Source organism: Brevibacterium epidermidis NBRC 14811 (assembly GCF_001570805.1).
Lineage (GTDB): Bacteria > Actinomycetota > Actinomycetes > Actinomycetales > Brevibacteriaceae > Brevibacterium > Brevibacterium epidermidis.
Map to the genome: position 1 here is coordinate 1 of NZ_BCSJ01000019.1, position 45,482 is coordinate 45,482.

Sequence of the window (45,482 nt, forward strand, 5' to 3'; positions counted from 1 at the left end):
AAATCAGCGGGGGAAGTCTAAGTCGGTGAGGACCTTCTCGAAGACTCCGAGTCCGCGCTCGAGGTCCTCTTCGCTGATGTTGATCGGCGGGACCACGTGCAGCCGGTGGTAGTTGTTGAACGGGATGACCCCGTGTTCCTTGAGCGCCGCCACAACCGAGGCGACCTCGGGTGAGCCTCCGCCGTACGGGGCCAGCGGCTCCTTGGATTCCTTGTCCCAGACGAGCTCGATCGCCCAGAACGCTCCGGTGCCGCGGACCTCGCCGACGTGCTTCGAGTTCTCCGCGATCTGCCGCAGGCGGGGCCCGATGATCGTCTCTCCGATATGGGCGGCGTGTTCGATCATGCCCTCGTCGGCCATCGCGTTGATCGTCGCGACAGCGGCCGCGCACGCCAGCGGATGACCGGAGTAGGTCAGTCCGCCGGGGTAGACGCGTTCGGCGAAGGTCTCGAAGATCGCCTCGTTGATGACGACTCCGCCCAGCGGCACGTACCCGGAATTCACGCCCTTGGCGAAGGTGATGAGGTCGGGGACGATGTCGAAGTGTTCGAAGGCGAACCACTTGCCCGACCGGCCGAATCCGGCCATCACCTCGTCGGCGATGAGCACGATCCCGAACTCGTCGCACAGTGCCCTCACGCCCTGCATGTACTCGGGGCTGGGCATCATGATGCCGGCGGTGCCGGGAATGGATTCGAGGATGATCGCAGCGACCGTCTTCGGTCCCTCGAGCTCGATGGTGCGGCGCAGGTGCTGCAGTGCGCGCTCGGTCTCTTCGGCCTCGGTGGTCGCGTGGAATTCGGAGCGGTAGAGGAAGGGCCCGAAGAAGTGGACGATGCCCGACTCCCCGGTCTCGTTCTCCCACCGGCGCGGGTCGCCGGTGACGTTGACGGCCGTCTGGGTTCCGCCGTGGTAGGACCGGTAGCGCGAGAGCACCTTCGTCCTGCCGGTGTGCAGACGGGCCATGCGGATGGCGTGCTCGTTCGCGTCCGCTCCGCCGTTGGTGAAGAACACGTGGTCGAGTCCGGCGGGGGTCCGTTCGGTGATGAGGCGAGCCGCCTCGGAGCGGGCCGCGTTGACGGTGGCCGGGCTGATCGTGCACAGCACATCGGCTTGGTCCTTGATCGCCTGCACGACGGCCGGATGCTGGTGGCCGATGTTCGTGTTCACCAGCTGTGAGGAGAAATCGAGGAACTGCTGCCCCTCACCGTCGATGACCATCGACCCCTGCGCGCGGGCGATGGTCGGCGGGTCGATGAGTCGCTGTGCCGACCACGAATGGAAGACGTGCGCGCGGTCGAGTTCTCGGGCCCTAGCGGATTCGTCCTTGAGCGCTGCGAGGTCGGCGTCGTCGAGTTGGTGCACCATTGTCACCCTTTCACTGAAGTACCGGGGATGAGCGCGGAATCCGCGCCCGTGGGGTCATCGTAGAACACATTCGACTACAGTGACGACCATGTCTTACCGGACCATCGTCAGCCCCGTCGAGGCCGAGATCGAGATCAAGAGATCCCGCTTCCTCACCCGCCTCTCCCCCGCCGCAGATGAGGCCGAGGCGAGGGCCGTCATCGCCGAGGCGCGCGCCGAGCATCCGAAGGCCCGCCACCATTGTTCGGCGTTCGTCCTCGACGTGGATTCGCGCACTCAGCGCTTCAGCGATGACGGGGAGCCGGCCGGCACAGCGGGCGCTCCGATCCTCGATGTCGTCACCGGCCATGATCTGACCTTCGTCGTCGCCGTCGTCACCCGGTATTTCGGTGGGACTCTGCTGGGCGCGGGAGGACTCGTGCGCGCTTACGGTCAGGCCACCTCGGCGGCGGTGGATGAGGCGCGGATCATCACCCGTCGTGAGCGCGTCGCGGTGTCCGCGCATGTCGACTATGCCCAGGCCAACGCCCTGGAGCGGGCGGCCGGGAACCGGGGATGGACGACGCGGGCCGACTACGGCGGTGAGGTCGGACTCGACGTTCTGGTCCCCCTCGCCGAGGTGGCCGATGCGGTGGCGATGTACGCCGACCTCACCGCCGGTCGGGCAGAGCCCGAGGTCGGTGAGGTCGAGTGGGTGTGATCAGTCGAGCGCGGCGATCTTCGCGACCTGCGCGTTTGTGAGCATGACGAGATCCTCGGGGCGGATCTCGATCTCGAGGCCGCGACGGCCGGCCGAGACGAACACGGCGGAGTGGTCGAGTGCGGTGCGGTCGACGACGACCGGCACGGCGTGGCGTTGCCCGAACGGAGAGACTCCTCCGACGGGGTAGCCGGTGCGGCGTTCGGTCTCGGCGACGCCGGACAGCTGGGCCTTCTTCGCTCCGCGTGCGGAGGCCAGGGCCTTGAGGTCGAGCTGACCGGAGACGGGGACAAGCGCGGTCACGGGTGTCTCGTCGACCTGGATCATCAGGGTCTTGAACACCTGGTCGGAGCTGACGCCGAGCTTGTCGGCGGCCTCCGAACCGTAGCGGCGGGTGGCTGGATCGTGATCGAAGCTGCGCAGGCTGTAGTCGATGCCTGCCAGGTTGAGCACTCGCACGGCCGGGGTTGCCGCACTGGAAGTCTTGGATGCAACTGTCATAAGGGGGTAGTGCCTCCTGCCCGCAGTTCGGCGGGGCTCGAAGGCGCAGCTTTCACGGCTCCGTGTCCCCGCGTCGATACGGACGGAATGTTGTATCGGTGCTGATAGGTACCCGCCCACAATAGGCGAAGTAGGCGAGCGGATGCCAATTCCCATGACTCCAAGTGACTCGCTGGTAGGCCCGCAGGCCCCATCGGTCGGGGAAGTTCAGCCCCACCCGAGTTCATGGAGTCGGTCGTCATCGAGACCATAGAAATGAGCGATCTCGTGGACGATGGTGATGACGAGCTCCTCGCGCAGATGATCCCGATCCTCGGCGAAGTCGATGAGGTTGTCGCGATAGATGAAGATGTTGTCGGGCATCTCGAATCCGGCGATCCCCCGCTCCCCGATCGGTGTGCCCTCATAGAGACCGAGCAGGTTCCGGTCACCGTTCTCCGGCCGGTCCTCGACGAACAGGGCGACATTGTCCAGCTGTTCGGTCACCCCAGCGGGCAGCTGATCCAGGGCTTCGCCGAGGATCGCATCGAATTCCTCATCACTCAGGGCCTCCATGACCCCCACTCTAGCGACTCCGATCCCCTCGCCGAGGCGGCCCTGCGAAACGTCGAAAACCACCGTTTTCGGCGTGTGACCGAGGACACCTCTTTTCGTTTTGCATTCCGCGAATCGGGTGGGATAAGCTTAACGTCGTTGCCCACGGGGAATCCGAGGACAACCTGGGCCCCCATCGTCTAGAGGCCTAGGACACCGCCCTTTCACGGCGGCGACACGGGTTCGAATCCCGTTGGGGGTACGGTGTAAGATCGTAAGGTCTTCCATCACAACAGCAAGGCCCTGTGGCGCAGTTGGTTAGCGCGCCGCCCTGTCACGGCGGAGGTCGCGGGTTCGAGTCCCGTCAGGGTCGCGGAGCATAAGGCTCTTCTTCGGAAGAGCCTTTGTTTCTCTCGGCATACTTATGTATGTCGGCGGCTCGGCTCTGTAGCTCAGTTGGTAGAGCGTTCGACTGAAAATCGAAAGGTCACCGGATCGACGCCGGTCGGAGCCACAAGGAAGCCCCGCTTCCCAGTCCAGGACTGGGAAGCGGGGCTTTTTCGCATCTGCGGGCACCTCTTGAAATCCGAATCAACTGGAGTAGGTTGAAAGTGAGTTCGATGACCCGCCCACGTCGTGGTGGTGCAGGGTGAAAGGAGAGCACGATGACGAACAATCCGACGATTCAGGAACTCAGCCACGAGGACAGGTCTTTCCCACCCCCAGCGGACTTCGCCGCCGCAGCCAATGCCCAAGCTGTCGAATACGAGAAGGCGGCCGCCGACCGCATCGGCTATTGGGAGGAACAGGCACAGCGCATCAGCTGGGAGACTCCCTTCGACACGGTCCTCGACTGGTCGGACAGGCCCTTTGCGAAGTGGTTCGTGGGCGGACGGCTCAATGCCGCATACAACTGCGTCGATCGCCATGTCGAGAACGGCCTCGGCGATCGCGTGGCCTACTACTTCGAAGGCGAATCCGGAGACACCCGCACCATCACGTACTCCGATCTTCTGCGCGAAGTCTCGAAGGCCGCGAATGCGCTCACCGAACTCGGAGTCAAGACCGGCGACCGCGTTGCGATCTACATGCCGATGATCCCGGAGACGGTGTTCGCCATGCTCGCCTGCGCCCGCCTCGGCGCCCCGCACACCGTCATCTTCGGCGGCTTCTCCGCCTCGGCGATCGCCGACCGCGTCAAGGACTGCGGAGTCGAGTTCGTCATCACCGCCGACGGCGGCTATCGCAAGGGCAAGCTCTCGGCCCTCAAATCCGTCGTCGACGAGGCGATGGAGGACTGCCCCGAGGTGCGCAACGTCCTCGTCGTCCGCCGCACCGGCCAGGACGTGGACTGGAATGACGACCGTGATCTGTGGTGGCACGAGGTCGTCGATCGACAGCCGGAGATCCACACTCCGGAGGCCTTCGATTCCGAGCATCCGCTCTACATCATGTACTCCTCGGGCACGACCGGAAAGCCCAAGGGCATCATGCACACCACGGGCGGCTACCTCGTCGGGACCTCCTTCACCCACTGGGCGGTCTTCGACATCAAACCTGACAAGGACGTCTTTTGGACGGCCGCGGACATCGGCTGGGTGACCGGCCATTCGTACATCGTCTACGGTCCCCTGGCCAATGGGGCCACCTCGGTGCTCTATGAGGGAACACCGGACACCCCGCACCGAGGCCGGTGGTGGGAGATCGTGCAGAAGTACAAGGTCTCCATCCTCTACTGCGCACCCACGGCCATCCGGTCGTTCATGAAATGGGGCCGCGACATCCCCGCTCAGTACGACCTGTCCAGCCTGCGCCTGCTCGGCAGCGTCGGCGAACCGATCAACCCCGAAGCATGGATGTGGTACCGCGAGCACATCGGCGGCAACCGCTGCCCCGTCGTCGACACCTGGTGGCAGACGGAGAACGGCAGCATCCTCATCAGCCCCCTGCCGGGCGTGACCGAGACGAAGCCGGGCTCGGCGATGCGCCCGCTGCCCGGGATCGTCGCCGACGTCTTCGACGACGAGGGCAATTCGGTCGAACCCGGAAACGGCGGATACCTCGTCGTCAAGGAACCATGGCCGTCGATGTTGCGCACCCTGTGGGGCGATGAGGAGCGGTTCAAGAAGACCTACTGGTCGCAGTACCCGGAGGTGTACTTCGCCGGGGACGGTGCGAAGATCGACCGCGACGGCGATTTCTGGGTCCTCGGCCGTGTCGACGACGTCCTCAACGTCTCCGGGCACCGGATGTCGACCGCGGAGATCGAATCCGCCCTCGTCGCTCATCCGAAGGTCGCCGAGGCGGCCGTGGTCGGTGCGAAAGACGAGATGACCGGCCAGGCGATCGAGGCATTCGTCATCCTGAGGGAGAGTGCAGACGACGGCGGGGACGATGTCGTGAACGATCTGCGGTCTCATGTGCGCTCCTCGATCGGTCCGATCGCGACTCCGCGCTCGATCATGATCGTGCCCGATCTGCCGAAGACCCGGTCGGGCAAGATCATGCGGCGGCTGCTCAAGGACGTGGCCGAGAACCGCGAGGTCGGCGATGTCACGACTCTCGCGGACTCCTCGGTGATGGACCTCATCCAGAAGGGCATGAAGGAGAGCTGATCCCCCGGCCTACGGGCGATTTTCGAACCCGCCCTTGCGTGACCCACGACACACTGATGTACTGTTGAGTAACATCTCGTGGGACCCGCAAGGGCGGGTTCTGTACGAGACGGACCGCACTGAAGCCTAACTGCAAGGACGCATAGACATGACGCGTGGAACGAAGATCGCCGGAAGCCGCATCCTCATCACGGGAGCCGGCAGCGGAATCGGACGGCTCATGGCCCTCGAAGCCGCTGACCGCGGAGCCGCCGAAGTCATCATCTGGGACCTCTCGGCCGAGACCGGCGAGGCTGTCCGTCAGGAGATCGAAGCCAAGGGAGTTCGCGCCCGCACCTTCTCCGTCAATGTCGGAGATTCCGCCCAGGTCGCCTCCACCGCGCAGGACGTCGGCGACATCGACATCCTCGTCAACTGCGCCGGCGTCGTCACCGGAAAAAAGCTCCTCGACGCCGACGAGGCCGCGATCCGACGCACCTTCGACGTCAACACCATGGCCCTGTACTGGACGACGAAGGCGTTCCTGCCCGGCATCCGGGAACGCAACCACGGTTCGATCGTCAATATCGCCAGCGCAGCGGGTCTGACCGGTGTGGCCAAGCAGACCGACTACTCGGCGAGCAAGTGGGCCGCCGTCGGCTTCACCGAATCCCTGCGGGGCGAGCTGCGCGCAGAAGGCAGCCGAGTCAACACCCTCGTCGTCTGCCCGTTCTACATCAACACGGGGATGTTCGCCGGCGTCCAGACGAAGTTCCCCCGCCTGCTGCCGATCCTCGAAGAGAACAACGTGTCCACTCAGGTCATCGACTCGATCGAATCCGGTCGTGAGCAGCTGGTCATGCCCTCACTCGTGCGCCTGGTTCCGGGTGTCCGCCTCCTGCCGACCCGCGCGTTCGACGCAGTGATGGACTTCCTCGGCGTCAACCAGACCATGGACCACTTCACCGGCCGAACCGGCGGCGACAGCCCCCGCAGCCGTCGTGCGGCACGCAGGCGCCAGCCGGCAGGAGTCTGACTCAGGCTCTGGTGTCCCTGCCTCTCCCACGTTCCGGGTCCACAATGGAATCAGGGAACCACGGGAAGGAGTTGGCATGGCGATGACCGATCTCGTCCTCGAAGGCGGAGGGGCGAAGCTGCCGGGCCTGGTCGGCGCGGTCGAGTCCCTCGCCGACGCGGGCTTTGACTTCCACCGGATCGCCGGCACCTCGGCCGGAGCCATCGTCGGTGCGCTGACCGCGGCGGGGATCGCCCCGCAGACGCTTGAGCAGAACGTCCTCGAACAGGATTTCACCGAGTTCGAGGACCTTCCTCCTGTCTTCCACCTCGTCCCCTGGCTGGGGCGAGTACAGGGACTGCTGCTGCACAAGGGAATGTATGTGGGAGAGGCGCTCCATGACTTCCTCGCCTCGGCATTGGCCGATCAGGGGGTGCGCACGTGGGGTGACCTCAAACTCGACGATCCGGGCAGCGCGATCCCACCTGAGCGGTCATATCGGCTCGTCGTCATCGTCTCCGATGTCTCCCGCGGCCGCATGCTCCGCCTGCCCTGGGACTACGAAGAGGCCCTCGGTGTCGATGTGGACAGCCAGTCCGTCGCCGAGGCGGTGTGCGCCTCAGCGGCCAGTCCGTTCTTCTTCCGTCCGCGAGCCCTGCCTGCCCGGCCGGACATCGCCGGTGGAGACTCCGTGCTCGGCGCGGACGGCGGACTGCTCTCGAACTTCCCCGTCGACGTCTTCGACCGCAAAGACGCAAAGCCTGCACGGTGGCCGACCTTCGGTGTCATGCTCTCCGCCCGGCAGACAGCGGCCGCCGAATGGCGGCCCAACGCGACAACCTTCCAGTACGCGAAGTCCCTGGTGTCGACGATGCTCAATGCGCACGACCGGCGACACATCGATGACCCCTCGGTGACCGAGCGGACGGTGTTCGTCGACACGACCGGCCATAGCAGCACGGACTTCGCCCTCACCTCCGCCGATAAGCGCGACCTCATCGCCGCCGGCCGCGGCGCCGGAGAGAAGTTTCTGGCCCAGTGGGACTGGCAGCGGTGGAAGGAGCGCTTCGATCGGAAGTGACCGACACCCATGGCCCGCAGCTCGACGACGTGTAAGAATGAGGGCCCGAGATTGACAACGAGCGAAGGAGAGATCATGAGCGAGTTCGATGCGGACGCAGCCGACCGACTGGACGAGGACCCCATCCTCGACGATCCCGATCTCGATGAGCCGACGGGAGACGAACTCGACGATCCCGAGCTCGCGGCCGCTGAAGCCGAAGCCGAACAGGTCGATCTCGATTCCACCATCGACGATGAGCCCGACGACATTCCAATCGAGCCCGGCGCCGAAGGTCCGGAGGGCACGGGCATCGAAGGCGCCGACGATGCCCTCGTCGACGAAGCCGGCTGGGAGGACGAGAACGAAGCGCCCGGCCTCTCCGACGAATTCAATACCGATCAGTCGCCCGCCGCCGAACAGGGGAACCGCCTCGGCGACGAGATGGTCTCCGACGACGATGACGAATTCGAAGTCGCTGAACTCGATGGGGACGACCTCAACGTCGACGCCCTTGCCGATGACGGAACCGAAGAAGTCTCGGTCATCGACGGAATGCCCGAGGTCATCGACGACTCCTATCAGGAGGACTGAACTCCACCCGCTCCGTTCGGGGCAGGCTCCCATGTGTTAGGACTGAAGGGGAAAGGAGTCGCCCATGCCACCCGGATCCCCGCGTCGTCAATCAACGTCCACCGCGAGCACGAACTTCGAACTCCCCCACGTCGGAACGGGACGCCCCGTCCACCGCCTCGGTGTCATCGCCACGGTCGCCACTTTCGGCGGTCTGCTCTTCGGCTATGACACCGGAGTCGTCAACGGAGCTCTCGAACCTCTGAGCGAGGACTTCGGGCTGAGCGCGCTGAGCGAAGGCCTCGTCGTCGCCTCCCTCATGGTCGGAGCCGCCTTCGGTGCGGTCTTCGGCGGTCGCGTCGCCGATGCTTGGGGCCGTCGCAAGACGATCCTGCTCCTGGCCGGAGTCTTCATCATCGGCACTCTCGGCTGCGTGCTCGCACCCGGTGCTGCGTTCCTCATCGGCGCCCGCTTCGTCCTCGGACTCGCCGTCGGCGGTGCCTCGGCGACAGTGCCCGTCTACCTCGGTGAGATCGCTCCGTCGGAGAAGCGCGGCAGCTACGTCACCCGCAACGAGGTGATGATCGTCGGCGGTCAGCTCGCCGCCTTCATCATCAACGCCGCGATCTTCAACTTCTTCGGCCACGTCGACTCGATCTGGCGGTGGATGCTGCTCGTTGCCCTGGCGCCCGCGATCGCACTGCTCGTGGGCATGATCTTCCAGCCCGAGAGCCCGCGCTGGCTGATCTCGCAGGGACGGACCGAGGAAGCGCTGGCCGTGCTCAAGCAGGTCCGCTCCCCCGAACGCGCCGAGGCCGAGATCGACGAAGTCACTCATCTCGCCGCCGAAGATGCGAAGGAAGCCACGGGCGGACTCTCCGACCTCGGCACCCGCTGGGTGCTGCGTCTCGTCCTCATCGGCGCCGGACTCGGCTTCTTCCAGCAGCTGACCGGCATCAACTCGGTCATGTACTACGGCACTCAGCTGCTCACGTCTGCCGGCCTCGACTCCGGTGTCGCGATCATCGGCAACATCGCCAACGGAGTGTTCTCACTGGCCGGCATCACTTTGGGCATGTACCTGCTCAACAAGCTGCCGCGTCGGGTCATGTTCCTCACCGGCTACGGCCTCATCGCCGTCTTCCACACCCTCATCGCCCTGACCGCGGTCATCATCCCGCCGGGTCCCGCACAGGCCTGGACGGTGCTCGCCTTCCTCGTCCTCTTCGTCTTCTCCATGCAGGGAACGGTCGGTCCGCTGACCTGGCTGATGCTCTCCGAGATCTTCCCGATGAAGATCCGCAGCTTCGCGATGGGCATCTGCGTGTTCGTGCTGTGGATCATGAACGCCATCGTCGCCCAGTTCTTCCCACCGCTCATCGCGTCCATGGGCATGACGGCGACCTTCGGCATGTTCGCCGGCATCGCGGTCATCGCCTTCATCTTTTTGGCACTGATGCTGCCGGAAACGAAGGGCAAGGACCTCGCGGAGTTCGAACGCGAGTTCAAAGCCAAGTACGGACGCAGGTAAGGAGCCTCTATGTCAGTCGCCGTCGCCGTCACCGACAGTCCCGAAGGCCACCATGCTCTCGAATCAGCAGTCGCCGAGGCACAGAATCTGGGTACCGGTCTGCTGCTCATCAACCTCACCCTCCACGATTTCGTCGCCGACGAGATCCCCTCCGGGCTTGAGGTCACCGTCATCAACCGATCCGGGCGCGGGGATCGCGACCCGGTCACCGCCGTCATCGACGAACTGGGCGACCATCAGGAGGTCGACCGCCTCGTCCTCGGTGTCCGTGCCCGGTCGCGCGTTGGCAAGGTGATCCTCGGGTCGGTCGCGCAGCGCCTCATCCTGCGCTCCCCCGTCCCCGTGCTCACCGTCCGGCAGGACGGACGCTGACTCAGCCCAGTTCGGTGAAGGCCCGGTACGACAGCACGTTCGCCGTCTGCGCAGGGCGGTCGCCGGCGAGGATCTGCAGTGAACTCAGCGCCTCCGACATCGCCGCGCGATAGAGCAGCGATCCGGTGCTGATCCGGGCCACTCCCGCCTCGGCGAGGCTGGACCGGGAATACCGCGCGCTGGCCAGCACATTCAGCGGCACTCGGCTGCGTGCGGTGATCGTCTCGATCGTCTCGAGGTCGAGGTTGCCGGGGACGAAGATCCCGTCGGCACCCGCATCGGCATAGGCGTCGATGCGGCTGGTGACCTCGCCGAGGTTGTCCTGGCCGATCCAGAACGTGTCGATCCGTGCATTGACGAACAATGCGGGGAACGCCTCCTTGATCGCCGTCACCTTCGCTGCCAGCGCCGAGGGGTCGCTCATCCGGCCCTGTCGCGAGTCCTGGATGTTGATGCCGTCGACGATGAGCCCGGCCGCGGGGTCGGCGGCGAATGTCTCACGCACGGCATCGACGACGGATTCGGGTCCGTCTCCATAGCCGTCTTCGAAATCGCAGGTCAGCGGCAGGTCCGGCAGCGCTTGACGCAGGGCCGCGGCGAGACTCGCGGTTGCGGTGAGGGTTTCCCGATCCTCATCGGCGGCGCCGATGGCCGCGGCGACGCCCAGACTCGTGGTTCCCACGGCCGGGTGCCCCGCCTCGGCGAATAATTGGGCGCTGGCCACATCCCAGGCGCACGGCAGGATGAACGGGTCGCCGGGGACGTGCAGTTCGCTGAAGGATTTCATGGCTCCATCGTAGGGCTGCGCACTTCAAGGCGTGGCCCGCTCCCGCCTCGTGCATGGCCTAGGCTTGACTGCGGGAGTTTCCGTCCGAGGTGAGGGGGCATGCGTGACCGATACTACAGAGGGCACCGAGGCGGCCGACCGACTCGAATCCGCACTCACCGGCAGGATCGATCCCGGTACTCTCGACGAGATCGCCGGTCTCGCCCGGCAGGTCCCGCGCGCCGAGATCGCCCGCCTCGTCCATACCTCGACCCCGCTGCAGTCGGCGATGCTCTTCCGAGTGCTGACGAAGGAGGAAGCACTCGACGTCTTCGAGGACCTGCCTCCGGCCTACCAGGCCGAACTCATCGGCAATCTCCGCGAACCCGAGGTCGCCGATATCGTCGAGGGCCTCGACCCCGATGATCGCGCCGAACTGTTCGGCGAACTGCCCGCGAGCGTGGCCAGCCGCCTGATGAAGGGGTTGACCCCGGACGAGCGAGAGATGACCTCGGCGGTGCTGGGCTACCCGAAGTCCGCGATCGGTCGGTACATGTCTCCGGAGGTGCTCGGCATCCACGAGGATTGGACGGCGGCCCAGGCGATGGAGGTCGTCCGCGCCCGCATCGACGGACCCGAGACCGTCTACCTACTGCCTGTCGTCGGTCCCGGCAGGGTGCTGCGGGGAGTGGTGTCGCTGCGCAACCTGCTGGCCGCCGATGAGGACACGATCATCGAAGACATGGTGCGTGATTCGCTGAGCACCCATGCGCTGACCGACCGTGAGGTGGCCTCGCGTGAGTTCCTCTCCCACCGGCTCATTGCGATGCCGGTGACCGATCAGGAGGAACGGCTCGTCGGCATCCTCACCATGGATGACGTCCTCGACATCGTCGACGAGGAGGACGCGGAGGACCTCGCCCGCGGTTCCGGCACGGAGCCGCTGGACCGCTCCTATCTGTCCTCGACCATCATCCGTCTGGTCAAGAGCCGCATCGTGTGGCTGCTCGTCCTCGCCGTGTCCGCGATCCTCACCGTCCAGGTCCTCGAAGTCTATGAGGACCGGCTCGATCAGGTCGTCGTCCTCGCCCTCTTCATTCCGCTGCTCACCGGCACGGGCGGCAACACCGGCAACCAGGCGGCCACGACCGTCACCCGCGCCCTGGCCGTCGGTGAGGTGCGCGTCCGCGATCTCGGACGCGTCATCTGGAGAGAGCTGCGTGTGGGGGCGGTGCTCGGCTCCGTGCTCGGCACCTTGGGCTTCATCATCGCCGGGCTCGTCTACGGTTGGGCGATCGGCCTGGTCATCGGCCTGACTCTGCTGTCAGTATGCATGATGGCCGCGACAGTGGGCGGTCTGATGCCGATCATCGCGAAGAAGGTCGGGGCGGATCCGGCAGTGTTCTCCAACCCGTTCATCTCCACGTTCTGCGATGCCACGGGCCTCATCATCTACTTCACGATCGCCACGACGGTGCTCGGTCTGAGCTGATCGGGTTCGGGGAGGGGCGGGTTCAGCCCGACCACGCCTCCCACAGTTCGGCGTAACGTCCGCCGGCGGCGACGAGGTCGGCATGGGTGCCTTCCTCGACGACGCGTCCGTGCTCCATGACGAGGATCCGGTCGGCTTTCTCCGCTTGGCTCAGCCGGTGCGCCACGATGAGCGCGCCACGGCCGTTCAGGGCCGCCTCGGCGGAGGACTCGAGGACATGAGCTCCGGCCGATCCCGCCTCGGCGGTGGCTTCGTCGAGGATCGCGAAGTCCGGGTCGGCCAGCACCAGGCGGGCCAGCGCGATCGTCTGCTCCTGAACCGCGGACAGGCGGATTCCACCCTCCCCGACCTGCGTATCGAGGCCGTTGGGCAGGGTTGTCGCCCACCCGGCGCCGACGACGTCCAGAGCATTGCGCACCTCGTCGTCGGTCGCGTCCGGTCGCGGCAGGGTGACGTTGTCGCGCAGGCTGCCGGAGAAGGTGTGGACCTCCTGCGCGACCATGGCGATATGCCGGCGCAGCGCGGATTCGTCCATCGATCCCACGTCCACCCCGTTCGCCGAGGCGGCCCCACCATCCGTGAGACGTGCCCGTCCGTGTCCGGGTGCGGACAGTCCCGCGGCGATCTTCGCCAGCGTCGTCTTTCCCGCACCGGTGGTGCCGACGACGGCGATGTGCTCACCGGGTGCGATGCTGAGGTTCACGCCGCGCAGCACCTGGTTGTCCGTATCCGGGTCGGTGTCATAGGAGAACCACAGGTCTTCGAGCACGAGCCACGGGGCGGCGGGTGCGTCCTGCGTCGGTCGGCTCGGCGCGGTTCTGGCTTCGTCGATGACTCCGACCATGCGGGTCAGGGATGCGCCGGCGGACTGGACCTGGTCGAAGAGTGCGACGAGCGAGCCGATGGGGTTGAACAGGCGGTGGAAGACCAGGGCCGCCGTGGTCACGGCTCCGGCGGTGGACTCGCCGAACCAGACGAGGGCGAAACCGGCGATGAGGAGCAGTGAGAGCACGACTGCCTCGGCGCGATTGTTGCGGCCGAACGCGCGGGTGACGAACCGGAAGACGTCGATGGACAGGTCGCGGGCGTGGGCGGAGGCGGAGTCGATGCGTCGCATCTCTCCGGCCTCGGCACGATAGGCGCGAAGCGTCGCACCGCCGGTGAGGCCGCCGAGGAGCCTGCCGGCACGCCGCCCGAACGCCGCGCGTTCTTCTTTGTAGATCGGTTCTGATCTGGGCAGATACCAGCGCAGGGTGAGCCAGTACATCGGAATGGCGACGAGCCCGGTGAGGCCGAGTCGCCAATCGATGGCGGCCAGGCCGAAGGCGGAGACCACGACGACGAGGAGGGACTCTACGACGAGCGGCAGCACTTGGCCGGCGGCCTCGCCGATCTTGCGGGAGTCATCGGCGACGCGGGAGACGAGGTCGCCGGTGCCGGTCCGCTCGATCCGCTGTGAGTCGAGAGTCAGCGCGGAGTCGACGACCTCGGTGCGCAGTTCGGCGACGACGGGCATGGCGATGCGGGCGAGCGCCCAAGCACCGATCCACGTGCCGACGGCCATGACGATTCCGGCGATGGCGACGGCGATGGCACACGTCCACACGAGTTCGGGACCGGCACCGGCGGGAAGTTCGTCGACGAGTCGGCCGATCGCCCACGGCCCGACGAGGCCGGCACCGGCATTGGCCAGTCCTGCAATGACGAGGAGGACGATCCAGCCGGCTCTGCGACGCAGCAGCGGGGCCAGATGAGCGAAGGAGCGACGCCGTGAGGCGATCGTCAGGGTGGTCTGCGTCGGTGCCGTCATCGGGTCACCGCATCTCTGTAGGCTGCGGCACTGTCGGTGTCTGCTTCGAGGAGGTCGGCATGACGGCCGATGAGCGGCGGGCCGGAGGTCGGGCGATAGACGACGGTGTCCGCGGCGGCGAGGAAGGCCGGTGACGAGGTGAGGATGATCGTGGCCTGTTCCCGTGTCCTGCGGCGCAGTCGGCAGAGTCCGTCGGCGATCCTCGCTTCGGTGACGGCGTCGACCGCGGTGGTGGGTTCGGCGAGGACGAGGATCTGCGGGGCGGCATTGAGTGCACGAGCCAATGCGACGCGCTGCCGCTGGCCTCCGGAGAGGTTCCCGCCGAGTTCCTGGATCCGGTAGTCGAGGCCGCCGTCGACGAGGTCGAGCAGCTCGTCGGCTCCCGAGGCTGTGAGCACCTCGGCCGGGATCGGCGGGCGGTCGGCCTCGTCGGCTGCATCTGATCGCTCGTCGGCGACGACCATTGTGATGTTCGAGCCGATGGTGCCTTCGAACAGGTCGACGTCGTGGGGTGCGACGAGCATCCGGGCGGGGCCCAGGCTGCGGGCGTGGGAGGTCAGCGCGGACAGCAGCTCGGCTGCATCCTCGGCGTCCTCGGAGACGATGCAAGTCAGGGTGCCGCCGGCGGTGGTGAGCTCGTCGGCCGCGCTGTTCGCGGGCCATCCGGTGATGGTGATTCCGGATTCGGCGGTCGTGACGTTCGGGCCGGAGTCGGCGGCATCACGGGTGGTGGGGGCCGCCTCGGCGAGGGCGTCTGTCGTATCGGTGCTGGCCGCAGCATCGAGGCTGGTGAGCAAGCGAGCGATCCGTTCGGCGGCGCCATGGGATTGGGCGAAGAGGCCGACGATCTCGGCGAGTGCGCGCATGGGCTCGGTGAGGAACGCGGTCATGCCGAGGATGCCGATGAGGGCGCCGACGCTCATCTGGCCGTCGATGAGGCGCAGGCCCGCGACGACGAGGACGATCGCCAGCACCGCGGACATGACGAGCGCACCGAGACCGGCCAGGCGTCCAGTCCTCTCACCTGTGGCGATGCCGGCGTCGGCGGCCGCATCGGAGGTGGCGCGATAACGACGCACCGCCCACGGCTCCCCGCCCATCGCCTTGATCACGCGCAGTCCGTGCATGAGGTCGGAGGCCGAGCGTCCCGCCGAGGCGACGGCGTCGAGCTGCGCGGCTGCCCGCGCCGAGACGGACCGTCCGGGCAGGGCGACGACGAGGAGACCGATGGGCACGGCGATGAGGACGACAAGGCCGGTCACGGGGTCAGCGATGAGGAGGAATACCGCTGCGGTGATCATGCCCAGCACCGAAGCGATTCCGCGTCCGGCCTGCTGGAAGGACGCGGCCGCGGTGTCGGCATCGGCCGAGGCGATGGACAGGACCTCGCCCGAGGTGCGGTCGGCCGGCAGGCTCGGGGCGGTCAGTGCCGCGTGCGTGATCTCGACGCGCAGGGCGTGGGCTTCGTGTTCGCGGGCGGCATTGCACAGGCGGGCGCCGAAGCGGTATCCGACGACGCTGAGCACGGTGAAGAGGATGCCGAGGCCGATGATCGAGATGATGAGAGCCGGGATCGACAGCGGGATGATCGCGCGGTCGACGATGATTCCGATCGCCACCGGCACGAGTGCTTCGCAGACCTGCCATACAGACAGTGCGGCCGATCCGCCGAGCAGGGGACGGATGCGCCGACGGGCGGCTCGGCGCAGCAGCTGCGCACCGGTTTCAGGGATCTTCGGCACGAAGGCTACCCTAACATCGGCGTGTCGGTGGCGCGGTGGCGGCTCGGTTGGACAGCTGACTGCCAGGGCAGAAACCTAGGATGACTCCATGACTTCTCCGATCGACTTCGGCATTCCCGACCTCACCGGGCGTACGGCCCTCATCACCGGCGCGAACAGCGGACTCGGCCGGGTCACTGCCCGGGTTCTGGCCGGTCGAGGAGCTCATGTCGTCCTGGCCGTGCGCAACCGTGCGAAGGGTGAGGCCGCTGCAGCGACGATGCCGGGCAGCACCGAGGTGCGCGACCTCGACCTCGCCGACCTGTCCTCGGTACGCGATTTCGCGGAGGACTTCACCGAACCGGTCGATCTCCTCATCAACAATGCGGGGATCATGATCCCGCCCCTGTACAGGACCGTCGACGGGTTCGAATCGCAGTTCGGGACGAACCACCTCGGCCATTTCGCCTTGACGAATCTGCTGCTTCCGCAGGTGCGTGAGCGCATCGTCACCGTCTCCTCCATCGCCCACCGCTTCGGCATGATCGATTTCGACGACCTTCAGTGGGAGAGGCGACCGTATCGGCCGATGGCCGCCTATGGTCAGTCGAAGCTTTCGAACCTGCTTTTCGTCTCCGAACTTCAGCGCCGGCTGTCCGAGCGCTCATCCTCGGTGATCGCGACGGCTGCCCATCCGGGTTTGGCGGCGACGAATCTCTTCGGCTCCAGCGACGACAACTCTTTGGACGCGAGAGTCAGCCGTGCGTTCACCCGAGTGGTCGCGCAGAGCGAACAGGGCGGGACACGGCCGACGCTCTGTGCTGCCGTCGCCGACATTCCGCCGGGCAGCTACATCGGTCCGACCGGTCCGTTCGAGATCCGCGGAAGACCAGGATTCGCCTCCCGGTCGGCGAAGTCCACCGACACCGAGCTGGCTCGCCGACTGTGGGCGGTGTCCGAAGAACTGACCGGGGTCGCTTTCCCGCAGGTGTGAGGTCTGCACTCCCCCGCTTCAGATCAGCGGAAGGCCTGCTGACCGGTGATGTGGCGGCCGAGGATGAGGGTGTGGACCTCGTCGGTGCCTTCGTAGGTGCGCACGGACTCGAGGTTGTTCGCGTGCCGCAGAGGTGAGTATTCGAGGGTGATGCCGTTGCCGCCGAGCATCGTCCGGGCCTCACGGCAGATGGCTATGGCTTCGCGGCAGTTGTTGAGTTTGCCGACGGAGATCTGCACGGGTTCGAGCGTGCCGGCGTCCTTGAGGCGTCCCGTCTGGATGGCCAGGAGGGTGCCCTTCTGGATTTCGAGGGCCATGTTCACCAGCTTCTCCTGAGTGATCTGGTAAGCGGTGAGCGGCTTGTCGAACTGAAGGCGGTTCTGCGCGTAGTCGAGCGCCACTTCGAAGGAGTCGCGGGCCGCGCCCATGGCGCCCCACATGATTCCGTAACGGGCCTCGTTGAGGCAGGAGAACGGACCCTTCAGTCCCGTGACCTCGGGCAGGACCGCCTCGGCGGGCAGTTCCACGTCTTTGAGGTCGATATCGCACTGGATCGACGCGCGCATCGAGAGCTTCTGCTCGATCGGAGTGGCGGTGAAGCCGGGAGCATCGGTGGGCACGAGGAAGCCGCGGATGCCGTCGTCGGTGGCTGCCCAGATGACCGCGATATCGGCGATCGAGGCCAGGCCGATCCACCGTTTGGCACCGTTGAGCGTCCAGCTTCCGTCGGCATTGCGGGTAGCGGTGGTGGCCATCGAGGCGGGGTCGGATCCGGCGGTCGGCTCGGTCAGCCCGAAGCAGCCGATGATCGCACCCTTGGCCATTCCGGGCAGGTAGCGGTTCTTCTGCTCTTCGGAGCCGAATTTGTGGATGGCCGACATCGCCAGCGATCCCTGCACGGAGACGAAGGTGCGCAGCCCCGAGTCGCCGGCTTCGAGTTCGAGGGCGGCGAGACCGTATTCGACGGCTGAACGTCCCGGGCAGCCATAGCCCTGCAGGTGCATGCCGAGGAGGCCGAGCTCGCCCATCTCACGCACGATCTCGGTCGGGAAGATCGCGCCTTCGTACCATTCGGCGATGTTCGGCCGGATCCGCTCGTCGACGAAGGTCCGGACCTTCGCGCGCAGCGCCAGCTCTTCGTCGGTGAGGAGCCCGGCGAGGTCGAGCAGGTCTGAGGGGTCCAAGGCGGTGTCTGGGGTGGCTGGGTTGTGTGCAGTGTCTGCAGTCATGGGTGTCTCCTTGGGCATCGGGTTCGTCTTCAACAGTGCCATCGGTATTACTCAGAGTCCAAGAGGTAATATCGAAGTGATTAAGCACCGATTCTTATCAATCCACGCGGCGGGGGTACGGCATGGAATTCCGGCAGGTCACAGCTTTCCTCGCTGTCGCCGAGGAGCTGCATTTCGGACGGGCCGCGGAGCGTCTGCACATCGCGCAGCCCGCGCTCAGCCAGATGATCCGCGCACTCGAGAAGGACCTCGACGTCGATCTGTTCGAGCGGACGACGCGACGGGTCCGACTGACGCCGGCGGGCGAGGCGCTGGTCGAACCGGCCGCGGCCATCGGGACCCAGGTGGACGGTGCCCGACGCATCGCCCGCGCCGCGCAGCAGGGTTTGGCGGGCCGGGTGCGCATCGGATTCGGCGGCACCAGCGGCTACTCCATCCTGTCGCGACTGGCTCGCGAAGTCGGCGAGCTGCACCCGGGAATCAGCCTCGACCTGCAGCCGCAGATGTACTGCGGAGAGGCCGCGATCGCGCTGCGCGACGGGGAGACGGATCTCGCGATCATCAGCCCGCCGGTGCCGGCCGGCGTCGAGGTCCACGTCATCCGGCAGGAGAGCGTCATGATCGCCATGCCCTCGGCGCATGAGCTGGCCGAACGGGAATCGGTGAGCATGAGCGAACTCGCCGGTCAGCCGTTCATCTCCTATGCACCGTCGCACGGATCCCAGGTCAGAGAGGTGATGATGCGACTGGCCGACGACGCCGGATTTCTTCCGCAGGTCGTCCAGGAGGCACCCGATCCCTACAGTCTTCTGGCTCTTGTGGGCGCGCAGGTCGGTATGGCCGTCGTCGTCGAGTCCTCGGATCACATCCGCATCGACGGGGTGCGCTATGTTCGCCTCGCCGAGGGCGGAGATTCCTTCACCCTCGCCCTCGGCTGGCGCCGGAACAACCCGTCGGAGGCGCTGGCAAGGGTGCTCAGTATCGTCCGCGCCCTCTTCCCCTCCCCAATTACTACCTGACGGGGGCCCAGCAACCTGGCGCCAGGTTGCTGGGCCCCCGTCGGGTGCCTGGGAGCGCGCAGTCGCGGCGGAATCGGTGAGAGACTGGGGGTATGGCTGGCCCAACCCGTATCGCAGTGATCGGAGACGTCGGTGGTCATTTCGGACCGCTCGTCCATCTCCTGGGAGAGCTCGGCGTGCGGTTCGGAGCCGAGATCGATTGGCCGGAGGACCTCCATGTCATCCAAGTCGGCGACCTGGTCCACCGAGGCCCGGCCTCCGCTGAAGTCGTCGGCCTCGTCGCCGGTCTTCTGGAACGGGGTGTGTGGACTCAGATCGTGGGCAATCATGAACAGCTCTACGTCGACCGCCCGGTTTTCGGATGGAACGAAGTCATCGAGGAGAACGCCCAGGAGCAGCTACGGGGCTGGTGGGCAGATGGTCGCCTCCAAGCGGCAGCAGCTGTCACCGACGGCTCAGGCGAGGAGTGGCTGATCACTCATGCCGGCCTGACGGCTGGATTCTGGCGACAGGGGCTCGGAGCCCCCGACAGTGCCGAGGCGACGTTGGAGGCACTGAAGGACGCAGCCGCCGATAGCGCGCTCTGGCATCCCGGGACGATGCTGCTCGGCGTCGATGATGACAATGCCGGCCCAGTGTGGGCAGCCGCAGGGACAGAGGTCTACCCATCCTGGCCGCGGCTGGAGGCCGAGCTGCCGTTCAATCAGATTCACGGCCATTCGAGTGCCTTCGATTGGAACCGCAGCCAGTGGTCGGCCGAGTCCTGGGTCCAATCACAGATCAGACTCGACCTCAATCACCGCCACGCAACTTTCGAACACGCTGGCCGGCAAATCGTCGGAATCGACCCCTGCCATCTCGCCGAGGCGGCCCCGGTCTTCGCACCGTTCGTCCTCCACGGAGCAACGATCAACTGAGAACCCGGCACTGGAGAATACCCTCCGTGCTACCCGACGGCGGCCCAGCAACCTCGCGCGAGGTTGCTGGGCCGCCGTCGGGTAGCAATTACCAGGAGATAACTTGGGGGACGCTCACGTGCTTGAGGCCCTCGAGTCCGAACTCGAGGCCGAAGCCGGACTTCTTCACCCCGCCGAACGGCACTCGGGGGTCGACGGCACCATGCTTGTTGATCCACGTGGTTCCCGCCTCGAGTCGAGCCGCGACCTGTCGGCAGGCGTCGAGGTCGGTGCCCCACACCGAGGATCCGAGGCCGACTTCGAGCTCGTTGGCCCATTCGATGGCCTGGTCGAGGTCGGAGTACTTGATGATCGGCAGCACCGGCCCGAACTGCTCCTCGGCCACAAGCGGATTGTCATTGTCGATGTCGGCGACGAGGGTCGTCGGATAGAAGTAGCCGGGCTGGTCGGCGACCGGGTCGCCGCCCATGAGCACGCGCGCTCCCCCGTCCTTTGCCGCCTCGACGAGGCGCGCGACGATGTCGTACTGCTGCTTGTTCTGCAACGGTCCCAGCACGTTCTCCTCTTCCAACCCCACGCCCATCGGGGACTGTCCAGCCACCTCGACGAGGGCTTGGCAGACCTGATCGTAGAGCGATTCGGGAACGTAGAGCCGCTTCATCGCAGCGCAGGTCTGCCCGGTGTTGATGAACGCGCCCCAGAACAGGTCGCCGGCGATCTGGGCCGGATCGGCATCGTCGAGGACGATGCCGGCGTCGTTTCCACCAAGTTCGAGAGTGATACGGGCGAGGTTGTCCGCAGCGGTGCGCATGATCGCCTGCCCGGTCTTCGTCGACCCGGTGAACATGATCTTGTCGACGTCTGCGTGGCTGGTCAGGGCGGCGCCGACCGTTCCGTCGCCGGGCACGACGGCAAGCACATCGGCCGGCAGCACCTGGTTGACCACGGCCACGAGCGCCTGGACTGACAGCGGTGTGTACTCCGAGGGTTTGAGAACGACGGTGTTGCCCATCTTCAGCGAAGGCGCGAACTGCCACACGGAGATCATCATCGGCCAATTCCAGGGTCCGACGGCTCCGACGACGCCGACGGGACGGTAGTGGAGTTCGGCGTGGGTCTCACCGTCATCGACGAGAACTTCGGGTTCGAGCTCGAAGGCTGCGTTCGCGCGCAGCCAGGCCGCGCAGGCACCGACCTCGAATCGGGCGTTGGGTCCGTTGAGAGGTTTGCCCTGTTCACGCGAGAGCAGCTCGGCCAATGCCTCGGCGGAGGCTTCGATCGCATCGGCGGCCTTGCCCAGAATCTCGCTGCGCTCCTGTGAAGTGCGCGCGGCCCAGGCCGGCTGAGCCTTGCGTGCGGCGGCCACGGCGGCATCGATGTCGGCAGGGCTGCCTTCGCCGGTGCGCCCGACGATCTCGCCAGTGGCGGGGTCGTGGATCTCGCGGCCGGAAGGGTCGACGATGGCAGCGAGAATTCCGGCGGTGGTGGTCATTTCGGTGGCGGTTGCCTCGGCGGTCATGGTGCTCCTTTGATCGGCGACCGGATGGTCGGCGGCGGTTGGTGTGGTCATTTTCTGGCGGTGTGTACGGATATTTCAGGCGGCCGGAACGCTTACGTCATCCCAGGGAACCACCGGAGCCGATTCCTGCATAGAGGTTCGGTGAAGACGAGCGGAGGATGACGGCCCAGATGGTGCCGATGAGTCCGGGGACGAGAACGATGGCCGGCAGCAGCCAGGACAGGACCGTGGTGCCCTCTGCGCCGATGAGGACATTGAAGTTGATGACGATGGCGACGAAGAGGGCGAGGAGTCCGACCACCGAGAGGCCGGGGGCGATGACTCGGGTCCACAGCGAGTACTCTCCTGCCTTCGTGCGCAGGAAACCGACGACGGCGAGCGCGGTCAGCGCCATGAGCAGGACGAGCCCGAAAGCGCCCATGTTCGTCAGCCACGTGAAGAGCGTGACGACGGGGAACAGCGGGTCATCGCTGCCGGAGCCGACCACGGCGAAGACGAGGATGATGACGAGCGCCAGTCCTGACTGGACGAGGGAACCTGCCACGGGCGCACCTGTACGCCGCGAGGTCCTGGCCAGCGACGGCGGAAGGACCCGGTCTCGGCCGAGGGCGAAGACGTAGCGGGCGACGATGTTGTGGAAGGCGACGAGCGCGGCCAGCAGAGAGGTGAGGAACAGCAGGTTGCCGAGGTCGACGAACCACACAGGGGCATGCTCGCCGAGGAAGACGAACATGAGGTCGGGCCCGAATTCCTGCGACCGACCGATGACCTTCGATGCACCCTCGCCGACGACCATCGCCCAGGCGGAGAACGCGTAGAACACCGCGATGATGCTCACCGCGATGACGGTGGCCCGACCGGCCGTACGGCGAGGGTCCTTGACCTCCTCGTTGTAGATGGCGCCGGATTCGAAGCCCATGAAGGCCGCGATCGAGAATGCCAGGGCTGCGCCGACCCCGGGCGCGAAGAGCTGGTCGAGTGCGAATCCGTCGGTGGTGATTCCTTCGGGGCTGTGGGCGAGTCCGATGATGTCGAAGACGATGACGACGAGGAATTCCGCACCAACGATGATGCCGAGCACTTTTGCGGAGAAGTCGACCCGCAGCACACCCATGATGCCGACGATGACCCAGGCGATGAGGGCGCAGACCCACCAGGACCAGGAGATGCCGAAGAGGGTGTCGAGGAAGGAGGAGAATACGAAGCCGAACATTCCGGCGATGCCGATCTGCATGGAGTTGTAGGCGACGAGTGCGGTCATCGCCGCTCCCATTCCGGCGGGCTTGCCCAGCCCTTTCGAGATGTAGGCGAAGAAGGCCCCGGCGTTGTGGACGTGGCGGCTCATCGCCGCATAGCCGATGGCGAAGAGGATGAGAATGATCCCGAGGACGACGAATGACAGCGGAATCCCCACCAGGCCGGTGACGGCGAAGTTGCTGGGGACTCCGCCGGCGACGACGGTCAACGGCGCCGAGGCGGCGATGATCATGAAGACGAGCGCGGGGATTCCGATGCGGCGGGCATCGAGTGAAGCCGTGGCCGCGGGTGCGTTCCCGACGTCCGTGGAGTGCCGATCGGCGCCGTTGCTGATCGGGGAACCCAGGCCGCCTTTGGCCGGGTCCGAGCTGAGAGTGCTCATGTGATCCACCTAACAGTCAATGTGATTACTGCCAGTGTGTCCTGTGCCGGCCCATCGAGTCTTGGCTTTGCAGGCAGAGTCCTTGACGATGTGCGCATTCGCGATCGGGGCTCTGAATCTGCCCGCGGGGGAGCTCAGTCTCAGCCGCCGTTGGCGCTGCGACGATATCCGGCGGGCGGCTGGCCGACGGCGCTGCGGAAGAGTCGGGAGAAGTGCGCGGGATCACTCAGGCCCCAGCGGGCGCCGATGGCGGCTACCGGGGTCTGACGTTGCCCGGGATCGGCGAGGTCGAGGCGGCACTTCTCGATGCGGCGCCGCCGGATCTCCCCGGCGACAGTCTCCCCGCTGCCCTCGAAGATCTGGTGCAGGGTGCGCACCGAGATGAAGTGGGCGGCGGCGATGGTCGACGGCGTCAGCTGCGGATCGGAGAGGTGGGCATCGATGTACTCGGTGATCTCGGCCCACAGTCGCTGCCGTTCGTCGACCTCACCGCCCGCGGCAGAGAGCTCGTCGGCCATCACCGTGGTGAGGAGGTCGACGACGTTGCCGGCCAGCCGCACACCGGTCGTCCGATTGAGGGTCGGCAGCATGGCTCCGGCCTGGGAGATGACCTGGGCGACAACCGCACCGAGCTGATGGTCGGCTCCGATCGGGGTGGCGGTGAGCTGGCCGACGGTTCCGGCGGGCAGGTTGACCCGCGACTGCGGGAACATCATGACGTAGGACGAGAAATCCGAATCGAAGCTGAGCGTATACGGCCGGGACGTGTCGTAGATGGCCAGCGATCCGGGCGCCAGTGCCATCTCTCGTCCGTCCTGGATGAGCAGTCCGTGCCCGTCGAGCTGCAGTGAGACCTTGAAGTAGTTCGTTCCGACCGCGCAGCCGTGCGCCTGCGATCGGGCGCGGGCGATGAGCTCGGGGGTGCGCAGGACGGCGTGAGGGTTGGCATTGATCTGCGACATCACCACGGAGTCGTAGTCGCGCGCGCTGATTCGACCCTGGAATCCGCCTCGGCGCTGGGGTTCGGTATCGAGCGGAACGAACGAGTCCGAGACCAGCCCCTGCCAGCCGTCGAAGTCGTTCGCGGTGTCTTCAAGCAACATCGTCGTCCCTAGATTGCTCGGCCCCGACCGCTTCGTCGAAGGCCCGTTGTCCGGTCACTCTATCCCCAACCGTCGCGCCAGTCACGACCCCGAACCCGATTACCGACCATTTGGTCACCCTGCATCGGCAAGGCCCCTTCCACTCGCCCCACCCCGGCCCTGCCCGGATCAGCTCCTCCGGTCGAGGCGGGAGATGACGTAGTCGAGTTGAGCCCGGAAGCCGGCGAAGTCGAATCCGCGCCCGCCGATGATCGCGGTCGTCTGCGCCCCTAGGAGATACGTCAGGAGCACCTCGGTCTCGGATTCGACGTCAACCTCGGAACGCAGCCGACCGTCGGCATCGGCCTCACCGAGCCAGGATCCGATCCACTCTCGCCAGAGTTCCATGGTTTCAGCGGTCGTGCGGGCATGCTCGGGGTTCTGGGCCACCTCGGCGAGGTAGGACAGGACGACACGCGCTTCATCGTGCAGCTCCGGAGTCACCGGGAGCACCTCATGGGCGAAGGCGCGCAGTGCATCAACTCCGCGCAGGCCCGCTGTCGAGGTCGCCACCCTGGCGTTCGTGGCTTCGAAGACGTAGAGGTAGGTAGCGGCGAGGAGGTCCGCCTTCGAACCGAAGTACGTTTTGACGACCCCGTTGGCAAAGCCCGCCTCGGTCGCGATATCGCGCATCGTCGCCCCGTCGAGTCCCTGCCGGACGATCAGGCGCAGCGTCGCCTGCACGAGGTCCCGTCGACGCTGGTCGTAGTCGACGATCTTGGGCATGGGTCCTCCATCGGGATGCAGATCGGGTCTTGACTTTATTTCCTACAAGTGTAGATTTTAGCGTGACTCAGCCCACAGGCCCAGATTGCAAAGGTGCACAATGTCCTGCCATTCCTCCGCTCCCGTCGCCGAGGCGACCACCGCCACCCCCTTCACCCTGCCGACCGAGGCCGAGATCCGGGCCGTCACCGCGGTGCTGCGCTCGGCCGGGCAGTTCCCCGACTCCGCGCGCATGGCCTACGTCGGCCTGCTCGATCCCGTGCGCGGCACGGATCGGACCACCGCCGAGGTGGATCGCCGTTTCCGCGCCTTCATCCTCGACAAGTCCGCCGGCACCGCCCGCGACATCGTCGTCTCGGCCACCCGGGAGACCATCGTCTCCGTCACCGAGGTGGACTCCGCCGAAGAGGGCGAGTTTCCCGTCATGGAAGAGGAGTTCGAAGTCGTCGAAGAGGTCCTCGCCACGGATCCGACGTGGCTGGCCAGCCTGGAGAAGCGCGGACTGTCCGTCGAGGAGGTGCGGGTGGCACCGCTGTCGGCCGGTGTCTTCGAGTACCCGGAGGAGAAGGGACGGCGGATCCTGCGCGGGCTGGCGTTCCACCAGCAGCATGAGTCGGACTCGGCGTGGGCACACCCGATCGACGGACTCGTCGCCTACGTTGACGTCACGAACGAGGCCGTCGATCAGATTCTCGACCTCGAAAACGTTCCGGTGCCGTCCGAGCACGGGAACTACACGGATCCGGAGCTGACCGGACCCGTGCGAACCACACAGAAGCCGATCTCGATCACGCAGCCGGATGGCCCGAGCTTCACCGTCACCGAGGGCAACCACATCGAATGGGAGAAGTGGTCGTTCGATGTCGGCTTCGATATGCGTGAGGGTCTCGTCCTCCACAACATCGCCTTCGACGATGGCGAGCGCCGTCGCACGATCCTCGACCGGGCGGCCATCGCCGAGATGGTCGTTCCCTATGGTGACCCGTCACCGGTGCGGTCGTGGCAGAACTATTTCGACACCGGCGAATACCTCGTCGGGCAATGGGCGAACTCGCTTGAGCTCGGGTGTGACTGCCTCGGCGATATCACCTATCTGTCGCCGTGGGTGGCGAACAACCTCGGCGAACCTCGGCAGATCAAGAACGGCATCTGCATGCACGAGGAGGACGCGTCGATCCTGGCCAAACATTCGGACCTGTGGTCGGGCGTCGCCTACACCCGGCGCAACCGCCGCTTCGTCGTCTCGTTCTTCACCACGGTTGGCAACTACGACTACGGCTTCTACTGGTACCTCTACCTCGACGGCACTATCGAATTCGAGGCCAAGGCCACCGGCGTCGTCTTCACCTCGGCGCTGCCGAACGGGTCGACGGATTTCGCCTCGGAGATCGCGCCCGGTCTCGGTGCGCCGTTCCACCAGCATCTCTTCGGTGCTCGACTCGACTTCGCCCTCGACGACGGCAAGTGCCGGGTCGAGGAGGAGGACGTGGTGCGTCTGCCGGTCTCGCAGGACAATCCGCGCGGCAACGCCTTCAGCCGGTCCCGAACCATTCTGGCAACCGAGTCAGCTGCACAACGAGATGCGGATCAGTCGAAGGCGCGGACCTGGGTGGTGACAAATCCGGAGTCGACCAACCGCCTCGGCGAACCGGTCGGCTACAAGCTGCACCCGATGGGCCTGCCCACACTGCTCGCCGCCGAGGATACGTCGATCCATCGCCGCGCCACGTTCGCGTCGAAGTCGCTGTGGGTCTCGCAGTATCACGAGGACGAACGCTATCCGACCGGGGACTTCCCGAATCAGCATCCCGGCCACGCGGGACTTCCGGCGTGGACGGCGGCCGATCGCAGCGTCGACGGTGAGGAGATCGTGGTCTGGCACAGCTTCGGTCTCACGCACTTCCCGCGCGTCGAGGACTGGCCGATCATGCCCGTCGACACCGTCGGCTTCAAGCTGCGCCCCGAAGGATTCTTCGACCGCTCCCCTGTCCTCGACGTCCCCTCTCCGGAGTCCGGCCCCACCTGCTGCGACTCCTAACCCCAATTACTACCTGACGGGGGCCCAGCTACCTGGCGCCAGGTTGCTGGGCCCCCGTCAGGTAGCACGGAGACGTCGAGTGGGAACGGAATTGACGATGCGCGCACCACCCTCGCCGACGACTTGCCGAATCGTGCACACCTCGACTGCAGGCATTCCTCACCGGTGACCGCCATCACTAATCTGTGGCCATGACAACCCACAATGAATCAGGCACCGTGGCCACGAACACCTCAGCCCACCCGGACACATTCCCCGACGAGTTCCCGAACGAGCGATTCGACTTCGTCGTCGTCGGCGCGGGATCGGCCGGGTGCGTGCTGACCCGTCGACTGCTCGATGCCGGGAAGAAGGTCTGCCTCGTCGAGGCCGGCGGAGACGAGACCAATCCGAACATCGACCATCTCAACAACCTCGGACTGATCTGGCATTCGCAGCAGGACTGGGACTACTACACTCCCCCGCAGCCGGCTGCGATGGACCGGCGCATCCACCTCCCGCGCGGCAAAGTGCTCGGCGGGTCGAATGCCCTCAACGCCGTCATCTGGGTCCGCGGCGATGCATGGGACTACGAACAGTGGGCCGAATCCGGGTGCCCGGGATGGTCCTGGGACGACGTGTTGCCGGTATTCAAAGCCATCGAGAACTATGACGGGGAAATCACTGAGAACCGAGGCACCGACGGGCCGATGGATGTGCGCGTCGACTATGCTCGCAATCCGCTTCAGGAGGACATGTTTGCGGCCGCCGCACAGACCGGCGTGCCCGTCAACGACGACTACAACTCCGGCACCGTTGAGGGCGTCGGCAAGATTCAACTCAATGTCCGCGAGGGCAAGCGGCTCAACACGTGGCGCGCCTACCTCAAGCCCCGCCTCGGCGAGAAGAACCTCACGATCCTCACCTCGGCGCACGCCCGTCGGCTCCTCCTCGACGGGACCGCGGTCACCGGCCTCGAGATCGATTTCCGCGGCCGCGTCGGCACAGTATCCGCAAACGAAGTCGTCCTCTCCGCCGGTGCCCTGGCCTCTCCCGAGCTGCTCCTGCGCTCGGGGATCGGTCCCGCCGCAGAACTCGCCGAAGTCGGCATCGACTCGGTCCTTGACCTGCCGGGAGTCGGCAAGAATCTTCAAGATCATTGGCTCTCACCGGTCATCTTCTCCACCGGAGATCGCGAGGTGCCGATGGGAGAGGTCGCTCCGGCCGAGGTCCATTTCTTTGCCAAGTCCCGACCGGATCTCCCGGTTCCCGACACTCAGCCGCTGTTCTTCTCCGTACCGATGTATGCCCAGGATGCCGCCCCAGCCGCGCAGACCGGACCGGGTCCCGGCGGAGCCTTCACCCTGCAGGGTGGCCTGGTTCGACCGGAGAGCCGCGGCGAGGTGCGGCTCAGCGGGCCGAATCCGCAGGACCCACTCGTCGTGGATCCGCAGGTGCTCTCGGCACAGGCCGATGTCGACGCCCTCGTCGCCTCGGTGAAGCAATGCCGTGAGATCGGGCGAGCCGAAGCCCTGTCGTCGTGGCAGCCCACCGAGATCTATCCCGGACCCGAGGTAGCCGATGCCGATCTCGAGGACTATGTCCGCGGGTCGGTTGTGACCTATCACCACCAGGCCGGGACCTGCCGGATGGGCACGGACGCCGAGGCGGTCGTCGACCCGAGCACGTTCGAGGTTCGAGGTCTGACCGGGCTCCGGCTGGCCGACGCGTCGATCATGCCGCAGGTGCCGACCGGGAACACGAACGCGCCGACGATCATGATCGCCGAGCGTGCTGCCGCCGCACTCGTCGGTTCCCCCGCTAAAGGCATCACCGCCCCCGCCTCCCACTGACTCCTGTTGCTACCCGACGGCGGCTCAGCAACCTGGCGCGAGGTTGCTGAGCCTCCGTCGGGTAGCAGGGGCTGGTATCTTCGAGGTCGGTGAGTGACCAGCTGATGAGAGGGACCGGAAGTGCACGAAGCTGACGAGTCGACTGTCCCCGCCCAAGAGCTGCTGGTGACCATCGGCACCGGCCTGCTTGCCGGTGGAATCTCCTCGGTCGATGTCGAAGACGCCCTGACCGGGCTCGCTCCCGCCGTCGGTCTGAAATCCATCAACGTCGCCGCACTGCCCAAGGGTCTCTTCCTCACCGTCGGGTCATCGAGCGCCACTAGGTTCGAACGCATCGGCGCCGATCTCCGTTTCGACCAGACCGCGAAGCTGCTCGACATCGTCGATGCCCTGCGCGCACGCCGACTCGGCATCGAGGCCGCCAGCCGAATGATCGAGTCCGAGGTCTACGGCACTCCCCCACGCTGGCCCGCCTGGCTGACCTACCTCGGCGCACTGCCCATCGGCATCGGCCTGTGCCTGCTGCTCGAACCAGGACTGGTCAACCTCGCTTTCGCCGCCTTCGGCTCACTCATCGTCGCCGGCGCCCTGGCACTCAACGCCAAACATCCCAGCCTCGGTCCGCTGCTGCCGGTCGCCTCGGCGTTCATCATCTCCGTCATCGTCCTTGCCGGATACCGGCTCGACTGGCTCGAGAGTCCCCTGCGCACGGTCGTCGCCACGTTGGCGCTGCTGCTGCCCGGCAGTGCCGTGGTCACCGGGCTGACCGAGATCTCCGCTGGCGCACTATCGGCCGGCAGCTCCCGGCTCGTGTCCTCCTCGGTGCAGTTGGCGATGTTCATCGCCGGAGTCGCCGGTGCCGCAGTCGTCACGGGTACCGGCGCCGAGGCGCTGGCGAACTCCCAGCTCACCGATTCCACGTGGTGGCTCTCCGCCCTCGGTGTGGCTGCCGCGACGTTGGGGCTCATCATCTATCTGCACACTCCGCTCGAGCACACCGTGCCGATCGTCCTCACCATCGCCGCGGCCGCGCTGGCTCAGCTGGGCATCGGTGCCGAGTTCGGTGCGGCTATCGGCGGACTGGCCGGTGCATTGACGGCATCGCTGGTGGCCGTCGTGCTCTCACGCCTGCCGAAAGGTCCGATCTGGCGGATCAGCTTCGTGCCTGCGTTCCTCGTTGTCGCACCCGGATCATTCGGCCTCCTCAACGCCTCACAGATCGAATTCGGCGACGGATCCGGGGTAGCCGGAAGCATGCTCGCAGCCGGGGCAACATTCTTCACTATCGCCATCGGCACAGTCATCGGCTCTGCCATCGCTCACGTCGCCGAGCCCAAGGACGAGATCGTCGCCTGAGGCACTCCCCTTACTACTTGACGGCGGCCCAGCTACCTCGCGCGAGATTGCTGGGCCGCCGTCGGGTAGTAATTGGGAGGGAAGGTCAGGACGGGTCCTCCTGCGCGAACGGCGCGGAGGCCCGGTCGAGACGGTCGACCTCGTCGGCGCTGAGCTCAAGACCCGGTACGGCCATGACCGCATCGAGCTGCTCAGGGGTGCGGGCCGAGGCGATCGGTGCCGTCACGCCCTTGGCCAACAGCCACGACAGCGCCACAGTCGCCGGGGCGACCTTGTACGAATCAGCGATCGCGACGAGATCGTCGACGACCTTGAGCCCCTCGGCATTGAAATATCCCTGCACCATGCCGCCCCGGTCGGCCCCTGCGAGGTCGGCTTCGGTGCGGTATTTGCCGGTGAGGAAGCCGGCGGCGAGGCTGAAGTACGAGAACACCGCGAGATCGCGCCGCTCGGCCACCGGGGCCAGATCGGTCTCGAACTCCCGCCGATAGACGAGGCTGTACTGCGGTTGGATCGCGACCGGCTTGACCAGCCCTTCGTCTTCAGCCGCTGCGAACCACCCGGCCAGACGCGCCGGCGAATAGTTCGACACGGCGATATGCGAAGCCTTACCGGAACGGACGATCTCATCGAAGACGCGGGCCACCTCGGCGATGGGGGTCACCTCATCATCACGGTGGGCATAGTAGAGGTCGACGTGATCGGTCTGCAGGCGCTCCAGGGAGGCATCGATGGCGGTGCGGATGTAGTCGGGGTCCTGCGTCTTGTGGTCGGGATGGTCGCCGACCTTCGTGGCGATGACGATCTGATCCCGGTTGCCCCGTGACGCCAGCCAGGTGCCGATGATGGTCTCGGATTCGCGGCCGGTGTTGCCAGGCACCCAGGCGGGATAGGACTCGGCGGTGTCGAGGAAGTTTCCGCCGCCGGCGACGAAGGCGTCGAGAACGGCATGGGACTGCGCTTCATCGGCCGTCCAGCCGAAGGTATTCGTGCCGAGGTTGATCGGGAAGATGGACAAATCGGTGCCGGGAATCTGGACTTGCGTCATGGTGCTCCGTTTCGTTCTCGGGTGAGGGCCACCTCGACGAGGCGGCTCACCGTTGACAACGGCTCTTCCCCGGTCGGAAATTCCCGGGCCACCGAGATCGGGGAAACGTTGTGCGGCCGTGCACCATCATTTGAGCAGTCGGTCCATCCTGCGGTCGGACAGCTTCTTCCCGCCGGTCTGACAGCCGGGACAGTATTGGAGGGATTTGTCGGCGAATGACACCTCGGCGATGGTCTCCCTGCAGACGGGGCACGTCTCACCTGTGCGGCCGTGAACGGAGAATCCGCGCTTCTTCGCAGTTTTGAACTTGCCCGGCGGCAGGCCGATGAGGTTAGTGCGGGCGGTGTCGAGCACCTCGGTGATGGCGTTGTGCAGCGTCTGCGGGTCGACGGTCTTCGCGGTTGCGAACGGGGAGAGCCGGGCGGTGTGGAGGATCTCGTCGGTGTAGGCGTTGCCGAGGCCGGCGATGATTCTCTGATCTTCGAGGACGGTTTTGATTCGAGACGTCGACTCGGACAGTGCCTCAGCGAGTCCGTCGACGGTGAGGCTCAGTGCGTCGGGGCCGAGCGATGCGAGAGCGGGCACCTCGGTGGGGTCGCGGACGAGTGAGACGGCGGCGTTCTTCTTCGACCCGGGTTCGATGAGGTCGAACGCGGCCCCCGAGGCCAGGCTCACGCGCATCCCCAACGGCCCCTTGCCCATCCGGATCGGGCTGCTCGGTGCGGTGTCATGCCAGGTCAGCCAGCCCATTCGGGCGAACCGGCAGACGAGGTTGAGCCCGTCGAAGCCGATGATGAGGGCTCGCCCGCGGCGGTCCACCTCGGTGATTTCGAGTCCGGCGAGCGCATCGATGCTGGGGTCGACGGTCTTGAGCAGGCTGAGCTCGGCGGTATCGGCACGGGTGACGAAATCGCCGATGAGCCTCGGACGCAGGAACTCCACGAGGGCATCAAGCTCAGGCAGTTCCGGCATGGTTCAAGTATGCGCTCCGTCCGCCGATCACAACAGACCGTTCTTTGCTGCCTGACGGCGGCCCAGCTACCTCGCGCCAGGTTGCTGGGCCGCCGTCAGGTAGTTCTGAGACGCGCAACCCCGGTCGCAGCAGGCGACCGACCTTGAGAACCCGTCGATCGAGGACTAGCGTGGGTTGACCACCGGAAGCCGTGTGGTTTCGGTGGTCCCCGACTGCCGAAGGAGGCGGACAATGGCTGAGAACGTTGCTCAGAAGCTCATCCGATCGCATCTGGAGTCCGGGGAGCTCACTCCCGGAAGCGAACTCGGGATCCGGATCGACCAGACTCTCACCCAGGATGCGACGGGCACCCTGGTCATGCTCGAGCTCGAAGCCCTCGGACTCGACCGGATCCGCACGGATCTGTCCGTGCAGTACGTCGATCACAACCTGCTCCAGACCGATGAGAAGAACCCGGAGGACCACGAATTCCTCCGCTCGGCCGCGGCACGCTTCGGACTGTGGTTCTCCCCCGCCGGCAACGGCGTCTCCCATCCCGTCCACCAGTCCCGGTTCGGCAAGCCCGGGGCGACTCTCATCGGCTCCGACTCGCACACCTGCGCCGCCGGAGCACTGGGAATGCTCGCCATCGGCGTCGGCGGTCTCGAGATCGCCATGGCCATGGCCGGTGAGCCGCTCTTCATCAGCGCCCCGCAGATCATGGGCGTCGAGCTCACAGGCACCTTGCCCGACTGGGTCTCGGCAAAGGACGTCATCCTCGAGATGCTGCGACGCCACGGGGTCAAGGGCGGAGTCGGAAAGATCATCGAATATCACGGCGACGGCCTGAAGAACCTCACAGCCATGGACCGCCACGTGATTGCGAATATGGGTGCCGAGCTCGGCGCCACCGCCACGGTCTTCCCCGCCGACGACGCCGTCCGCGACTACCTCGAAGCCGTCGACCGCGGCGAGGATTTCACCCGCATCGAGGCCGACGCAGGTGCCGAATACGATCTCACCGACAGCATCGACCTCTCGCAGCTCGAACCGCTCATCGCCGCACCTTCGTCACCGGGCAATGTCACTCCGGTGCGCGAGGTCGCCGGTGACGACGTCTTCCAGGTCGTCGTCGGCTCCTCGGCGAACCCGGGGCTGAGGGATTTCGCCGTCGTCGCCGAAACACTTGCCGGCCGACAGATCCATCCGCAGATCTCACTCGACATCAACCCCACATCACGTGAGGTCCTCGCCGACCTCATCGCCGGCGGATGGCTGACCTCGCTGGTGGGGTCCGGGGCCAGGATCCATCAGTCCGGCTGCATGGGCTGCATCGGCATGGGGCAGGCACCGGCGGTCGGACGCAACAGTCTGCGCACCATGCCCAGGAACTTCCCCGGCCGGTCCGGCACCGATGAGGACTCCGTGTGGCTGTGTTCGCCGGAGACAGCGGCGGCTGCCGCACTGACCGGGAAGATCACCGACCCTCGCGACCTCGACATGGACTACCCACAGGTGCGGCTTCCGGAGAAGTACTCCGCGAACCGCAAGATGCTCGTCCCGCCGCTGGAACCGGAGGAAGCCCGAGGCGTCGAACTCGTCAAGGGATCGAACATCTCGACCCTGCCGAACTTCGAGCCGCTGCCCGATGATATCGACCTGGAGATCCTGCTCAAGGTCGGCGACAACGTCTCCACCGACGAGATCATGCCCGCCGGCTCCCGTGTTCTGCCGTATCGGTCGAACATTCCCAAGATCTCCGAGTTCGTCTACATCCAGGTCGATGACACCTATGCCACCCGCGCCGCCGAGCACGATGGCGGGCACGCGATCCTCGGCGGCGAGAACTACGGTCAGGGGTCCTCACGTGAGCATGCGGTCATCGCTCCGCGCTATCTGGGGCTGCGGGTAGTGGTCGCAAAATCGTTGGCACGAATCCATTGGCAGAACCTCGCGAACTTCGGCGTCCTCGCCCTGGAGTTCACCAACGAGGCCGACTACGAGTCACTGTCCGAGGGAGATGTGCTTGAGTTCCGCGGTCTGCGCGATGAGCTCGGTGAAGGGGCGACGATCACCGCCGAGGCGGCCGGACGGAAGTTCGAATTCCGCCATGGTCTATCGCCCCGTCAGGTCGAGATGGTTCTCGCCGGCGGTCGCATCGCCCAACGAGCCGCCGTCGGGTAGTAATTAAAAAGAGAAGACGGCCCGGACACTCCCGCGGTGGGGAGGTCCCGGGCCGTCGTCTCGTGCCTAACTCTCAAGCGGTCAGGCGCTCACGATCTCAGGCTGCTTCAGCCCTTGACTTTGGCCTCGATAGCCGCGCCGACCTCGGCGTCGATGTTCTTCCAGTACTGGATCGCATTCGACAGCACCGGCTCCTCGACTCCGTCGGAGAGTCCGCCCGCGACGGTCTCGATGAGACCCTGGCGCTCCTCCTCGGTGTAGACCTCACGGACCAGGGTGTGTGCCTGGCCGAAGTCGTCGTCCTCGGCGTGCAGGCTGTAGGCGCTGCGCACCAGCTCGCCGTCGGCCTCCCAGCCGTTGTCGACCGGGCCCTGCTCGTCCTGGTAGGAACGTCCGTACGAGTTCGGGGCGTAGACCGGTGCATTACCCGAGTGGTGGTACTGCATCTGGCCTTCCTTGTCGTACGAGTTCGTCTTCGTGACAGGAGCGTTGACCGGCAGCTGGTTGAAGTTCGTGCCGATGCGGTTGCGCTGTGCATCCGGGTAGGAAAACACGCGGCCCAGCAGCATCTTGTCCGGCGAGAGCCCGGTTCCCGGCACGGTGTTCGAGGGGCTGAAGGCAGCCTGCTCGATCTGTGCGAAGTGGTTCGAGGGGTTCTCGTTGAGGGTGAACTTGCCGACCTCGATGAGCGGGTAGTCCTTCTTCGACCAGGTCTTGGTCAGGTCGAAGGGGTTGAAGCGGTAGTCCTTGGCCTCTTCGTACGGCATGATCTGCACGCTGAAGGTCCAGGACGGGTAGTCTCCGCGCTCGATGGCGTCGAACAGATCGCGACGGTGGACGTCGCCATCTTCACCGGCGAGCTTCGAGGCTTCCTCGTTGCTCATGTTCTCCACGCCCTGGTCGGTGTGGAAGTGGTACTGGACCCAGAACTTCTCACCCTCGGCGTTGACCCACATGTAGGTGTGCGAGGAGTAGCCGTTCATGTGGCGCCAGCTCTTGGGCAGACCACGGGGTCCCATGAGGTAGGAGACCTGGTGAGCCGACTCGGGCGAGAGCGACCAGAAGTCCCACTGCATGTTGTTGCTGCGCAGACCCGAATCAGGGGTGCGCTTCTGCGAGTGGATGAAGTCGGGGAACTTCATGGGATCACGGACGAAGAACACGGGGGTGTTGTTGCCCACCATGTCGAAGTTGCCCTCTTCGGTGTAGAACTTCAGCGCGAATCCGCGCACGTCACGCCAGGAGTCGGGCGAGCCGAGCTCACCGGCGACGGTGGAGAAGCGAGCGAGCATCGGGGTCTTCTTGCCCGGCTGCAGGAAGTCGGCCTTCGTGTACTTGGAGACGTCCGCGGTGACTTCGAACTCACCGAACGCGCCGGATCCCTTGGCGTGGGGGCTGCGCTCGGGCACACGCTCACGGTCGAAGCGAGCAAGCTTCTCGACCAGCGCAACGTCGTGGAGCAGCAGCGGTCCGTTCGCTCCGACGCTCAGCGAGTGAGCGTCCGATTCCCTCGGCGCACCGGATTCGGTCGTCGAGGCCTTCTTATTGTCGTGTCCGGCGTATTCATGATCTGTATGTTGCGTCATCACATCTCCTTCAACCGTTTGATTTCAGGCGTCGACATTCAGTCAACGATCACGGCCACCGGTGAAAAATGTTTCCCGCCGGTGCAGCTGATCGACCGGCTGAGCGCCGTTCGCCTGATCTCGATTTCCCGACTTCGGCGGAACCTCGTCGGAGTCACTTTCAACTTAACGATGTTCTCTGCCATGTACAACCCAGGGTCGGCTGTCTAAATTCCCGTTCCCGGTGTTGGTCGGCTCACCCCTCCGCCGAGGCGGCAGGTCCGCCGCCAGAACCGCCCGTCGATCCGCCGGTTCCGGAACCGCCGGAGCCTGCCGCACCACCGCCCGAACCGCTGCCCGATCCGTCCGACCCGGAGCCGCTGCTGCTCGTGCCGCCGCTGGTGTCCCCGGTGCTGCCGGTGCCGTCGGTCGAGGTGGAACCGCTGCTCGCATCGGTCCCGTCCGTGGTCGTCGAGTCGCCGGTGGAGTCACTCGTGCCCGTCGTCTCCGAGCCCTGCGAACTCTGCCCCTCGGCGGCACCTTCGGTGCCGGTCTCCCCCGCCGAGGTGGACTGACCGTTCTGCGTGTTCGATCCGCTGTTCGTCGAGCCCTGGCTGCTGTCGGCGCCTGATCCGGATCCGCTCGACGAATCGTCACCGCCGGTTCCGGAGTCAGAGGTCCCGTCGTTGGTGACGGGTTCGTCGCTCGTCGAGGTCCCGGTCACCGACCGTGAGATCTGCGAGGTGCCCGGTGAGATATCGGCTTCGGTGAAGTTCTCGGCCACGACGACCGCGCCGAGTCCGATTCCGAAGGCGGCGACGCCGATCGTCAGCGGGTAGAGGACCCGTTTGCGGCGCAGCTTCTGCCACCAGGTGCGGGGCCCGTTCTCGGCCGCGCTGCCTTCGCCGTCCTCGACCTTTCCGTCATCCGGCGCCGAGGCGGCTGTTCCGTTCGCATCGCCACCAGCGGGTTCAGGTGGGGCGAAGGCCGAATCCTCGGCAAGTGAGGGATCGACGGACGTGGCCTTCTCAGAAGGATTCTTCGCGATCTTCGCTTTCACGGCAGGGGCGAGTTTGGACCCGACTTCTTGGATCTTCTCTTTGCCCTTGTCGAGGCTGCGGCCATAGAGGGTGACCGCCAGGGCAGTGACGATGCTCGCGACTCCGGCGCCTACGACCGTGCCGGCGACACCGAGCTGACCGCCGATGACCGACGAGGTCGCCGCGGCGCCTGCACCCGCAAGCAGCTGAGTGGCGGAGATCCGGCCTTCCGAGGACTTCTCCTCAGCCTTCTTGTCTTCGACCGTCTCTGCCGCTTCGGCCACGGCGGTCGGGGCGGCCGCCGTCTGAGTCTGCTGTTGTGTGGCCCCACCATCGTGGCGGATCGGATTGGGCGGCATCACCTTGGTGACGACGTGTTCGGTGGGTTCGGCCGCCGGGGCCGGGTGAGAGCTGACGATCTCTTCGGTGATCAGCGGCAGCGTCTGGGAATGCTCCGGCAGATGAGTTTCATCGTTGTGCTCGTGTTGCTCGTTCGTGCCACTGTTGCCTACCGTCAAAGTCCCTCCAAAATCCGGCGTGCAACCATTCTCGGACTCCCACGTTCAGGCATCCTGACACTTCACGTTGGAAGCTGAGAAAGACCTGATGGACATGCTCGAAATCGGGGCCGCCACCTGGGGCGATACGCAAGAATGTGACCTCGAGGACAATCGGTTCTCACGGACTTCTCAGATGTGCGTGTCGACACTTCCGGAGAGAAGAACGGCCACCGGAATCTCGTCTGGAATAGCCTCACCCGGTTCGAGTTCGAAGAGTTGAAAACGAGGGTGCTCAGCGCCGGATTCGAGAGTGAGCACGAACCGGGACCCGTCGGTGGGGACCGGTTCGCCGATGCTCATCTGCAGCTCACCGGAGGCAGACTCGGACTGCTGGCCCGAGTTGCCCGATTCGGTTGCGGCGTCACAGCCGGTGCTGCCTGTGTCCTCGTCGGCGACCATGAGATTGACGGCGAAACACGGTTCCGCCATGCCGACGAGGCTGACGGCCTGACGTCCGTGAAAGCGCTCTGGGTGGAGCGCGGGCACCGAGTGCACGTGCCCGTCGATGTCGAGTGTCACCTCGGCGGTAGGAAGGAAGGTGCGGGCCATTCCGGGCAACGCCGAGAATGGGCCCACACGCGAGAGCCGGGCGATGCTCAGCCGCCAAGGACGAAGCCCAGGAGTCAGCCGCACTGAGTCGGCCAGGGAGACGAGCTCAGTGGTCTGACCGGCTCCGTTGGCCCACGGAACGGGGCCACGGTCGGCGAAAGAAGCGAGTGCGCGCATGACTCAGCGCGCCACGGGCGGGTGGGGCCGCCTCGGTGGTGGTGTGGTCATCCCTTGCACAGGCAGAACGGGTGACCGGCCGGGTCGAGGAACACTCGGAACGTCTCTCCCGGCTGTTCAGGGGCTTTGCCTGCACCGATTTCGAGCACAGCCTTTTCGGCGACGTCGAGATCGTCGACCACGACGTCGATGTGCATCTGCTGCGCGTGAGCCTGGCCGGGCCAGCTGGGTGCGTGGTAGTCCTCCACCTGCTGAATGCAGATCGGCGGCCAGGAGTTGGAGACGACTTCTGCCCAGGTGCCGTCCTCGTCGACGGTGACAGACCAATCCAGGAGCTTTCCGTAGAACTCCGCGAGTTCACGGGCGTCAGGGGCATCGATTACGACAACGGGCTGCTTTGCGATAGCCATGCCCCGAGTCTACGCCGCCGCACTGACACGGCGAAGGGCTGGACGCCGGGGAGTAGGATTGTTGAGCAGATCCGCCGATGCGTCCGCAGTCCGCATCGGCTCCCCATAGTGAAGGTTCGCGATGAGTTCTCATGCCCTGCCCGTCACCGGTGATCCGGCGGTCTACATCATCCACGACAATCCGGAATGGATCGCCCCGTTCACCGAGGCGCTCGACCGCCTCGGTGTCGCACATGTCGAATGGCTTCTGCCCGAGACCACCATCGACCTCGCAGCCGAACCACCAGAAGGTCTGTTCTGGTCGCGGCTGTCAGCGTCGGCGCACACCCGAACCGATCCGCACGTCAAGGAGTACGGGCGCGCGGTCCTCGACTGGCTCGCCGCCGCCGGCCGCCGCGTCATCAACGGTCGCGGGGTCTATGAGCTCGAAGTGAGCAAGATCCGTCAGCATCGCGAGCTGGCCGGCCGCAGCTTCGACGTGCCGCGCACCGCAGCCGCATTCGGACCACAGGCGCTCGTCGAGGCCGCTGGCGGCTTCACTCCCCCGTTCATCACGAAGCACAATCAGGGCGGAAAGGGCCTCGGCGTGCGTCGCTTCGACTCCCACGCCGAGCTCTCAGCCGCCGCCGATGAGTTCGCACCCGGCGGGGCGAATGCACCGATCGACGGCATCACCCTCATCCAGGAGTATGTGCAGCCGGCGCAGCCGTTCATCACCCGCGCGGAGTTCATCGGCGGACGTTTCCACTATGCGGTGCGCGTCGACGTCTCCGGCGGATCGTTCGAGCTCTGCCCGGCCGATGCGTGCGCTGTTCCCGGTGCAGGGACTGACACCGTCGTCGAGGCGGCTCCCCCGTTCGCTCGCCGTGAGGAGATCACGGCCGCAACGCCGCTGATCAGCCGTCTTGAAACACTGCTGGCCGACCTGAACATCGAGATCGCCGGCATCGAGTTCATCGAGACCGCTGACGGCCGGCAGGTCGTCTACGACATCAATACGAACACGAACTACAACCCGTCCGTTGAGTCCGCCGAACAGTCGGCAGGTCGTCAGCCTGCCGCGGACCGTATCGCCGATTTCATCGCCGATGCCCTCGCCGAGGCGGCCCCACCGTCAGTGTCCCCCGTCGGGTCCACAGTCCGGTGATAGTGTCGAAGAGCTACAGGGGAGCGCCGATCGACGGGCGCTGAGAGTGCGTACGCAGACCCTTTGAACCTGAACTGGCCGCACCGACGGCGGGCTTCCGCGATCTTATGGACTCGGCAGTCGCCTCGGCGTCGTATCCGCAGCTGCTCGTCGTCCTTGTCGTCGCAGAATGGCTCTACCTCGACTGGGCCGAATCCCGCGAGGAAATGCCGCAGCGACAGATTCACCGAGGATGGATCGACCTCCACCGGGGCGAGGCTTTCCGCGGATGGGTGCAGTTCCTCGTCGACGAGCTCGAACGCGTGTTCCCGACAGACGACAACCAGGGTTCAGAGGCCGAGACCCTGGCCCGCACCTGGCGGCAGGCCGTCGATCTCGAATGTGCCTTCTTCGACAATGTCTATGAAAACTGAACCGCCCGGAACCGCACACGGCAGCCGCGTCACCCCACTCCCCTAGACTGGACTCATGAGCACTGAGGTTGATGCAGTCGTCGTCGGTTCCGGACCGAACGGCATGGCCGCCGCGGTCACCCTGGCCCGCGCGGGCCTCTCCGTCGAAGTGTTCGAAGCTCAGCCGACGATCGGCGGCGGTGCCCGCACCCTCGACCTCGGGCTGGCTCCCGGCATCACTCATGACATCTGCTCGGCCGTCCACCCGCTGGCCATCGCCAGCCCCTTCTTCGTCGACTTCGACCTGCGTGCCCGCGGCATGGAGCTGACGACTCCCGAGATCTCCTACGCCCAACCTCTCGACGGGAAACCGGCCGCGCTGGCCTTCCACGATCTCGACGAAACGGTCGACCGCCTCGGCGAGGCCGGACCCGAATGGCGGCGATTCTTCGCCCCGCTGCTCGACCGTGTCGATGACGCGATCTGGCTTTCCCTCGGTGACAAGCGTTCGGTGCCGGAGACTCTGCGCGACCTTCCCGGAATCGCGAACGTCGTGAAATTCGGGTTGCGGCTGCTCTCTCAAGCGAGCCCTGCCTGGAACATTCCTCTCTCCCACGAATCGAGCCAGGCCCTGTTCACCGGAGTCGCCGCGCACGCGATCGGCGGACTGCCGGCGATGGGCACGGCCGCCACGGCGACGATGCTCTCAACGGTCGCCCACGCCGGCGGGTGGCCCTCCCCGATCGGCGGTTCGCAGGCGATCATCGACCACCTCGTCGCCGACCTCGAAGCACACGGCGGAACAGTGCGTACGAATGCCCGCGTCGACCATGTCTCGGACATGCCCGCGGCCCGCGCCTACCTGCTCGACACCTCGGCGCTGAACGCCGCCCAGATCTTCTCCGGCCTGCTGCCCGCTCAGGTCGATAAGAGCCTGCGCAGCTTCAAACACGGCAACGCCGCGGCCAAGGTCGACTTCGTCCTCAACGGACCGGTCCCCTGGTCCGACCCCGAGGTGGGGCGCGCCGGGACCATCCACGTCGGCGGATCCAGAGCGCAGATGGCCGCCGCCGAGGCGCAGGTGATGAACGGACGTATGCCGGCTGATCCCGTGTGCCTCGTCTCGGACCCGACGGTCTTCGACAAGTCCCGCGAGGTTGGCGGGCTGCGGCCGTTGTGGACGTACGCGCACGTGCCCTTCGACTGCCCGCTCGACCCGACTGAATACATCACGAGGCAGATCGAACGCTTCGCACCTGGCTTCCGCGACCGCATCGTCGCGCACAATGCCATCCCCGCGTCCGAGATGGCCGGTCACAACCAGAACTACATCGGCGGGGACATCGCCACCGGCGTTGTGTCCTTCTATCGGATGATGGCCCGCCCGCGTCTGACTTGGGATTCCTATAGCCTCGGCGCGCCTGGTGCCTTCTTGTGCTCGGCGGCGACTCCGCCGGCTCCGGGCGTCCACGGAATGAACGGCTGGTTCGCCGCCCGCCGAGCACTGAAGACCCGCTTCGGCATCGACGAAGCACCCAGCCTGGAACCGGGCGACTAAGGTACAGCCCTCAACCGGCCTTGAGGGAATCCTCCACTTCCGCACCCATGGGCACGACCACCTCGGCGGCGGCGATCCTCGCACCCTTCGCAGCCTTGAGCCCCGCGCCGAGGACGCCGATGATGACGAGGACGGCGCCGCACAGCTCTCCGATGCTCACGCGTTCGCCGAAGACGACGAACGCGGCGCTCATGCCGACGACGGGCACGAGCATGGAGAACGGGGCGACGACTCCGGCCGGATTGCGCGACATCAGCCACGACCACACGCCCGACCCGATGATCGTCGCGACGACCACGGTGTAGATCAGTCCCGCTATCGCCCACAACCCGGTCGGAGTCGCCAGCCCGTGGAAAGAGTCGCCGATGCGATCCGGTCCTTCCACTGCAAGCGAGAGGAGGAACATCGGCACCGGCGGAACGACGGACATCCACATCGTCAGCTTGATCGGTTCCGTGGTGTGCGCCCGCCGATTGCAGATATTGCCGATCGCCCAGCCGAAGGCCCCGGCCAGAGTGAGGAGGAAGGGCAGGATGCTCGCATGCGAGTCGAAGCGCTGCCAGCCGACGACGGCGAGACCGGCCATTGCGATGAGGAGGAATGCCATCTGGGAGCCGCGGACCTTCTCCCGCAGGAACGTCATACCCAGCAGCACTGTGAAGGGCCCCGAGGCCTGCAGCACAAGTGAGGCAAGCCCCGCGGGCATGCCGGCGTCCATCGCCCAGTCGAGGAAGAGGAACTGCAGCAGCCCGAACCCGAGTCCGTAGCCGATGATCCAGCGCAGCCTGACATCGGGTTTCGGGACGAAGAGCAGCGCTGGAATCGCGAGGAGCGCGAACCGCATGGCCACGAGGAGGAACGGTGGGAACTGCGCCAGGGAGAGGTCGATGGCGAGGAAGTTGAGTCCCCACATGATCGCCACCGAGGCGGCGAGAAGACAGTGCTTGAACGACATGCTCCCATTCTCGAGTGCCCGGTACTATTCACACAATCGAAAGTTTCTTACACAACCATGAAGTCAGACTTCATAATCAGCTGACCGGGACGTAGCCTGAGACCATGGACCCCAGGCATCTCGAACTGCTGCGCCAACTCGACGAACGCGGCAGCGTCACGGCCGTCGCAGAAGCGACATTCCGCACTCCGTCGGCGGTGTCCCAGCAGCTGAAGGCCGCGACACGGGAGTTCGGACGTGCCCTCGTCGAACCCGATGGGCGCGGGCTGCGGCTGACACCGGCCGGTCGGCTGCTTGCAGCCGGCGGTCGGCAGGTGGCCACAGCGATCGCCGACGTACAAGCGGAGTGGGAGGACTACCTCGGCGAGGAATCCGGCGAGGTCCGCATCGCGGGCCTGCCCAGTGCGCTCACCTACCTCATTCCGGCGGCGTTGACCGCTCTGCGGGAGACGAGCCCGCGGATCCGCGTGAACACGATCGACGTCGACCTTGCCGAACACGAATTCGCCGGTCTGCGCGGCGACGTCGATCTCGTTATCGCGCATTCGCTCATCTCCCAACGGCCGGTCGGCACGGACGGGCTCACCGTCGAACCTCTGGCCCGGGAACCCATCGACGTCGCTGTCGCCGATGACCATCCCCTGGCCGGCCGCGACTCGGTGGAGCCGGACGATCTCGTCGACGAGCAGTGGATCGGGGTGCCGCGCGGATTCCCCTTCGACACGATCCTCACCTCGATCGAGCATGTCACCGGAAAGCCGTTGGAGGTCACTCAGCGGATCCGGGACAACCGGCTCATCGAAGCTCTCGTCGCGGCCGGTGACCACGTGGCGCTGCTGCCCCGGTTCACAACTCCTCGGAATGCCGGTCTGCGGCTCATCCCCCTGTCCGGGGTCGCGGCGACTAGGTGGGTCGTCGCGGTGATGCGGCCGGATGCGCCCGGTCGCCGAGCGGTCACGCGAGTGCTCGAGGCGCTGCGAAGCGCTTCGGCACAAGCTTCTCCAGGGGCAGGAACGCCGCCCAGCAGATGACGGTCGGCAGGAAGTGAATGCCGAGTGCGATGTAGGTCATGAGGTGGAAGAGGCAGAAGAAGGCGACGACCCCGTAGAGCCACTTGCCCTTGAGGAACAGGGCGACGGGTGAGAGGAACTCGAAGACGAGCGTCGCCCACTGTGCGGCGATGAGGAGGCCGGGCATCTCGAGGAATGGCTTCGACCATTCGGCGCCGCGCCGCATGAGCGCCCAGATGATGACCGCGCCGTTGGCCCAATGCGTGATGTTGCCCGAGGCGATCCACTTCATCAGCACCGAGTAGAAGTAGGTGAGCACGACCGCGATCTGCACGACGCGCAGTGCCCAGCCGGCCCTCGCCGAGGCGGTGCCGACGTCCCGGAACCGCGCCGTTCCGATCGTGGGCAGGACGAAGGCTGCGATGACGAGCGCCATATGGTCGTGCGCGACGTAGCCGTAACCCTGCGTGTAGAACATCCACGCCCCGAAGGTGATCGCCACGGCCCAGCCGCTGATGCGCTGGAAGATCCCCGCGGCAGCGAGGAGAGAGAAGACGATGATGAGGGCGAGCAGGATCTGCGCGCCGAGGACGCTGACGGCGGGGATGTGGAGGAACCTCGCCAGCCACAGCGGCTGGTAGAACTCGGGTGTCCAGCCGTGGGCGATGACGTCACCGGAGATCGTGAGTACATCGATGATGATGAAGACGTAGATGAACACTCGAAACACGGCCACCCGGGCCAAGGGCACGGCAGGCATGAACCAGCGGAGGAACGGATTCGCGGACGCCGCCTCGGCGGGGGTGTTCGTCAAGGTTCGGTTGCCGCTCATCGGACCTCCCATTCCGCCAGCGTCGTCTGTTCGGGTTCCCCGACGGCCAGGCCGTTCTTCAGCTGGGTGGTGGTGCGGCAGAGGATCATCGTTTCGGGTATCGGTTCGTCTGGATGCAGGCGCACGTACGAGTCGGCCATCGACTGCATCAGTTCGGGGTGGGCGATGACGCGGTCGAGTTGGGACTCGACGTCCCCGCGTTCGATGCCGACGGTCGCGGTGTTGAACCCGAGGCGGCGTGGTTCGTCCTCGCCGGGGAATTGGGCTTCGATGCACGTGGAGCCGACCGTGCCGTTGAGGTCTTTGGCGGTGGCGTACTGGGTGAGCGATCCTAGTGGGAAGAAGTCGTTCGTGTTGAGGAACTGTCCGCAGGTGAGGATGACGAAGGCGATGGCAGGAACGATGATGCGCCAGCCGATGGAGAACTTCGACAGCGGTTTGACCCGGGCCTGAGCCTTGGAGCTGCGGGAGCCGGTGGACGTGCCGGAGTCAGCCAGGCTGCCGGAGCCGGGTTCCTGGCTCGTCAGGAGGCGGCGCTTCTTCTCTTCCATACGCTTACGGGACTCGTCCTCTCGGGTGCGGCTCGTTCGCAGACAATCCTATCCGCCCATTACTACCTGACGGCGGCCCAGCAACCTCGCGCCAGGTTGCTGGG

At 65.8% G+C, this 45,482-nt stretch carries 39 protein-coding genes and 3 tRNA genes; 22 read left to right on the forward strand and 20 right to left on the reverse strand.

All coding sequences use genetic code 11. The features are described from left to right. Positions 1-3: 3 nt before the first annotated feature. Positions 4-1,368: an aspartate aminotransferase family protein gene (locus tag BEP01S_RS15755; protein ID WP_062245255.1), complete on the reverse strand. Its 1,365-nt coding sequence runs from the start codon at positions 1,366-1,368 to the stop codon at positions 4-6. An 88-nt stretch (positions 1,369-1,456) separates the two neighbouring features. On the opposite strand from BEP01S_RS15755, the gene BEP01S_RS15760 reads away from it, so the two are divergent. Then, positions 1,457-2,068 carry a YigZ family protein gene (locus tag BEP01S_RS15760; RefSeq protein ID WP_062245257.1) on the forward strand — a complete coding sequence of 204 codons (612 nt, stop codon included), beginning with the start codon at positions 1,457-1,459 and terminating at the stop codon, positions 2,066-2,068. Here the strand turns inward: BEP01S_RS15760 and ybaK are convergent, their stop codons facing one another. Then, positions 2,069-2,569, reverse strand: coding sequence for a Cys-tRNA(Pro) deacylase (ybaK, locus tag BEP01S_RS15765; protein ID WP_039208021.1), 501 nt, complete (start codon positions 2,567-2,569; stop codon positions 2,069-2,071). A 207-nt stretch (positions 2,570-2,776) separates the two neighbouring features. Then, positions 2,777-3,124 (reverse strand): metallopeptidase family protein, encoded by a 348-nt coding sequence (locus tag BEP01S_RS15770; RefSeq protein ID WP_039208022.1) that lies wholly within the window; start codon positions 3,122-3,124, stop codon positions 2,777-2,779. A gap of 168 nt (positions 3,125-3,292) precedes the next feature. Between BEP01S_RS15770 and BEP01S_RS15775 the strand changes: the two genes are divergently transcribed. The 9 genes from BEP01S_RS15775 to BEP01S_RS15815 all read left to right on the forward strand — a co-directional run bounded on the left by BEP01S_RS15775 (position 3,293) and on the right by BEP01S_RS15815 (position 10,248). Then, positions 3,293-3,365 (forward strand) — tRNA-Glu (locus tag BEP01S_RS15775). A gap of 37 nt (positions 3,366-3,402) precedes the next feature. Further along, a tRNA-Asp gene (locus BEP01S_RS15780) sits at positions 3,403-3,476 on the forward strand. A gap of 68 nt (positions 3,477-3,544) precedes the next feature. After that, positions 3,545-3,617: transfer RNA gene (locus tag BEP01S_RS15785), tRNA-Phe, on the forward strand. Between the two features lie 151 nt (positions 3,618-3,768). Further along, positions 3,769-5,718, forward strand: coding sequence for an acetate--CoA ligase (acs, locus tag BEP01S_RS15790; protein WP_062245260.1), 1,950 nt, complete (start codon positions 3,769-3,771; stop codon positions 5,716-5,718). Positions 5,719-5,866: 148 nt separating this feature from the next. Continuing rightward, a complete protein-coding gene (locus tag BEP01S_RS15795; RefSeq protein WP_062245263.1) occupies positions 5,867-6,733 on the forward strand; it encodes an SDR family oxidoreductase in 867 nt (288 codons plus the stop codon). Positions 6,734-6,809: 76 nt separating this feature from the next. Next, positions 6,810-7,793: a patatin-like phospholipase family protein gene (locus tag BEP01S_RS15800; protein ID WP_062245265.1), complete on the forward strand. Its 984-nt coding sequence runs from the start codon at positions 6,810-6,812 to the stop codon at positions 7,791-7,793. 75 nt (positions 7,794-7,868) lie between these two features. After that, positions 7,869-8,366, forward strand: a complete 498-nt coding sequence (locus tag BEP01S_RS15805) for a hypothetical protein (RefSeq protein WP_062245267.1) — start codon at positions 7,869-7,871, stop codon at positions 8,364-8,366. 64 nt (positions 8,367-8,430) lie between these two features. Continuing rightward, entirely contained in the window at positions 8,431-9,876 is a 1,446-nt protein-coding gene (locus BEP01S_RS15810) for a sugar porter family MFS transporter (protein ID WP_062245270.1), read from the forward strand. 9 nt (positions 9,877-9,885) lie between these two features. Next, positions 9,886-10,248 (forward strand): universal stress protein, encoded by a 363-nt coding sequence (locus tag BEP01S_RS15815; RefSeq protein WP_062245273.1) that lies wholly within the window; start codon positions 9,886-9,888, stop codon positions 10,246-10,248. A 1-nt stretch (position 10,249) separates the two neighbouring features. Here the strand turns inward: BEP01S_RS15815 and BEP01S_RS15820 are convergent, their stop codons facing one another. Next, positions 10,250-11,035, reverse strand: a complete 786-nt coding sequence (locus tag BEP01S_RS15820; protein ID WP_062245276.1) for an isocitrate lyase/PEP mutase family protein — start codon at positions 11,033-11,035, stop codon at positions 10,250-10,252. Between the two features lie 103 nt (positions 11,036-11,138). Between BEP01S_RS15820 and mgtE the strand changes: the two genes are divergently transcribed. Further along, positions 11,139-12,506, forward strand: coding sequence for a magnesium transporter (gene mgtE, locus BEP01S_RS15825; RefSeq protein WP_062245279.1), 1,368 nt, complete (start codon positions 11,139-11,141; stop codon positions 12,504-12,506). 22 nt (positions 12,507-12,528) lie between these two features. On the opposite strand, the gene BEP01S_RS15830 is transcribed toward mgtE, so the two are convergent. Further along, positions 12,529-14,316, reverse strand: a complete 1,788-nt coding sequence (locus BEP01S_RS15830) for an ABC transporter ATP-binding protein (protein WP_062245281.1) — start codon at positions 14,314-14,316, stop codon at positions 12,529-12,531. Further along, positions 14,313-16,058, reverse strand: a complete 1,746-nt coding sequence (locus BEP01S_RS15835) for an ABC transporter transmembrane domain-containing protein (protein ID WP_062245284.1) — start codon at positions 16,056-16,058, stop codon at positions 14,313-14,315. Before BEP01S_RS15835 ends, BEP01S_RS15830 begins: the two co-directional genes overlap by 4 nt. Before the next feature lie 88 nt (positions 16,059-16,146). Here BEP01S_RS15835 and BEP01S_RS15840 point away from each other — a divergent pair, with 88 nt between their 5' ends. Beyond that, positions 16,147-17,031: an oxidoreductase gene (locus BEP01S_RS15840; protein ID WP_062245287.1), complete on the forward strand. Its 885-nt coding sequence runs from the start codon at positions 16,147-16,149 to the stop codon at positions 17,029-17,031. A gap of 23 nt (positions 17,032-17,054) precedes the next feature. Here BEP01S_RS15840 and BEP01S_RS15845 read toward each other — a convergent pair whose 3' ends face one another. Continuing rightward, positions 17,055-18,260 carry an acyl-CoA dehydrogenase family protein gene (locus BEP01S_RS15845; RefSeq protein ID WP_062245290.1) on the reverse strand — a complete coding sequence of 402 codons (1,206 nt, stop codon included), beginning with the start codon at positions 18,258-18,260 and terminating at the stop codon, positions 17,055-17,057. Between the two features lie 122 nt (positions 18,261-18,382). Here BEP01S_RS15845 and BEP01S_RS15850 point away from each other — a divergent pair, with 122 nt between their 5' ends. Continuing rightward, the gene (locus BEP01S_RS15850) at positions 18,383-19,279 is read left to right on the forward strand and encodes a LysR family transcriptional regulator (RefSeq protein ID WP_062245294.1); all 897 of its coding nucleotides are present in this window, start codon (positions 18,383-18,385) and stop codon (positions 19,277-19,279) included. Between the two features lie 92 nt (positions 19,280-19,371). Further along, the gene (locus BEP01S_RS15855; protein WP_062245297.1) at positions 19,372-20,196 is read left to right on the forward strand and encodes a metallophosphoesterase; all 825 of its coding nucleotides are present in this window, start codon (positions 19,372-19,374) and stop codon (positions 20,194-20,196) included. Between the two features lie 88 nt (positions 20,197-20,284). Here the strand turns inward: BEP01S_RS15855 and BEP01S_RS15860 are convergent, their stop codons facing one another. The 4 genes from BEP01S_RS15860 to BEP01S_RS15875 all read right to left on the reverse strand — a co-directional run bounded on the left by BEP01S_RS15860 (position 20,285) and on the right by BEP01S_RS15875 (position 25,222). Beyond that, positions 20,285-21,688, reverse strand: coding sequence for an aldehyde dehydrogenase family protein (locus tag BEP01S_RS15860; protein WP_062245351.1), 1,404 nt, complete (start codon positions 21,686-21,688; stop codon positions 20,285-20,287). Between the two features lie 124 nt (positions 21,689-21,812). After that, entirely contained in the window at positions 21,813-23,204 is a 1,392-nt protein-coding gene (locus BEP01S_RS15865; protein ID WP_244882301.1) for an APC family permease, read from the reverse strand. 290 nt (positions 23,205-23,494) lie between these two features. Then, entirely contained in the window at positions 23,495-24,457 is a 963-nt protein-coding gene (locus BEP01S_RS15870; protein ID WP_062245300.1) for an AraC-like ligand-binding domain-containing protein, read from the reverse strand. Positions 24,458-24,625: 168 nt separating this feature from the next. After that, positions 24,626-25,222, reverse strand: a complete 597-nt coding sequence (locus BEP01S_RS15875; RefSeq protein ID WP_062245303.1) for a TetR/AcrR family transcriptional regulator — start codon at positions 25,220-25,222, stop codon at positions 24,626-24,628. A 100-nt stretch (positions 25,223-25,322) separates the two neighbouring features. Between BEP01S_RS15875 and BEP01S_RS15880 the strand changes: the two genes are divergently transcribed. The 3 genes from BEP01S_RS15880 to BEP01S_RS15890 all read left to right on the forward strand — a co-directional run bounded on the left by BEP01S_RS15880 (position 25,323) and on the right by BEP01S_RS15890 (position 30,448). Beyond that, a complete protein-coding gene (locus BEP01S_RS15880) occupies positions 25,323-27,260 on the forward strand; it encodes a primary-amine oxidase (RefSeq protein WP_062245308.1) in 1,938 nt (645 codons plus the stop codon). 191 nt (positions 27,261-27,451) lie between these two features. After that, on the forward strand, positions 27,452-29,092 hold the full coding sequence (locus BEP01S_RS15885) for a GMC family oxidoreductase (protein WP_083532776.1): 1,641 nt from the start codon (positions 27,452-27,454) through the stop codon (positions 29,090-29,092). 120 nt (positions 29,093-29,212) lie between these two features. Beyond that, on the forward strand, positions 29,213-30,448 hold the full coding sequence (locus tag BEP01S_RS15890; RefSeq protein WP_062245312.1) for a threonine/serine exporter family protein: 1,236 nt from the start codon (positions 29,213-29,215) through the stop codon (positions 30,446-30,448). A gap of 85 nt (positions 30,449-30,533) precedes the next feature. Here the strand turns inward: BEP01S_RS15890 and BEP01S_RS15895 are convergent, their stop codons facing one another. Together BEP01S_RS15895 and BEP01S_RS15900 are read right to left on the reverse strand one after the other, a co-directional pair. Continuing rightward, the gene (locus tag BEP01S_RS15895) at positions 30,534-31,496 is read right to left on the reverse strand and encodes an aldo/keto reductase (RefSeq protein WP_062245315.1); all 963 of its coding nucleotides are present in this window, start codon (positions 31,494-31,496) and stop codon (positions 30,534-30,536) included. A gap of 126 nt (positions 31,497-31,622) precedes the next feature. Further along, positions 31,623-32,468: a DNA-formamidopyrimidine glycosylase family protein gene (locus BEP01S_RS15900; RefSeq protein WP_062245318.1), complete on the reverse strand. Its 846-nt coding sequence runs from the start codon at positions 32,466-32,468 to the stop codon at positions 31,623-31,625. A gap of 232 nt (positions 32,469-32,700) precedes the next feature. On the opposite strand from BEP01S_RS15900, the gene BEP01S_RS15905 reads away from it, so the two are divergent. After that, complete coding sequence (locus BEP01S_RS15905) at positions 32,701-34,632, forward strand: aconitate hydratase (RefSeq protein WP_062245321.1); 1,932 nt, start codon at positions 32,701-32,703, stop codon at positions 34,630-34,632. Positions 34,633-34,739: 107 nt separating this feature from the next. On the opposite strand, the gene BEP01S_RS15910 is transcribed toward BEP01S_RS15905, so the two are convergent. The 4 genes from BEP01S_RS15910 to BEP01S_RS15930 all read right to left on the reverse strand — a co-directional run bounded on the left by BEP01S_RS15910 (position 34,740) and on the right by BEP01S_RS15930 (position 38,933). Then, on the reverse strand, positions 34,740-36,218 hold the full coding sequence (locus tag BEP01S_RS15910; protein ID WP_062245324.1) for a catalase: 1,479 nt from the start codon (positions 36,216-36,218) through the stop codon (positions 34,740-34,742). 235 nt (positions 36,219-36,453) lie between these two features. Next, positions 36,454-37,755 (reverse strand): hypothetical protein, encoded by a 1,302-nt coding sequence (locus tag BEP01S_RS15920; RefSeq protein ID WP_062245330.1) that lies wholly within the window; start codon positions 37,753-37,755, stop codon positions 36,454-36,456. Positions 37,756-37,926: 171 nt separating this feature from the next. Then, positions 37,927-38,523 carry a HutD family protein gene (locus tag BEP01S_RS15925; RefSeq protein ID WP_062245332.1) on the reverse strand — a complete coding sequence of 199 codons (597 nt, stop codon included), beginning with the start codon at positions 38,521-38,523 and terminating at the stop codon, positions 37,927-37,929. A 47-nt stretch (positions 38,524-38,570) separates the two neighbouring features. Beyond that, positions 38,571-38,933, reverse strand: a complete 363-nt coding sequence (locus BEP01S_RS15930; RefSeq protein WP_062245335.1) for a VOC family protein — start codon at positions 38,931-38,933, stop codon at positions 38,571-38,573. A gap of 121 nt (positions 38,934-39,054) precedes the next feature. Here BEP01S_RS15930 and BEP01S_RS15935 point away from each other — a divergent pair, with 121 nt between their 5' ends. From BEP01S_RS15935 to BEP01S_RS15945, 3 genes are all read left to right on the forward strand, one after another. After that, complete coding sequence (locus tag BEP01S_RS15935) at positions 39,055-40,080, forward strand: ATP-grasp domain-containing protein (RefSeq protein WP_062245338.1); 1,026 nt, start codon at positions 39,055-39,057, stop codon at positions 40,078-40,080. A 107-nt stretch (positions 40,081-40,187) separates the two neighbouring features. Further along, the gene (locus tag BEP01S_RS15940) at positions 40,188-40,493 is read left to right on the forward strand and encodes a TenA family protein (protein ID WP_062245341.1); all 306 of its coding nucleotides are present in this window, start codon (positions 40,188-40,190) and stop codon (positions 40,491-40,493) included. 55 nt (positions 40,494-40,548) lie between these two features. Further along, positions 40,549-42,030: a phytoene desaturase family protein gene (locus BEP01S_RS15945; protein WP_062245344.1), complete on the forward strand. Its 1,482-nt coding sequence runs from the start codon at positions 40,549-40,551 to the stop codon at positions 42,028-42,030. 10 nt (positions 42,031-42,040) lie between these two features. On the opposite strand, the gene BEP01S_RS15950 is transcribed toward BEP01S_RS15945, so the two are convergent. Next, on the reverse strand, positions 42,041-42,985 hold the full coding sequence (locus tag BEP01S_RS15950; protein WP_062245346.1) for an EamA family transporter: 945 nt from the start codon (positions 42,983-42,985) through the stop codon (positions 42,041-42,043). Between the two features lie 104 nt (positions 42,986-43,089). Between BEP01S_RS15950 and BEP01S_RS15955 the strand changes: the two genes are divergently transcribed. Then, positions 43,090-44,016, forward strand: coding sequence for a LysR family transcriptional regulator (locus tag BEP01S_RS15955; RefSeq protein ID WP_062245349.1), 927 nt, complete (start codon positions 43,090-43,092; stop codon positions 44,014-44,016). Here BEP01S_RS15955 and BEP01S_RS15960 read toward each other — a convergent pair. Both BEP01S_RS15960 and BEP01S_RS15965 read right to left on the reverse strand, forming a co-directional pair. Next, the gene (locus BEP01S_RS15960; protein ID WP_152609603.1) at positions 43,940-44,827 is read right to left on the reverse strand and encodes an HTTM domain-containing protein; all 888 of its coding nucleotides are present in this window, start codon (positions 44,825-44,827) and stop codon (positions 43,940-43,942) included. The two genes, BEP01S_RS15955 and BEP01S_RS15960, sit on opposite strands and share 77 nt — an antisense overlap. Continuing rightward, complete coding sequence (locus tag BEP01S_RS15965) at positions 44,824-45,378, reverse strand: hypothetical protein (protein ID WP_039208075.1); 555 nt, start codon at positions 45,376-45,378, stop codon at positions 44,824-44,826. The genes BEP01S_RS15960 and BEP01S_RS15965 overlap by 4 nt, the downstream gene beginning before the upstream one ends. Positions 45,379-45,482 lie beyond the last annotated feature (104 nt).

Excerpts from the sequence above, each read along its gene's own strand:
- BEP01S_RS15755 (WP_062245255.1), bottom strand. The coding sequence starts at position 1,368 with ATGGTGCACCAACTCGACGACGCCGACCTCGCAGCGCTCAAGGACGAA.
- BEP01S_RS15760 (WP_062245257.1), top strand. The coding sequence starts at position 1,457 with ATGTCTTACCGGACCATCGTCAGCCCCGTCGAGGCCGAGATCGAGATC.
- ybaK (WP_039208021.1), bottom strand. The coding sequence starts at position 2,569 with ATGACAGTTGCATCCAAGACTTCCAGTGCGGCAACCCCGGCCGTGCGA.
- BEP01S_RS15770 (WP_039208022.1), bottom strand. The coding sequence starts at position 3,124 with ATGGAGGCCCTGAGTGATGAGGAATTCGATGCGATCCTCGGCGAAGCC.
- acs (WP_062245260.1), top strand. The coding sequence starts at position 3,769 with ATGACGAACAATCCGACGATTCAGGAACTCAGCCACGAGGACAGGTCT.
- BEP01S_RS15795 (WP_062245263.1), top strand. The coding sequence starts at position 5,867 with ATGACGCGTGGAACGAAGATCGCCGGAAGCCGCATCCTCATCACGGGA.
- BEP01S_RS15800 (WP_062245265.1), top strand. The coding sequence starts at position 6,810 with ATGGCGATGACCGATCTCGTCCTCGAAGGCGGAGGGGCGAAGCTGCCG.
- BEP01S_RS15805 (WP_062245267.1), top strand. The coding sequence starts at position 7,869 with ATGAGCGAGTTCGATGCGGACGCAGCCGACCGACTGGACGAGGACCCC.
- BEP01S_RS15810 (WP_062245270.1), top strand. The coding sequence starts at position 8,431 with ATGCCACCCGGATCCCCGCGTCGTCAATCAACGTCCACCGCGAGCACG.
- BEP01S_RS15815 (WP_062245273.1), top strand. The coding sequence starts at position 9,886 with ATGTCAGTCGCCGTCGCCGTCACCGACAGTCCCGAAGGCCACCATGCT.
- BEP01S_RS15820 (WP_062245276.1), bottom strand. The coding sequence starts at position 11,035 with ATGAAATCCTTCAGCGAACTGCACGTCCCCGGCGACCCGTTCATCCTG.
- BEP01S_RS15830 (WP_062245281.1), bottom strand. The coding sequence starts at position 14,316 with ATGACGGCACCGACGCAGACCACCCTGACGATCGCCTCACGGCGTCGC.
- BEP01S_RS15840 (WP_062245287.1), top strand. The coding sequence starts at position 16,147 with ATGACTTCTCCGATCGACTTCGGCATTCCCGACCTCACCGGGCGTACG.
- BEP01S_RS15845 (WP_062245290.1), bottom strand. The coding sequence starts at position 18,260 with ATGACTGCAGACACTGCACACAACCCAGCCACCCCAGACACCGCCTTG.
- BEP01S_RS15850 (WP_062245294.1), top strand. The coding sequence starts at position 18,383 with ATGGAATTCCGGCAGGTCACAGCTTTCCTCGCTGTCGCCGAGGAGCTG.
- BEP01S_RS15855 (WP_062245297.1), top strand. The coding sequence starts at position 19,372 with ATGGCTGGCCCAACCCGTATCGCAGTGATCGGAGACGTCGGTGGTCAT.
- BEP01S_RS15860 (WP_062245351.1), bottom strand. The coding sequence starts at position 21,688 with ATGACCACCACCGCCGGAATTCTCGCTGCCATCGTCGACCCTTCCGGC.
- BEP01S_RS15865 (WP_244882301.1), bottom strand. The coding sequence starts at position 23,204 with ATGATCATCGCCGCCTCGGCGCCGTTGACCGTCGTCGCCGGCGGAGTC.
- BEP01S_RS15870 (WP_062245300.1), bottom strand. The coding sequence starts at position 24,457 with ATGTTGCTTGAAGACACCGCGAACGACTTCGACGGCTGGCAGGGGCTG.
- BEP01S_RS15875 (WP_062245303.1), bottom strand. The coding sequence starts at position 25,222 with ATGCCCAAGATCGTCGACTACGACCAGCGTCGACGGGACCTCGTGCAG.
- BEP01S_RS15880 (WP_062245308.1), top strand. The coding sequence starts at position 25,323 with ATGTCCTGCCATTCCTCCGCTCCCGTCGCCGAGGCGACCACCGCCACC.
- BEP01S_RS15885 (WP_083532776.1), top strand. The coding sequence starts at position 27,452 with ATGACAACCCACAATGAATCAGGCACCGTGGCCACGAACACCTCAGCC.
- BEP01S_RS15895 (WP_062245315.1), bottom strand. The coding sequence starts at position 31,496 with ATGACGCAAGTCCAGATTCCCGGCACCGATTTGTCCATCTTCCCGATC.
- BEP01S_RS15900 (WP_062245318.1), bottom strand. The coding sequence starts at position 32,468 with ATGCCGGAACTGCCTGAGCTTGATGCCCTCGTGGAGTTCCTGCGTCCG.
- BEP01S_RS15905 (WP_062245321.1), top strand. The coding sequence starts at position 32,701 with ATGGCTGAGAACGTTGCTCAGAAGCTCATCCGATCGCATCTGGAGTCC.
- BEP01S_RS15910 (WP_062245324.1), bottom strand. The coding sequence starts at position 36,218 with ATGACGCAACATACAGATCATGAATACGCCGGACACGACAATAAGAAG.
- BEP01S_RS15925 (WP_062245332.1), bottom strand. The coding sequence starts at position 38,523 with ATGCGCGCACTCGCTTCTTTCGCCGACCGTGGCCCCGTTCCGTGGGCC.
- BEP01S_RS15930 (WP_062245335.1), bottom strand. The coding sequence starts at position 38,933 with ATGGCTATCGCAAAGCAGCCCGTTGTCGTAATCGATGCCCCTGACGCC.
- BEP01S_RS15935 (WP_062245338.1), top strand. The coding sequence starts at position 39,055 with ATGAGTTCTCATGCCCTGCCCGTCACCGGTGATCCGGCGGTCTACATC.
- BEP01S_RS15940 (WP_062245341.1), top strand. The coding sequence starts at position 40,188 with ATGGACTCGGCAGTCGCCTCGGCGTCGTATCCGCAGCTGCTCGTCGTC.
- BEP01S_RS15945 (WP_062245344.1), top strand. The coding sequence starts at position 40,549 with ATGAGCACTGAGGTTGATGCAGTCGTCGTCGGTTCCGGACCGAACGGC.
- BEP01S_RS15950 (WP_062245346.1), bottom strand. The coding sequence starts at position 42,985 with ATGTCGTTCAAGCACTGTCTTCTCGCCGCCTCGGTGGCGATCATGTGG.
- BEP01S_RS15955 (WP_062245349.1), top strand. The coding sequence starts at position 43,090 with ATGGACCCCAGGCATCTCGAACTGCTGCGCCAACTCGACGAACGCGGC.
- BEP01S_RS15960 (WP_152609603.1), bottom strand. The coding sequence starts at position 44,827 with ATGAGCGGCAACCGAACCTTGACGAACACCCCCGCCGAGGCGGCGTCC.
- BEP01S_RS15965 (WP_039208075.1), bottom strand. The coding sequence starts at position 45,378 with ATGGAAGAGAAGAAGCGCCGCCTCCTGACGAGCCAGGAACCCGGCTCC.